The organism is Clostridioides sp. ES-S-0123-01 (assembly GCF_020658415.1).
In the GTDB taxonomy this organism is placed as follows: Bacteria; Bacillota; Clostridia; order Peptostreptococcales; family Peptostreptococcaceae; genus Clostridioides.
On record NZ_JACVWD010000001.1, the window covers coordinates 288,358 to 346,028 of the forward strand.

The window sequence follows — 57,671 nt, forward strand, 5'->3', positions numbered from 1 at the left end:
ATTGTTGGGTTTTCCAGAAACGTTTAAAGCTCTTTCTGACCCTGTAAGAAGAGAAATCTTACTTATGCTAAAGAATAACAAGATGTCAGCAGGAGAAATTAGTGAAAAATTTAATATGACAAATGCCACAATCTCTTATCATCTATCTCAATTAAAAAAGGCAGGGCTCATATTTGAAACCAAGTATAAAAACTTCATTTTCTATGAAATAAATACTTCAGTTTTTGAGGAAGTTATGCTTTGGTTTTCACAATTTATGGAGAAGGGAGAAAAAGATAATGAAAAAAATGATAAATAAACAATTTGTTTTATCAACTTTAGTATGTTTTATACCATTTATTGTATCAGTTTATTTTTATAATAGATTGCCAGATCAGGTTGCAATTCATTTTGACAATTATGGAAATCCAGATAATTATGCTCCAAAAGTTATAGCGGCTTTTGGTGTACCATTATTAATGCTATGTGTTCATTTATATACATGGTTTAGAATTGAAAATGAACCAAAGAAAATAGGATTTTCAAAAATACTTCAAGGTTTTTCAAAATGGGGAGTTGCTATACTTTCAGTTATTTTGCAAGTAATGATGACTGTGTATTCAATAGGAATTACTTTAGAGACAAATTTTTATATAGGATTATTTTCAGGAATATTGATTTTCTTTATTGGAAACTATATTCCTAAATGTAAACAAAACTATACATTAGGAATAAAATTACCATGGACTCTTAATGATGAAGAAAATTGGAATAAAACACATCATTTAGCTGGATGGATTTGGATTATTGGTGGAATATTGTTAATTATTAATGCATTTATTAATATTCCTTTTTATAATACTTTTGTAATAATTATGATTGTAGTGATACCATTTATTTATTCTTATTTTATATATAAAAGTTCAGCTAAAAATAACTAGGATAGTTATATATTTTTATAAAGCTTAGCTAAATCTTATATATTTCAGAGCTAAAACAGACAATTAAAAACTTATTAAGATATTTATCTTAGCTCTGAAATTAATTAACATTAAAAGTAAGAAGTCATCAGTAACTATATATTCTAAGGTTATTTACCAATCAGGATATGCATTATAAATTGAAAATTCATATTTAATATTGAAAATATAAGTATGATGTTATATCATACTCTATAAAAATTATTTATGAACACAGGAGGTAGACATGAATCTTGAAGAAATGAAAGAATATAGAAAATTATATAATAATAAACTAAGTGAAACAGATGAATTTTTTAGAGCCTTTGGAAGTCTTGATGATAAGACTTATTCTGAGGGAGCTATAAGTAAAAAAAATAAAGAGTTGATGGGATTAGCAATTTCTATTTTAAGTCGTTGTGATGAATGCATTTGCTATCATATAGAGGGGTGTGTAAACTCTGAAGCAAGTAAGGCTGAAATTATAGAAGCAATAAAAATAGGTGTAATTGGTGGTGGCTCTATTACATATCCAAATGCAAGATTTGCAATAAAAATCTTAGAAGAACTTAATATATAATTATAGATTTGTTTTTGTAATTAATATTTAATATCTAAGATATATTCTAAGACAGTTTTTTTAATACTGATATAATAAAACCTCTTAGAAAATCAAGTATATCAGAGGATGTATGAGATAAGATTGACGATTAAAAAAAGGAAGTGGTTCTTGGTACTTCATTTATCTTTTTCAACTTTAAGACTTTAGATAAATTTTATTAGATTTAAATATATTGATTGCTTAAAGTTATAATAAAAAATAGATAAACTATATAGTTTATCTATTTTTTATTATAATCTTGTTTAATTGTCAATAGTTAGAATGTTAAATAGAAAGATATATTTCTTCTTTTCAAAAATAATCTTCCTCTATCATAATTGCTATCTCACAGTCATATAATCTTTTTGACAAACTAGTATTATTATGCTGATATTTTTTCTTATTTTTCCTTAATAGGTATTAGTAAATCAAGTTGTATATCTTTTACCTCAAGGTCTGTCTTTTCTATATGGCTAAAATAGTTTAAATGTTCTTCTAAAAGACCACACATATGTTCTTGGTCTTGTAAATCACCTGCAAATTCATATTTCTCACTGTTATTCACCCATTCAAGAAGTGCATCCCATTCAGCAAAATTGCCAAAAGCAATCATATGTACACCATATAACCCTCCTGCAAATTGCTTTCTTTTAAGTGGTGCCGAAATCTCCATATTATCTGGAATTGTCACCCATGCCTCATAACCATGATAGCCTGTTTCATCTATTGGATTAGGATGATTGAAACCATAACGTCTTAAATCTGGTTTAATTTTATTCAAATTGTTTTTACGCACGAATTCATCAAGCATTGTATTTGCATGAAGTTCTGGGTCATCACCAATATAATGAGCGGAAGCAATAGTAGTTGGTGGTAGGTATACTATACGTATATCATTGATTTTTGATAGTCTTTCATCTGCTTTATTTAACTTATTCATACCTTGCTCCTCCTTAAAATTAATACTAACAATATTGAGTGATTCAATAGCTGATAACAATGTGTCATTTTCAGAAATAATATTTTTGAATGGTAGTTCTGTAACTTTAATTAATTCTTTGATAAAACAAAAGAGAATATCCTTGATTGTTGAAAGAGCAGTAATTTCCTCGTCCAATTCATTTATATTTTGACGAAAGATGTTAATAGCAGTAACTGCATTTTTATTTTCTAGAATTGTTTGAATTTGACGTAAAGGAATTCGCAATTTACGCAAAAGCATAATCTGCTCAATTCTAGAAATTGCTTCATCATCATAAACTCTGTAAGCATAACCTTCACGACGAAAACTTTTAATTAATCCAATTTGTTCATAATAGCGTAGCATTCTAGTGGATATCCCCATATTTTTAGATACTTGGCTTATAGTGATTGTCTTCATTATACTTCCCTCCTTACAGCTTCAGTATAAACTACGACACGGTGTCAAAGTCAATAATTAGACATTATAATTATTTATAACCTTAATTTAATCAGTTTAAATATCTCCTATTACACTTAGCTCTTTGTGAAATTAAATAAGTCTATATAATAACATAAAAGTTTTTGAAATATTATATATCAAAGGCATACAGGCTATTTATTTCAAGCTGTATAATCATCTGTCATTATACTAGATACTGTATTTTACAGGAAAATCAAATATTTGATATGTTTTTTTAGAAAAATTCTACTAATAGCATATAAGTTTGAAACTTTTCTGTTATTAAATATTTTACCTTTTATTTACTTTTAGAAATAAAATAGTTAAGGAATCTTACTTATATATTAAATCTGCTACACAATAAATAATTTTTGTTATTTTTACTGTAAAACTTTTGAAAAGAGAAGTACTGATTTTATTACAGAGTTTTTTACAAATTAAATTGCATATTTTTATTTATAGGGTAGAATAAACTAGTTTTGTTAAGTATTTTGAAGGTAAAATAAAGTCAAAAAAATAAAGGAACTAATTTGTCTAACGTTTATTGGTGAAAAATAAACATATAGAAGTTATAATAAATATATAAAAATGTATGAGAGGTGTTGTATGTTTGGCAAACAAAAGGAAAGTGTTAGATTTCTAGAGTTTAATGATGTAGCAGAGAAGTTTGGAGAGAAAAAAGCTGTTGCAATTTTTGATGCAATAGCTGGAAAAAAATCTAAAGAACATATTATCAAAGACATAGAGAAATTAGTCAAAAACGAAGTGTAGATATTTATAAGGTATATTGAGCTTGAGGGTAGCTCTTTATACCTTCTTTTTTATTGTATAAAAATAATTAAATATTCTAGTATTCATTTAATTATGATTGCATTACTTTTATGTTGACAAGAAAGCGCTTTAAATATATGGTGTATATATTAAAATAAATTTAAATGTAATTATGAAATACAGCTATTGATTCATTTGTTTAGGTTAGGGATTTGTATAATCACTTTCCTAATGAATTTATTGTTATAAATAAACAAAATAGTCAAATTAGTAATGTGAGGTGAAACTTTATGCCAATTAATTCTTTTGAAAATTATCCTATGAATTGGAAACCAAAACGGCCATTAAGAGGACAAATATTATATAAAGCTATTGCAGAACAATTAGAACAAGATATTGATAATGGAACTTTGTTGCCTGGTACCAAATTGCCACCACAACGTGAATTGGCAGACTTCCTAGATGTAAATGTAAGTACTATTTCTAGAGCCTTTAAAATTTGTGAAAAGAAAGGATTAATAAGTGGGGTTACAGGAAGTGGAACTTTTGTAGCTTATGATATACGGTCAAATTTATTTTTGATGTCAAGTAATAAAATTACATTCATTGAAATGGGTACAATGAATCCTGATTTTGCATTAGAAGAAATGAGTACTTTATTTAAACAAATAACTAAAGAATTGGATTTTAAAACTATATTTCAATATGGACAGAGAGATGGTGCTGATTGGCAAAAAGAAGCTATAGCTAAATTGATTTCCCAAACTGGATTTAAAACCTCAGCTGATAGCTTACTTCCTGCAAGTGGAGGACAAAATGCAATTGTAGCCATTTTGGCAGGGCTATTTCAACATGGAGATAGAATAGGTGTAGACCCATTAACTTACCCTGGAATAAAGACAGCAGCCAAAATGCTTGGAATACAATTAATTCCAATTAAACAAGAAAATGGGGAGATTAGTGAAGAAGGTTTATTATATGCATGCAAGAATGAAAATATCAAGGGAATATATATAATACCAGATTATCAAAATCCCACTACACATATAATGTCAGAGGATGGACGAAAAATGATTGCACATATTGCATCCAAATATAACCTAATTGTTATTGAGGATGCTATTCATGGTTTACTTAATGAAATACATTTGAATCCAGTTGCTAATTATATACCTAATCAGACAATTTATATTACAAGTTTATCAAAAATTCTTGCACCTAGCTTACGTCTTGCATACATTGCTACACCTAAAAAGTATAGAGAAGCCTTATCAAGTGCTTTGTATAATATTAATCTCTCTCAATCATATTTTTTAACAGAAATAGCTTATCGTATGATTGCATCAGGAGAAGCAGATAAATTAATTGAGGCACGCCGTAAGTCTGCTAGAAAGAGAAATGAGATTGTCAATCAATATTTATCTGAGTATAATATTTTAGGAAATAATGAATGTATATTTAGATGGTTAATACTACCTGATGATATAATGGCTGAAAAACTTGAGTTACAAGCACTAAAAGAAGGTGTACAGGTTTATGCATCTGAGCGCTTTGCAGTTGGAAAAGAAAAACCTATTTCTGCAATAAGAATAGCTGTATGTGCTACAGAAAATATAGAAGAACTTAAATCTGGTTTAAGTGTATTAAAACGATTACTAAAAGAAAAAAGATAATTGTATTGCACACAATATTTTAATTGTGTGTAATTTTTTTTGCTGTTACAATGAAAATATGATAGATAATTGATTTATAAGAATTGACATATATTATTGCCTCACAACAAAAAGTAATTATAAATTAATAGTATTTCAAAATTAATTTATTTTTATTTATATAGTAAAGCTTATATAGTTAATTCAAATCTATGTTTAAGTATAATTGCAATTATATGATTAATCTATTTTATATTTTAATAATACTCAGTGTATTAAAGGTTAAAAGGAGTGATTTATCATGGAAAGAACTCAGCAACTAAGAGAAAGTTTTATTGCTTCTATACCCATATTTTTGGGCTATATACCAATAGGAATAGTAGGAGGAATACTATTGCAGAAATCTGGTCTTTCACCTTTCCAAATAGCATTAATGGTAACTTTGGTATTTGGAGGAAGTTCTCAATTTATTGCAGCTTCAATGATTTCAGCTGGTGCAAGTGTAACGTCTATTGTATTAACCACATTTATTGTTAATTTGAGACATTTTTTAATGAGTTCCAATTTAAATATGTATATAAAAAATAAAAGTCCAAAGTTTATATTGCCATTTTGCCATACCATAACTGATGAAACTTTTGCAGTTAATTATGAAAAATTTACTACTGGAAATTGGACTGATAAAAATGCAATCTATCTCAATTTTTTTTGCCTAGTTTCATCAGTCTTAGCTAACTTTATTGGGGCATTTTTAGGAGAAACAATATCTATAGATAGTTCTATTTCTGGATTTATACTGACCTCTATGTTTATAGCATTAATAGTTTCTCAAATAAAAAACAAGATTTATGTTTTAGTATTTATATCGTCAATTATTATTTCAATTATTTTATATGTATTGTTTAAGAGTAATTTAGTAATTATAGTTGCATCAATTTTAGCCTCTTTAATTGGGTTCTTTGCAGAAGAGGTACATTCGAAAAAGGAGGAATCTTATGAATAATAGTAATTATATATTTTTTATTATAATAGGAATGTACATTGTTACATACCTTCCAAGAGTTCTTCCAATGTTAATTTTTTCGAAAAAGGATATGCCTGAGTCTTTGAAAAAAATAATGAAATTTATACCTGTAGCAATCCTTACTTCTTTAACAGCGAAAGATGTATTTTTTAATGGAGATAATTTATATTTGTCTGTAGTAAATCCTAAAATTATATCTTTTCTAATTGTGCTTCTTGTTGCATATAAATTTAAATCTATTGGAATTTCTATTGTTACAGGTGTGATATCTATATATTTATTTGGATTTATTATGTAATATTTAACTACTGTCATATACAAATTTAAAAATTATAAATATTTATAAATACCTATTGCTTTAGATTTTATTATCTAACATAATTATATATTTTTAGTATTATCTTGTTATGTATTTTAAATTTAATTGATTAATGTTTTACGTACAAATATAAAGAACTTATTGCTCATATATTAACTTTCATATAGTAATAAGTTCTTTTTTATAATTTAAGTTTGTAATTAATTTATAGGTATTTTAATTTAATAGAGAATATTGTATAAATACATAATAAATATAAATGAATTTATTTTATATTTATATAAAGTAATATAGATTCAGTTACTAAGTAAACTTTAGAATAAGGTAATAATAAATTTAACTGGATTATAAATAAAAGTCTAAAACATGTTAATTTTAATCTATAAAAAATTAAATTATTATATAATAATTTTACATAAGTACTGTGATTTATATATGGAAGTAAAAAAATATTACTTGCACCAATTTATATGTATTTGTTGAATATAATAAATTAGGCATTTACTCTAATTGATTTTTTATTACTTTTAAGTTAAACTTTGCATCATTGTTATCCTTATTAGCATACAATGATTTATTTAAAAATTTTTTTGCTTCATCATATTTTTTATTACCCATACACATAACGGCCTTTAAATTATATGCATCACTTAAATCTTTTTTATAATTAGAATTTTTTTTATCTAAATATTTTAAGCAGTTATTAATTGAAATCAGACCATTATCATATTCGTCTAAATTCATATAGTGACATGTTTGTGCATAATAAGCATCTGAATTAGTAGGATCAATGTCAACTGCTTTTTTCAGTAGTAGAGTAGTATCTTTAAGTGCTTTTTTAAGTGTTTTATCTGAAACTATCTCATGTTTTCTAAATTTTAGATATACAACATCAAGGTATCTAGAACTAAGATTTCGTTTGAAATTTTCATGCCATAATAACTTATATTGATTATTTTCAACTATAAGGTACCTATTAATTTTTAAAGACTCACATTTTTTTAAGTAAATATTTTTTATATCATAAGTTTCTTCTAGTTTAACAAGATTTTTATATTCTTTTTTATCATATTTATATTTTTCTATATTTTCTTCTTTTATTAATTTATAACCAATTACTTTTTTTGTCTCAAGTAATACACTTTGATACTCTTTAAACCTTTCAAGGCTAACTTTTTTCTTGGTGTCTTTGCTTAGTAAATCATATGCTGTTTCATAATCTCCAGAATTTACTCTATCACTGTACTTTTTTGCTACTTCACTAGCACTTTCTCTTGGAGAACATCCTGTTAGTAATATTGCAATTAATACTATTAATATTAAGGGTACTCTTTTAATAATGTTCATAATATAATCCTTTATAATTAAATATTTATTAATTTTATTTTATCATCAAACATTAGATAAGTCATCAGCTTTAATATATATGTGAAGTAGATAGTTTAATAAAATGTTGTATATCTTAATTTAGATATATGAAAAATTTCTTATAAACAATTATTGCTTTAAGAAGTTGTACTTATATTACTTTATAGATTTCCTAATAATAGATTTACTTATTTCTTTACTTATAACTATTTTGATTTTATAATATTAGTAATATCTGTTTTATTTATACTAATATTTCTAAAAACCTAATTCTAATAACCAGTTTGTAAGTTTATTTTCTCTTTCCTTTAAATTGTTATTATATTCATTAAACTTTCCTAATATAATTTCTCCAATGATTACACCATCAGACATAAATACTACTCGTTCTGTTTTTGCTGCAACTTTGGCATCATGAGTTACAAGCATAATGGTTGTACCAGAGTTATTGATATTTAAAAGAATTTCCATCACTTCATTTGTTACTTTAGAATTAAGTGCACCTGTTGGTTCATCTCCAAATAAGATTTCTGGAGTATTAATTAATGCACGACATATAGCTGCTCTTTGAAGTTGACCACCAGAAACCTGAGTAATATCTTTATCTTTGATTTCTGAAATATTTGTTTTCTCCATAAGTGTTTTTGCTCGTTCATTAATTATTTGGCGGCTTTCTTCCTTTCTCAAATAGGCGGAAAGGACTATATTATCAAAAATATTTAAATTTTTTAGTAAATTGCTTTGTTGAAAGATAAATCCCATTTTTTCTAATCGTATCTTCGATAATTCTTCCTCAGACATACTAGAAATCATTTCTCCGCAGAATGTAATATTTCCAGATGTGAGTTTATCCATACCACTTAAGTTATAAAGTAGAGTTGTTTTTCCTGAGCCAGAAGCTCCCATAACAGATACAAACTCTCCATGTTGAATGGTTAAATCAATTCCTTTTAAAACTTGATGTATATTCTCTTTGCTGATGACATATTCTTTACTAATTTTTCTAGCTTCTATAATATTATTCATAATATACCTCTTATTCTATGATAGACATAATTTTTATTTTTTTGATTGTCATACTAATTGCTGTAATAGTAACAGATACAGTTATAATTAAAGTTATTGGACAAACTATATATACAATTAGTGGATTTGTTATAAATTGTAAATTGGATATACCAGAAAGAAGTAGCCCTGCTATTTTCTGACCAATTGTATTTGATGCAATAATTCCTAAAATAATTCCAATTGTAAGCACTAATAATGCTCTTGCAGTATATTGAGTTCGTATATTTTTAGTAGAAAATCCTAAACTAAGCATAATTGCAATTTGTGATGTATCTTTAGCAATCAGCATTTTGAAAAACATTGCTGTAATAAATCCAGAAATCGAAACAGATAGAATAATAGCTAACTTTATAACAAGTCTTAGTTGGCTAATAACAGAGCCTAATGTCTGACTTACATAATCATCCATATTTGTAACTTTTGCAGGATAACAATCCATTCTATACTGATCTAATTTATCTGTTAAATTAACTCCAGGTTTCATATTTAAATTTATGATATACCATAAAATTGTATCTTTTTTGTAAGGTAGCATCGCTTTTGCAGTCTTACCACCATATGTAACATCTTGATAAATGCCACTAACAGTGAGAATTAGTTCATTATCTTCTTCTGAAAAAATGGATAAATTATCTCCAACACTTTTCCCTAGTTCATCAGCATTTATAACAGATAGAGCAATCTCATTTTCATTTGTTGGTGCAGAACCATTTACATATTCAAGTGGAAAAGTTGAAAAATCTCCATTTTCTATTTTCATGTTTTCTATCGCTCCATCCTGGTTCACTACCTTATAAGAACTCGTTATAAAGGAAGCATATTTTTCAACATCATCATCACTTTCAATCACCTTCAATATAGAATTAAGATGGTTTTGAGTTTCATTTGTCTGTTGCAAATCAATGCGAATATCGCTTTGACCAGCTCCCATATAAGTAATAAATTCTGGAGACTGAATAGTATTTAGAAAATTAAGTGGTATAATCATGAGGAAGGTGCAGACAGCATAAACAAAGCAGAGTAAGCTATAAATGGTAAATCTTCCAGTTACTTCATTTAATCCTAAAAAGAGATTAACATTTGTTATTTTGCTTTTGTACAGTTTTATATTATATCTGTTTTGTTTAGTGGTCATTGAAGTACTTGTTTTTAATGCTTCTACTGCTGATATTTTATTAAATCTTTTGAGTATTAGATTACAAAAGAATATAACTGCTATAAATACAATAACTGCACCAATTAATGGGATAAAGACACTAAAAGTATTTTTTTCTACTGTACCCATATAAAGATTGATATTCTCTGTAAAAAAAGTTCCAATAAATAATGAGGTTATATAACCAAAAAAACTTGCTAAAGATGCAATCAATAGATATTTTGCAAGATACAACTTTCGGATATTAACACTTTGGATACCAATTGCTTTCATAACACCAATTTCACGATAATCTTCTTCAATAGTTGTAATTAGTGTAAATCGTAAGCATAAAGTAGAAATTATAATAAGTAGAATACTAATTAATATAATAATTGCAACTAAAATTCCATCAGATAATGCATTTAGTACTTGATAAAGAGAATAAGTTATTGATGTTCCTGTTTGTGGAAGATTAGTTGATTGATATAACGTTTCAAATTCACTAATTTTATTTATATCATTTAATAGAAATTCAATAAGGTACTCACTTTCACCTAAGTTAGCATGTAAAGTATTCCAATCATCATTACTGATTAAGAAACGCTTTGAAGTAACAAGGGAAGGGTTCATTTGTACATCACGCACAAAGTCTTTTATTGTAAATTCCATGAAGAAATCACCATTGGCTATTTGTATCTTATCTCCAATATTTAAATTATTTTGTTTCATGTAATAGACAGGAACCCCTATTTCTCCATTTTCTACTTTTAATATAGCATTATTCATGTCTAACAAAAAATCGAACTTACTATTTTGCCTCACAAAACTATTTTCTAAAACACTGTCAGATTGGCTTTTTTTCTCATTTCCTAGAAAAATATTTCTTCCATTGATATTTAGAAGTTCAACCGTTTGTTGTTCTTTTACAGACGGAGTTGAAGATGTAAATTCATTGATTAATTTTTGGTTTAATTCTCCAGAATACATTTGAACATAGTGAGGTGCATGAGATTGTCTAAACAAGGAAGACATAGAACTAGTAAGTTCTATAATGATATTTGTAGCACTAGATACCAACATAGCTGCCAGGAAAATAAATATGAATAATGTGGCTGTTACTACTTTATTTCTTGCTAAATCTTTTTGTAATATTCTTTTTAACATATTTCATCCTCGTTTCTTAAAAATTTTAAAAAATTAAAAATAGCATAAGTATAGCAATGTAAATAACTAAAGTAAGTGAACTGAGTTGAATATAAAAAAACTCAAGAAAGTGTATCATAAGTGATTTTTTTATTAATGTTATATATTGATAAGAGATAACAATAGTTACCACTATTTTCATTAAAATTTTTATTAGTTAGTCTTTATGTACTTTCATAATCATACAAATATATGTAGATTTTATACTTATATCTATTCTATAGACTGACCGTCGGTTTATATTAATGATACAGTGATATACCTTTTTTGTCAAGTAAGCTTTAAAAAATTATGATACCTAAATAGTGTTCAATAATCAAAAAAGAGATATAAGGTATAAGAACCTGTATGAATACACACAAACTTTTTTGTTAATATATATTTATAAAAGTTCCTGTATTAAAGATATAAGAAATTATGAATTTGTCTTTATATCTTCATATTCTTAATATAGAAAAAAGTTTGTTATAAAAAATTATATGTTAGGTAAATTACTATTTTATAGATGATTCATAGAGAATAATACTTTATTTAGTAATATAAAGATATTTTTTATTTATTATTAATTAAAAATTGAATTTATATTTAATTAATATAAAATTTGAGGGAATATTATTTTGTAAATATTTAATTTGTGTTATTATTCAGATATAGGCAATATTAGATAAATCTAATGACGCAAAGCTATAGGGACTAAAATCTTTATATAATAAAGGTCATGTCAGCCAGTTGCCAAAAAGATAATAATTCTTTTTGTTAAATTTATTTTTTAAGAGTTAGGTATTTTTAATAACTTAAAATTTGGCAAGAGGAGGGTTTTAAATGATATCTGAATTAATGTTAAAAAACTTTGATGAATCTAAAATCAATTTTAAGACTAAGATTAAATTGAATTTAAGAGAGAAACCAGATATAAACAGTATGAAATTAAAAAGCATACCAGAAGGAAAAATGGTTAAGTTAAATTGTGTAGATGGAAAATGGGCAGAAGTTGAAAGTAATTATGACAAAGGTTGGTTACTATATAAATATTTAGAGAAATTGAGCAACGCTAAAAGTAATAATATTCTAGAAAACAGAAAAAGAAATTACATAGGAAATATAAAAACTAATGGTTTAAATCTAGAATTAAGAAATGACAGAACAACAGATTCAAAAATAATAACTACAATTCCTGATGGTTTTAAAGTTGAAGTCTGTTATAGTGTTGGAAAATGGACAAGAATCAATATTCACAAAAATGGGAAAAGATATTCTGGATATGTATATAGTCAATATGTAGAAGAATATTCGACTTTGACATAATCATATATAATAAACTTTATAAAAAAAGAATCCTAATAAATGCAAGATGTCATTCATAAGGGTATATGAAAATATATTGAGAAAAGAGTTTTATACAATAGTTAAAGGTAATAACTAAAAATGAATATAATATAGATGGGCACTTCATATGAGGTGCCCTTTCTATATCTATGAAAGAAGAGTAAATAAAATAAATACAAAACAGTAAACTATGAATTATATGTGGAAAGCCATTATCTACAGTTTTTGCTTAATCCTTACAAACAGTTAATAATCTTTTTGTTCCAGAAATTTCTGCTAATACTATATCTATCATACGTTTTACATTAGCAACATGAAATTCACTAACTTCTTTTTCCCAATCATCATCATCTTTTTGCTTAATTCCTGTTAGATATTGATTTAAAACTTCTAATCGTTTTTCTAAAAGCTTCTTTCTTTCTTCTTTTCCTAGGTATTCAATAAAGAATGCTGTAATAGAAAAAATATTAGTGTCATAATCGAATTTCAAAATAGAATTTCTCAAAGTATCATGAAATTCTATACTTCCTTTTTCTGTGATTGTGTAAACCGTTTTGTCTGGCATATTACCATCCTTTTTAACAGTACCTAAAATCAATCCTCTTTTTTCTAAAGTCTTAATTGTAGTATATACGGTTGAGTCTGCGATATTAAACCAGTACTTTACATTCATGTATTCTAGCACTTTTATAATTTCATAGGCATTAAGAGGCTTTTCATTTATTAGACCTAAAAGCATTGTTGCTGGTTTTGATAACATTATAATTCACTCTCCTTTGTAATATTTATTATTACATAATTATATATATATTAGTTTTATATTAAACTACTGCTACTATCTAGCAGTATTATTGTATCATGGAATTTTAATGAAAGAAAGTATGAATATAGATTATGTTACAAATTAATAAATGTATAAAGTTTAAATTAATTATTTCAAAAATTTAAGTAATAAAAACTGATTTATAAGTTTAATTTTCTACTTAATCCATTTAGGAATGAATATAAGAGACTTAAAGATAACAAAGCAATTGTATATGGTATGAATAATATGATAGATGTTAAAGTATGATTTTTATATGTTGATGTGATAAAATATGACTAACAAATAAATTGAACTTTGAAAGGAAAAATGAATGAAAAATATTTATATTATTGGTGGGACAATGGGAGTAGGCAAAACAACAGTATGTCAATCTCTAAAATTAATCTTGAAAAATAGTGTTTTTCTTGATGGTGATTGGTGTTGGGATATGCATCCATTTCAAATTACTGGTGAAACGAAAAAAATGGTTCTTTCAAATATTTGTTCATTGTTGAATAACTTTATAAAATGTAGTACTTTTGAAAATATTATTTTTTGTTGGGTAATGCATGAACAAAGTATTATTGATACTATTATATCTTGTCTAGATATATCTGATTGTAGAGTAATAAATATTTCTTTAATTTGTGATGAAACTGTATTGAGAAAAAGGTTGAAGACCGATGTAGAGGAAGGTTTGCGTTTTACTGATGTAATAGAAAGAAGTGTTAACTATTTACCCATGTATGAAATATTATCAACAACGAAAATTAATGTTTCTAATAAATCTGTCAAAGATATTGTTGAAGAGATATCTAAATTGTAAAATTTTAGTTTTTAATCTAAAGTTAATGACATTATAGTATTGTTGAACATTCCACTGTTGATTGATAAATATAAAAAAGGAATGAATTGCTTAATTCTATTTATGTAATTCCTATTGTTCCAGTTAGATTAAGAATAAGGACGAAAAAATATAGTCAAATTTTAATATTCTTCTGATACTATAAAAAATATCTAATATAAAAAATTAGAAATTTGAAAAAATTTGTAGTTTTTGAGTGAGTATATATTATAATAAAATAGATATAAATTTTTTATGAGGGGAAACTAAATGAAAAAAAAGAAAAAATTGATTAGGATAATTATATGTTTTTTGCTAGTAATCAGTATTGTAAATCCGCTACAAGTAGAAGCTGAAATTATTAACGATTTTAGTACATCTGTTTACTCAACACAAACGAACTATACATCTACTAATGCTAAGTTTAAGACTATTAAATCTAGAAAAAGACATAGAAGTAGTAGTTCAAATAAAAGTAAAATAAAACTAAAAAAACGAAGTACAAGTAATAAAAGGTATAGAAATGGAATTATAAATAGACATAGTAACAGAAGTATAAAAAAACACAATATAATATCAAAGTTGATATTGTTAGTAATAGTGATATTTATCATTATAGCTATAGTAATAGTAATATTAATTAAAAGAAATAAGAAAAGATTTTATTAGAATATAAAAATAGAATTATTAAAGCCTTATTAAGACTAATTCAAAAATTACATAAAATAGCTAGATAAATAATAAGAAAATAAATTAAATTATTGAAAATAAAATTTAAAAAGTTTGAATTAGGTATAAAATTTTAAGAAAGAAATTAGTATTGATTTTTATTAGTATTATTTTAAAAAAATAGTTTTAAAAGAAGTATATTTAAAAAGCTATAAAAATATATTGACATTTTTTAGAAAAAGTAATATGATTATTTCAATGGCAAAACAATATATAATAAATTAAATCCTATGACAAGGAAGAGTAGTTAAATTTAGGTTCAATATAGAGAGCCAAGGATGGTGGAATCTTGGTAAGAAAAAATTTGATGAATGGGCCTTAGAGGAGTAAATCGAAATCATATTTTTGAGAGTAGACTTTATCGTTAGTCGTACGTTATAGCGAATAGGGTATGTAAGTACCTGATAATGAGATATATAAAAATTGAGTTTTATATTAAGTTTTTATATAATTTAGGTGGCAACGCGGATAATCTCCGTCCTATTAATTTAGGACGGAGTTTTTTATTTTACGAAAAATTCGATATGTAGAAGGTGGTGAAATAGATGTTATGAATTTCTAAAGCTAAAGATGATGATTTAGAAAACTGGCAAAAAAATAAATTGAAAATTAAAAAAATTAGGAGGAAATACAAAAATGAAAACAAATACAAAAAAACTAACTTTAAATGCAATACTTTTAGCAATGGGATTATTAATACATCAAATTACACCTGCTATAGGATTACCAATGAAACCAGATGTACCACTAGCAATGCTGTTTGTGATATTAGTTTTAAATAGAGATGACTATAAAACTTGCTTAATAGCAGGAATAGTGACAGGTATATTTACAGCACTTACATCAAGCTTCCCAGGAGGTCAAGTTCCTAATATAATAGATAAAACTCTTACAGCCAATATAGTATTTTTATTAATATATGTTAGCTATAAAATGCCTTTTATAAAAAACTTATCTAAAAAAACACAGGATACTATAGTAGTTGCAATTATAATGCCAATAGGAACACTTGTAAGTGGAACAATATTTTTGTTAGCTGCTCAAGCTATAGTTGGTCTTCCAGGAGCTTCTTTTACAGCGTTATTCTTAACAGTAGTATTACCAGCTGTTTTAATAAATTTAGTTGCAGGAATATTTTTATTTAAGATTGTTAATTTATCAATAAGAAGGGTTAGTTACCAAAGTTAAAATTTGATTAGATATATGGCTTATAATATTTAATTTGAGATATGCTTGATATAATAAAAAGTTTATTTTATAAAGATATTATGATTATTTTATTTTCTTAAATAAGATTAATTTAATGTACTTGTATAGTATAAACTTAGTAAATTATTAGATATCAATAGAAATATATTTTGTAGAATTGTAAATGGATTGATTTAAAATCTATTTTTATATAAAAGTAAAGTATAATATAATAAAGGACAGCGACTTGGCTGTCTTTTATTATACTTAAAACTTTAATAATACCTTTAAAAGATTTTTCTTATTTGATATAATTAAGGTTATGTGTAATATAAGAAATTAACTAGGAGGAATAGAAGTGAGCAAAAGAAAACAAGTAACAATACCTATAGAGAAAATACAAGAACAAGATAAATATATAGAACAAATACACAGACAAAATGAAGAATACTTCAACAGAACTGGAAAGAGAAAACTCGTGTTTACTCAAACCTTTGGATGCCAGATGAATGAACATGATTCAGAAAAACTTTGTTCAATGTTAGAAGAAATGGGATACCAAATGTCAATGATAGTTGAAGAAAGTGACCTAATAATATATAATACATGTGCAGTAAGAGAAAATGCAGAACTAAAGGTGTATGGAAATTTAGGTCAGTTAAAGCATCTAAAAGGAAAAAATCCAAACATGAAAATAGCTGTGTGTGGATGTATGATGCAACAACCACATGTTGTAGAAGAACTAAGAAAAAAATACAAACATGTAGACCTTGTATTTGGAACACATAATCTATATAAATTTCCACAATTACTTACAGAATCAATAAATTCTGATAAAATGTTAGTAGATGTATGGGATGTAGATGGAGAAGTAATAGAAGGCCTTAGAAGTAATAGAAAATTTGAATTAAAAGCATTTGTAAATATAATGTATGGGTGCAATAATTTCTGTACATATTGTATAGTTCCATATACAAGAGGAAGAGAAAGAAGTAGAACACCTGAAGATATAATTAATGAGATAAAAGAGCTTGTTTCAAATGGAACAAAAGAAATAACTTTGCTTGGACAAAATGTAGATTCGTATGGCAAAACACTTGAAAATCCAGTTGCATTCTCAGAACTTTTAAGAAAAGTTAATGATATAGAAGGAATTGAAAGAGTTAGATTTATGACATCTCATCCTAAAGATATATCTGATGAGGTGATATATGCAATTAGAGATTGTGATAAGGTGTGTGAATTTTTACATTTACCAATACAATGTGGAAGTAGTAGTCTTCTGAAAAAAATGAATAGACATTATACAAAGGAATATTATCTAGACATAATAGAGAAAGCTAAAAAAGAAGTGCCAGATATTGCTTTTTCAACGGACTTGATGATAGGTTTTCCAGGAGAAACAGAAGAAGATTTAGAAGATACTCTAGATGTGGTTGAAAAAGTTAGATATGATTCAGCATTTACATTTATTTATTCTAAAAGACAGGGAACTCCTGCTGCTAAAATGGAAAATCAAATACCAGAAGAAATAAAACATGAAAGATTTAATAGAGTATTAGAAGCAGTAAATAGAATCTCAGCAGAGATAAATAATGAATATAAAAATAGAGTAGTTGAAGTTTTGGTCGAAGGAAGAAGCAAAAATAATGAAAATAAATTTGCTGGTAGAACTAGACAAAATAAACTTGTAAATTTTGAAGGTGGAAGTGATGATTTAATTGGAAAATTAGTTATGGTTAAAATCACTGAACCTAGAACATTTTCATTGAATGGTGTACTAGTAAATGATTAGAACTGTATAAAATAATAAAATTATGTAAACTGATTGGAATAGATGTACTATAAAACAAAATATATTAAATTTTTAAATTTTAAGAACATATCATATATATTATGATAATTTCAGTTTCTATTGTAAATAAAAATAAATTTGATATAGGATGTAAATTAATTGTACATCTATTTTTTATTCTATTTTATCAAAGCTTACTTAACTATATTTAGTATTTATTATATATTAAAATATCTAATAGACATAAAAAAGCAGTCAATCTTTCATAATTAACTGCTTAACTTACTAATTTTTATTTTTTACATTTCTTGTTAGAGTAATAGATATTGAAAAACACGCTAGCAAGTATAACTATTATAAATATTACAGCAAACGGAAGCATTTTTTTTTCATCCATTTGTCCACTCTCTATTCTATATCCCAAAAATGACATGATAAATAACATTATAGATACAATAAAAGTAACAATGCTAGAACTTCTACATAGTTTTTTTACATCATATCGAGCTTTTTCTTTATCACTCATAGTATTATAACCTGCTAATAGCATACTTGCTTTTCCATTAAATAACAATATACTTAAAATGAAAGAGGCAATTGCAATTATAACTGTGAATCCTACTGCAAACATTATAAGCACCTCCAGATACTCTGATTTATCAGTTTACTTAATTATTAATATTTTACCATAAACATACATTAAAATCATTTATTTCATAGATTAATCTTATTAGATATATTATCATATTATAATTTATTTATAATGTGGTGTTAATACATAGTGCTTAGCTTGAAATTGTATTAAAAATTGTGTAACAATAATTGAACAATAATCAAGCATAAAAAATATTATAAAACATAATTTACTATCTTTTTTAGAATTATAACATTTTAAAGTTAGAAAATTTTAAAAACTTCTTATATAAAAATTTGAATATTTGATTACAAGTATTATTCTGATAAGAAGTTTAAAAAATTTTCTAATATTTTTGCTGTTATTCCCCAAATTACATAATCTTTATATTTATAAAATAGAACAGGGTAACTTCCACTTTCAAACTTATAATCTTTTTGATTTGGAATTGAACCATATGGAAGATTTTCATCAGGAAAAACTTTGACTGTATTATTATAGGTATTTGGAGGATTTTCTAAAAGATATTTTATAGGTACCAAAAAAGTATGGTCAACTTCATCTTTATTTATATTTAAATTATTGATGTTTTTTATATATCCTAAGTAGGGATGTATTATAAATTTTACAGGAGTTATAAGTAAGTCAAGACTTGCTATAACTTCTATATTGTCATTAAAAGTTCCAAGTTCCTCACATGTTTCTCTAATAACGGCTTCATAAGGAGTTTCGTTAGACTCTATTTTTCCACCTGGAAAAGAAATTTCATTGGGTTGATGCTTTAAATTTTTTGAGCGAACTTCAAATAATATATGATGTATGTTATTTATTTCTACTATTGGAATTAATACAGATGCTCTTTTCATATTTTCATAACCGTTTATATATGGTTTGTAATCTTTAAATTTATTTTTAATATTGTTTATCATTTTTTCCTCCTAAAATAATATTATTAAAAAAATGTAGAATTAAATTTTGACAATAACAATATATACGTAATTATATTTATCTAATTCAAGATATAGTAATATCTATATTATTATATAATAAATCAATAAATATATATTAACAAGTATTAACAAATACTAAAGTATTTAAGTTTAGTAATGTTTAAACTAAAGTATTATAAAATAATTTTGTGACCTTTAATTGAAAAATATATTTCTATTTTAACTGACATTCATTTTTTTATTTTTACAATCTCATTAAGGTGAATTTTATTTTAGAATCATCATCAAAAATAAAAAAGTGAGTATTTATAAAAAAGTAAAGTGGTAAGATAATCTTACTGCTTTACTTTTTTATGAATAATTTATCTAAAATATTTATAAATTAAAAATAGAGTAAATTCTATTTTTCTAACTCTAAATATTTCTTAATAACTGACTCTGCTAAACATTTTGACGAATCAATAATGTTAATTGATGGTTGTATATTTTCCAAGACAACATTTAAATCAGTGCAAGCAATCACTATATTTTCAATAGATTCAAATTTTATACTTTCTAGAAGTTCATTCCAAATATTGATATTTTGTGGATTATTCTTATCTGTTTTTATGTTTTGTATAAGAGCATTTATCTTTTTTTGCCATTCTTCTTTAAATATAAATTCATGACCAGCTTTTGTTATACCTTTTTGATAAATTGTAGATTCAAATGTTGAACTTGTTGAAAGTAGAGTTACTTTTTGTGGCGTAGCAGGTAAATATTTAATAGTTTCTTCTACAATATTTAATAATGGAATACCTATTGATTCTTTCAATTCTTCAAAATATATATGAGCTGAATTGCACGGCATCGCAATAAAGTTTGTTCCAATTGATTCAAGTTTTTTTAGACCCTTAATGATAGTTTTTTTCATAAGTTCATGATTTATTGCGCGGTCAATATAAAATGGAGTAGGTAAGGAATATATCATAATTTCAGGAAACTCTTCATCGTATCTCGCTCCATACTGAGACTGACATTTATCAATAATTAAATCAACAAATGGCGCTGTTGACCTTGGGCCCATCCCAGCCAAAATTCCAATTAATTTTTTATTCATTTAAATAATCTCCTTAGATTCTGTATAGTTTATTTTGTATAGGCTTTATCCGCCAAAAATGAAGAAATCATATGTTTCTTTAATTCTAATATTTGGGTGTCTTTCTGTCAAATGTAGAATAAATCTTTGTAACAATCCTTATAGTCTTTTATACTATTTTTGTATCATTTAACAATTGTAGCGTAATTATGAAAAATATTTGAGTATTCTTTATTTATATAATAGCTCTTGTGGTATTATGTTATGCTCTATGTTACAATCAAAATTATATAAAAGAAGTATTTAAATTTTTATAAAAAAAGATTCGGATGGAATAAAATTAAAACCAACTATGCTTATTGATAATAGAGGATGACTCGATTATGTCTTAAAAGAGATAAAAGAAAAGCTATACCTAAAAGTCATTATCCTATTTAATTAAATTTAAGTATGTCAACTGTCAAAAGATATTGGAATTTTTAACTGGTGTCATGAAGGAATTCTTTGTATTAAGAAAGACATAGTCCTGTTGCTATTTTTATATTGGTGCTTGTTTTTTAAATATTCTACAATTCACTCTAGAATAAGGGGGTGAAAATTTATGATTTCAATTTTAAACGATTTTTTTAGAACCGTTTTAGTAAGTAGTTTATTTATAGTTCTCTTATTAGTTTTTAGAATGACTATTTTTAAAACTTTCAGTAGAAAATTTAACTATTATATATGGTTTATTGTCATTATAAAACTATTATTACCATTTACATATTATACTTTTGCATTTAATGAATTGAAATATCAACACAATATTAATAAGGTAAATTTAGAAGGTTTTAACAATATTTCTACTTTGTGTACTATTATTTTAGTGTCTATTTGGATTACTGTTACGATATTTTATTTGATTTCTACTTTATGGAAATATATTAAGCTTAAAAATCTGATAGAGGATTTGTCCTATGATGTTGATGATGAAGACATAAACAATCTTTATGATAGTTTATTAAAAGAGCTTAATATAAATAAAAATGTAAAGATTAAATATTCTCATGAAGTTGAAACTCCGTCATTTTTTAATTTCTGTGTTCTTTTACCACCATATGATTATAAATTAAAAGAACTTGAATAGATATTTAGACATGAACTTATGCATTTTAAGAGTAAAGACATTTATATTAAATATTTAGTATTATTCTTAAAAATAGTATATTGGTTTAATCCTTTTATGTACATTATGGATAAAGTTATAGATTTAGATTGTGAACTTTATTGTGATGAAAGAGTTTTAAAAAATCGTAGTATAGAAGATAAAAAAGAGTATGCTTTGACTATTATAGGTGCAATGAAAAAAGATTTAAATTCTTCAAATAAATTTGTAGCTGGACTGCATAAGAAATCAGATATAAAAAAAAGAGTATCTAATATGTTTAATGAAAAAAATAAAACAGGAAATTTAATGGCATTAATTTTATGTTTATTATCATTGATTACATATTTTAAAATAGATATAATTGATTCTAAATCATTAATTTATTCATTACCAAAACAATTAACTATTGAAAATAAGAATTCTAATTTTAAATACTTAGGACAGGTTAATACAGATGAGTAATGTAAATTTTAAATAATACATTTAGAGATTTATTGAGAATAAATTAGCTTATTAATTACGCTAATATATATTTTGGTGTAAATTAGTTTGTTAGTTTAACTGCTATACTTTATGTATATCAAGTTTTATAGGGGGATAAAATGAATTTTAAAAGTAAAGCCAAAGTATTAAGTTTATGTTTAATCTCAATTCTAATGATATTGACAGGTTGCACTAATTCTAAAAATGATAAAATCACTGAAATCAATATATTAGCAACTACAGACTTACATGGAGAAGTTACCTATAATGTAGCTGAAAAAATAAACGAAGAAAGAAAAAAAGACTCTAATATAACATTAGTAGATGCAGGAGATTTTTATGATTCGGATGGTTTAGGAGCAATGGAGCAATATCTTAGTGAGGCTCGAGATGCTTACGAAAAAGATGAAGTAATTAAAAAAGAAGTACCTATAGTTAGACAAATGAGTGAAGTTAAATATGATGCAGTAGTGCTTGGTAATCATGAGTTTGTTTCTAGCTCTAAAAAAAATTTAGATAAAATGATAAATGAATTTAATAGTGAAAATATAGAAGTTTTATCTGTAAATACATATAATAGTAACAGTTCAAGTTATGTTAAACCTTACACAATAAATACAATTGAAACAAAATATGGTGAAGTTAAGCTTGGTATACTTGGTCTTACAATCAAAGAAGTCGGAGAAGGATGGGATTTTGATGAAAACGAAAATAAAATTAAGGCTAAGTCCAGAGATTTAAAAGATATGGCTACATACCAGGATTTATATATGAATGATATGATAGATGATGCTAAAAAATGGGTGAAGGAAATAAAAGAAAAAGAAAATCCAGATATACTATTAGCCATAGTACATAGTGGAGAAAAACCTAAAAAGCCTAAAAATCCAGGTAATAGAATACAAGAACTAGCTAAAGAAGTTGATGGAATTGATGCGATAGTAGCAGGGCATACTCATAAGGAAATTGAGCAACATGATTATACAAATGATATCTTTTTTTTATCAATTTTATATCAATAATACATTTAAAATGTAGATAAAACTAAAAAGGGTTTTCTAGAAAATAAAATCCATTTAATTATACTTACTTACCAATACCATCACTTGATGTAAACAAGATTCCACAACATTTTCACCATACTCTAGTATAAAATCGTTTAACTGCGTATCTATAAAATTACAGTAGTCATATGAACTACATATATAGGCAGTTAGTATATGTGTACATCTATCTATTTTATTCATAAACATATATTATTTATCCCCCTAAAAAACTTTCATAAAAAACAAAAAGAAAATATCTTTTTGGCAACTGGCTGACATAACTTATTTTATAAGTGTTAGTCCCTATAGCTTTGCGTCACTAAATTTCTCTAGTTTTGCCTAGTTAGTTTTATTCTACGATTATAATATTACAGGAAAACGTTTTATTTTTCAATATATAAACTAAAAAAATTAAATATAAAAGTTATTTTGTCCTTTAAAAATAAAACATACAAGTAAATTATGTAATAAAGCTTGTTGTGTAAAAGGAACTGTAAAGTTATATTATTAATCTATTTGAATTATATTGATGAAGTAGCACAAAATTAATCAACAGGAAGTGTTCAATATATTAAAAAGAGTATAGATAATAAATATATGTGTATAAAAATCTATTATATCAAAAATAATAGCATTAACAGAATAAAGCTATAGTAAATCAAAGATGGTTATTGAAATTTTACAAAATTAGTGAGAATAAAGACAATAAATCATAAACTACTATAGTAGTTTTGTAAATTTTAATACAAATAAAATATATGATATAAATAAAAAATTTGTTAAAATATGATAAGTGTAGTATAATCAAGTAGAAAAGATATAATATATTTCGGGGAGCTAATATGCTGAGAGGAGATTTTATCTCGACCCTTTGAACCTGTTTGGATAATGCCAGTGTAGGGAGACCAGTAAAGATAAAAATAAGTCTTATCCTATTTTGGATAAGACTTTTATTTTATTTAAATATACTATGTTTTTATCTATAAAATATTTTAATAAAAAACAAAATATACCTAGTAGGTATTAATTATTTTAAAAGGAGTGATTTAAATGGTAATTGCAGACATAGCAGTAATGCCACTAAGACCTTACAAAGGTGAAGAAGAAATGTATAAAGTAGTAGATGCTTGTATAGCAGAAATTGAAAACAGTGGTCTTAAATGTGAAATAGGAGCAATGAGTACTACTGTTGAAGGTGATTTTGATGAAGTTTTTGAACTACTAAAAAAAGTACATAAAATCCCTTTTAATCTTGGATGTGAAAGAGTTATAACAGTAGCTAGAGTAGATGAAAAAGCTGGGGGTTTAACTATAGATGATAAACTTAGAAATCATAGATAAAGTCAAAAATAGTATATATCCAATAGCAACATTTTTGTTTATACTTATTTTTTGGCAATCTGTGGTAGAAGTTTTAAGAGTTCCTCAATATATACTGCCTACACCAATAGATATAATTAACGTATTTTTTAAAGATTATCAAAATTTATCCATGCATGCCATGGTTACTATAGGGGAAGCAATATTTGGCTTTATAGTTGCGATAATAATATCTTTAATAATTGGAATATTAATGGATTTTGTATTGATAATAAAAAAATGTCTTTATCCTATTATGTTAGTGACTCAAATGATACCTACAATAATAATAGCTCCACTTTTTATGATTTGGTTTGGCTTTGGAACAATGCCAAAAATATTGATGGTAACACTTACGTGTTTTTTCCCTATATTAATAAGTTTTGTAGATGGTATTGAGAATATTGATAAAGATTATTTAAATTTGTTTAAGACTATGAATTCAAATAAGATTAATACTTTTATTCATCTCAAATTTCCTATGTCAATGGATAAATTTTTTTCTGGACTTAAAATATCTTCTACTTATGCTGTAATGGCAGCAACTGTTGCAGAGTGGTTAGGTGGAACTAAAGGTCTTGGTGTTTATATGCTAAGGTCAAAAAGTGCATATGCACTTGATAAAGTATTTGCATCTACTATATTAGTAGTTATATTTAGCTTAATATTTGTAGGAATTGTACAAGCTATAAAAAAAGTTGTTATAAAACATAGATTAGAAGATTAAATGTACTTGAGGGAGGATATTATGAATTTCAAAAAATTAGGAATATTAGGTTTAGTAAGTGCTCTTACATTAGCAACAATAACTGGATGTTCTTCTGGAAATAATAGTGATAAAGACAAAAAAAATAGTAAAGATACTTCTTCTAAAAAAGTGACTGTTGTACTTGATTGGACACCAAATACTAATCATACTGGATTATTTGTGGCGCTTGATAAAGGTTATTATAAAGAAGAAGGCTTGGATGTTGAAATAGTACAACCACCTGAAAGTGGAGCTGAGACTTTAGTAGCAACAGGAAAGGCTGACTTTGGTATAAGTTATCAAGAACAAGTTACTTACGCAAAAACTAGTGAAGACCCACTTCCAATAAAAGCTGTAGCTACTGTTATACAACACAATACTTCTGGATTTGCATCTCCAAAAGAAAAAAACATAACTACAGCAAAAGATTTTGAAGGAAAAACTTATGGAGGTTGGGGTTCTCCATCAGAAGAAGCTGTTTTTAAAGCAGTTATGAATAAAAATGGAGCTGACTTTAATAAATTAAAGATAGTTAATACTGGTCAAGATGATTTCTTTGCAGCTATGAAAACTGTAGATTTTGCATGGATATTTGAAGGTTGGGATGTAGTTAAAGCTAATTTAATTGATTATGATTTAAACTTTATACCAGTAAAAGACCTAGATGAAAGATTAGATTATTATACACCACTTATAATTTCTAATGAGACTGTACTTAAAGACAACCCAGAACTTGCTAAGAAATTCTTAAAAGCTACAACAAAAGGTTATGAGTATGCAATAAAAAATCCTGAAGATGCTGCAAAAATTTTAGTAAAGCATGCTCCTGAGGTAGATGAAAAATTAGCAATAAAAAGTCAAGAATATTTAGCAAGTAAATATAAAGATGATGCACCAAGATGGGGAGAAATGAAAGATAGTGTATGGAATAACTATACATCATTCTTAAAAGAATATAAATTAATAGATAAGGATATGAAGGCAAGTGATGCTTACACAAATGAATTCTTACCACAATAAAAAGGTAAAAATATCTATAGAAAATGTATCAAAGACATATAAAGATGTAGATGTTTTAAAAGATATAAGTATTGATGTTTATGAAGGCGAATTTGTTTCTATATTGGGACCAAGCGGATGTGGAAAAAGTACTATCTTTAATATTATAACTCAATTGACAGACTATAATAGTGGTATGGTAAACATAAACGGTAATTATAGCTACATGTATCAAAAAGATTTACTTTTACCATATAAAACTATAATAGATAATGTGTCTCTTCCATTGGCACTAAAAAAAGAAAAAAAGAGCAAAGCTAGGTCTATGGTAAAACACTACTTTGAGGTTTTTGGTTTGGAAGGGTATGAGTATAAATATCCATCAGAGCTTTCTGGAGGTATGAGACAAAGAGCTAATTTTTTGAGAACTTTTATAAATTCTAATGACATAATGCTTTTAGATGAACCTTTTGGTGCACTCGATTCATTAACTAAAACATCTATGCAAAAATGGCTTTTAGAAGTTAAGAAAAAAGTAAATTCAACGATACTTCTTATAACTCATGATATTGATGAAGCTATAATGCTATCAAATAGAATTTATGTTATTTCAAAAAAACCATCAATAGTAAAAAAAGAATTTATCATAGATAATAGAAATATAAATGAAGATAATCTTGAGAATGTTATTAAACTGAAAAAAGAGATAATATCTTTATTATAAAATTCTATACGTTTTTACCTAGTGATTATTAAACTTAACAATCCAAAGTGCAATCAGCATTTTGGATTGTTTTTTAGTTATACGTCAAAATTTTATATATTATGTTAATAATAATCAAGTACTATGATATAATATTTAATTAGAAAAGAAGGAGGTTTAATAATGCAAATAGATATGAATAAATTAACTCCTATGATGAAACAGTATCTTGAAGTAAAAAATAGATATAAAGATTGTATACTGTTTTTTAGATTGGGAGATTTTTATGAAATGTTTTTTGAAGATGCATTAGTAGCTTCAAAAGCTCTTGAAATAGCATTAACAGGGAAAGCCTGTGGTTTAGAAGAACGTGCTCCTATGTGTGGAGTACCATTTCACTCAGCCAATTCATATATATCAAAGTTAGTAGAAAATGGATATAAAGTAGCAATAGGTGAGCAAATGGAAGACCCATCTACTGCAAAAGGAATTGTTAGGAGAGAGGTAATAAGAGTTATTACTCCTGGAACAGTTCTAGATGGAAATTTACTTGAAAATAAAAAAAATAATTATTTATTATCTTTATATAAGGATGACACCAATATAGGTTTAACTTATGTAGATATAAGTACAGGAGAAGCTAATGCAACTTGTCTGAATGAAGATAAAGTAATAGAAGAAATTGCAAAAATTCATCCTACAGAAATAATTATAAATGATTTGAATTTTATAGAAAAACTTAGAGATATAGCTACTGTAAGCAACATATACATAAATGAAAGTTTTAGCGAAAACTATTTAGATATAAATATATTAAAAGAGTATTTTCCAGAGGTTTATCTACAAAAATTAAAGTTTGATGATAAGGGTCTTATAAAATCGAGTTTATCAATTCTTCTAAACTATATATATAACACTCAAAAGCAGATAACATCCAATATTAATAATATAAATATATACAATTCATCAGAGTATATGGTCTTAGATATGTTTACTAGAACTAATTTAGAACTTACTCAGACTATAAGAGGAAATAAAAAGAAAGGTTCACTATTACATGTTTTAGACAAAACATCTACTGCGATGGGAGGAAGACTTCTAAGAAAATATGTAGAAGAGCCTCTGATAAATAAACCTAAAATTGAAAATAGATTAAATGTAATAGAAGAAATAAAAGATGATTTTATACTAAGAGAAGATTTAAATGATATACTTAAAAATATATATGATATAGAAAGAATATGTGGGAAAATAGCATTTGAAAGAGTAACACCAAAAGAATTAGTTCACTTAAAAAATTCAGTAGAAAAATTACCAAATCTAAAAGACACAATAGACTTATCAAATGCAAATAGATTAAAAGAGTATGTATCAGAAATGGACAAGTTGGATGATATATACAGTTTAATAGATGAAGCCATTTTGGAAGAACCTACAATAACTATAAAAGATGGGAATATAATTAAGTCTGATTTTAGTGATGAACTTAAAGAATTGAGGGATATTTCTAAAAATGGTGCTTTTCTTATAAAAGAAATAGAAAATAGAGAAAGAGAAAAGACGGGAGTTAAATCATTAAAAATAGGATTTAATAAAGTATTTGGATATTATATAGAAATAACAAAGGCTAACTTTAAACAAGCAAAACTAGATGAGACATATATAAGAAAGCAGACACTTAGTAATGCAGAAAGATATATAACTCCAGAGTTAAAAGAAATAGAAGAAAAGATACTACATGCTGAAGAGAAAATTAAATCTCTAGAATATGAGATATTTGTAAGTATAAGAGATACTATATATAAAAATATAGACAGAATACAAAAAGTAGCTAAGATTATAGCTAATATAGACGTTTTTGTATCTTTGGCAACAGTTGCTCACATAAACAACTATATAAAACCACAGATAAACGAAAATAATAAACTCGATATAAGAAATGGTAGACATCCAGTTGTTGAAAATATAGTAGGTGAAGAAAATTTTGTTCCAAATGATACATATTTAAATCGTGGAGAAAACATCATTAACATAATAACTGGACCTAATATGTCTGGTAAGTCAACATATATGAGACAAACTGCTATAATAGCACTTATGGCACATATAGGATCTTTTGTTCCAGCAGAATATGCTAATGTACCGATATTAGATAGAATATTTACAAGAGTAGGGGCTAGTGATGATTTATCTCAAGGACAATCTACTTTTATGGTAGAGATGAATGAGGTATCTCTTATATTAAAAAATGCTACTGAAAGAAGCTTAGTTATTTTAGATGAAATAGGACGTGGAACTAGTACTTATGATGGTATAAGTTTAGCATGGTCAATAGTAGAATATATTCAAAAGAATATTAGATGTAAGACACTATTTGCAACACATTATCATGAACTTACTGATTTAGAAGAAGAATTTAAAGAGGTTAAAAATTATTCAATAGCAGTTAAAGAAGATGGAGAGGGAATAATATTTTTAAGAAAAATAATTCCTCAAGGTGCAGATAAGAGTTATGGAATCTATGTTGCTAAATTAGCTAAATTGCCAGATGAAGTCATAGATAGAGCAAAATATATACTTAAGGATTTAGAAAAAAATCATGTTTATAACAGTGTAGCAATAAATGGAGATAAAGAAAAAACTATTGTGATTAATAATGATTTAGATGAAGAACTACTTAAGGTAAATCAGAGCAATTTTAAAAATAAATACGAATCTCTAAAAATAGAGCATGAGCTTATAGTAAAAGATTATAAACACATGAAAAAGGATTATGATAAACTAAATTCTAAGTTTAAAACGTTAAACGATGAAGTTATTTCAATGAAGAAAAAGGATAGTAAAGAAGAAATTGATAAAGAAGATTCTGTAAAGGAATTAGCACTAACTCAAATATCTTTTGATAGTGTAAAGAGAGATATATTGTCAGAAGAAATTTTAAACTTAGATATTTTAAATATGACTCCATTAGATGCTATAAATTCTCTTTACAGTCTTCAAAAAAAAGCAAAAGAAATAAAATCTTAGAGGTGTAAAAATGAAAAATATAATTAACATCCTAGATGATTTGACTATAAATAAAATAGCAGCAGGAGAAGTAGTAGAAAGACCGTCTTCTGCATTAAAAGAATTAATTGAGAATTCTATTGATGCAGGTGCAAATAAGATTTCTATAGATATCATTGATGGAGGAAAAACCTTAATTAAAATCACAGATAATGGAATAGGAATACCTTCAAGCGAAGTTGAGAAATCATTTTTAAGACATGCTACTAGTAAAATTAAAAAAATTGATGATTTATATGATTTGTACTCTCTTGGATTTAGAGGAGAAGCATTAGCATCTATTTCAGCTATATCAAAATTAGAAATGATTACTAAAACCAAAGATGAAATGGTTGGAACTAAAATATTTGTAGAAGGTGGAAAAATAGTTTCAAAGGAGCCAATTGGTTCCACTAATGGTACAACAATCATTATAAAAGAGATTTTCTTTAATACACCAGCAAGACAGAAATTTTTGAAATCTACCCATGCTGAAACCATAAACATAAGTGATTTGATAAATAAGCTTGCAATAGGCAATCCTAATATCCAATTTAAATATACAAATAATAATAAACAAATGTTAAATACACCAGGTGATGGAAAGCTCATAAATACTATTAGGAGTATATATGGAAAAGAAATAACGGAAAACCTAATAAATATAGAATTTAAATGCAATAACTTTAAAATTGATGGATATATAGGAAATAATAACATCTATCGTTCCAATAAAAACTTGCAACATATCTATATAAATAAAAGATTTGTAAAAAGTAAAATAATTATAGATGCAATAACTGAAAGTTATAAGTCTATAATTCCAATAGGTAAGCATGCTGTTTGTTTTTTAAATATAGAAGTAGACCCAGCAGGTATTGATGTAAATATACATCCTAATAAGCTTGAAGTTAAATTTGAAAAAGAACAAGAAGTGTATATAGAGTTAAGAGATTTTTTAAAAGTTAAATTAATACATTCTAATCTTATTGGAAAGTATGCTACATATAATGATAAAAAAACGCAGCCTCGAATTGCTATCAATAGTAGAGAAAAAAGTACAGATTATGAATTTAAAAATAAGAACTTCATTGAAGCTAATTCAAAAAATAATAATACAACTAAAGAGAAAGATGAATTCATTGAAGTTGTAAGTTTATCAAGTGAAAAACCAATAGACGAATTTCCTTCTGTAAGCGAAGTTTTAAATGCAAATATAGAAAATGAATTAAAAAATACGGGCTCTTTAGAAGAAGAGGTTGTAAATGACAATATACAAGAAGAATTTCAAGTTGATAGGCCTAAACAAATTGATAGTTCTAAAAATGAAGATAGTAATTATTTAGAAAGAAGTATTAAAGACAGCCAAGAGGAATATTTAACTAATTCAAAACAAAGATTTTCTTTATATGGATATTCTGTAATTGGAGTCGTATTTAATACTTATATAATTCTAAGTAAAGATGATTCTATGTATTTGTTAGACCAACATGCTGCACATGAAAGAGTTTTGTATGAGAGATATATGGATAAGTTCTATAGACAAGATATCAATATGCAAATACTTTTAGACCCAGTAATTCTTGAAGTATCAAATGTAGATATGCTTCAAATTGAAAATAATTTAGAGTTATTTATGAAATTTGGTTTCGAATTAGAAGTTTTTGGCAACAATCATGTAATGATAAGATGTGTTCCAACTATATTTGGAATTCCAGAAACTGAAAAGTTTATACTTCAAATAATTGATAATATAGATGAGATTACAAGTAATTATGATTTAAAAGGTGAGAGATTTGCATCTATGGCATGTAGGTCTGCTATAAAAGCAAATGATAAAATATATGATATTGAGATAAAAAGCTTATTGGAACAATTAGAAAATTGTGAGAATCCATTTACGTGTCCTCATGGCAGACCTATAATGGTTGAAATTTCTAAGACCGAAATAGAAAAAATGTTTAAAAGAATTATGTAAAATATTTTGGATATTTAAAATATATGGAAAGGAATGTTATGAAAAAAATACCACTTATAATACTTACAGGTCCAACTGCTGTTGGAAAGACTGATTTGTCAATAAAGTTAGCAAAAGATATGGATGCAGAGATAATTTCAGCAGATTCTATGCAAATATATAAATATATGGATATTGGAAGTGCAAAAGTTACATCTGAGGAAATGCAAGGAGTAAAGCATTATCTTATAGATGAGGTTAAACCTGACTATCCATTTTCAGTTTCAGAATTTCAACAAAGGGCAAAAAAATATATATCTGAAATAAATCAAAAGGGAAAGTGTGTTTTAGTGACTGGAGGAACAGGTCTTTATCTCAATTCTTTAATATACAATATGGATTTTGCAAAATCTGATGCTAATAATGAATTAAGAAAAGAACTTCAAAAACAACTTCTTGAGAATGGAATAGATTACATGCATGATAGATTAAAATCACTTGATGAAGAAGCTGCTGATAGAATTCATAAAAACAATACAAAGAGAGTTATAAGAGCACTTGAAGTTTGTTTAAGTGGTAATAAAATGAATGATTTTTCAAGTGACTTAAAATTTAATGACGATTATCAACCTATAATAATAGTTTTGAATAGAGATAGAGAGCATTTGTATGAAAGAATAAATATGAGAGTCGATATCATGATAGAGAGTGGTTTGGTTGAAGAAGTTAAAAAACTCCTAAATATGGGATTTAAAAAAGATATGATATCAATGCAAGGTATAGGATACAAAGAGATATTGAAGTATCTAGATGGAGAATATACATATGAAGAGGCCATTGAAATAATAAAAAGGGATTCTAGAAGGTATGCAAAACGTCAGATAACTTGGTTTAAAAGATATGAAACAGCAAAATGGTTTGATTTGGATAAATATGAAGATATAGATTTATTAAAAAATGAAATAATTATATATATTAAAAATTCTATAAAATAATATATATAAATTTTTAAGTATACAACTTCATATTGAAAATTTATCATAACTTATATAGAATATAAGATAGGAATATTTTAGATGTTCAATTTAATCTTGGGAGGGTACAAATCTAATGAAAAATACAGTTTTAAATTTACAAGATTTGTTTTTAAATAATGCTAGGAAAGAAAGGATACCTGTTACTATATATTTAGTCAATGGAGTTCAAGTCAAAGGGCTTGTAAAAGGATTTGACAGTTATATAATATTGATAGAAGGGGACAATAGACAACAAAACATGATTTATAAACATGCTGTTTCGACTATACAACCTGGTAAATATATTAATTTAACTAATCAAAATCAAAATAATAACAACAATAACAATAGATAACTAATTTAATTTAAGATAATTAAAAGGAGACTTATGCTAACTTATAAACTACAATTTATTTGTTTTAGTAAAATAGTCTCCTTTGATATGTTTAAATAAAATAACAAAGAGACAGGTGATAAAATGCTTAATGAGACAAAAGAATTATTGAAAGGTTACTATGGGATAGATGATGATACTTTTAAATTATCACAAGAAATAATGGAAGATATAAAATATAAGTTTGAGGAAATAAAAGAAATAAGAGAATACAATCAATATAAAGTTTTAAAAGCTATGCAAGAATCTAAATTAAGTGACATGCATTTTAATTGGACTACAGGATATGGATATAATGATATTGGACGTGAAAAAATAGAGGAAATTTATTCAAAAGTTTTTAATACAGAAGATGCTCTTGTAAGACCAATAATTGTAAATGGAACACACGCACTCACTTTATGTATACAAGGAATAGTCAGACCAGGAGATGAAATTCTATCTGTTACTGGAAGACCATACGATACTTTAGAGGGTGTTATAGGTATAAGAGAAGAAAAAGGCTCTTTAAAAGAATATGGTGTTACATATGATGATGTAGATTTTTTAGAAGATGGAAATTTAGATTTAGAAGGAATTAAAAGAAAAATAAATGATAAAACTAAACTTGTTATGATACAAAGGTCAAAAGGGTATTCTTGGAGAAAATCACTTTCAATTAGTGATATAAAAGAAGCCATTGATGTAATAAAATCTGTTAAACCAGAAGTTATAGTAATGGTTGATAACTGTTATGGTGAGTTTCTAGATACTAAAGAGCCAACTGATGTTGGAGCAGATGTTATGGCTGGTTCTCTAATAAAAAATCCTGGAGGTGGACTTGCATTAACAGGTGGGTATATAGCTGGTAGAAAGGATTTAATTGAGCTTATATCATATAGAATGACTTCTCCTGGAATAGGTAAAGAATGTGGTCTTACTTTTGGAACTACTAGAAATGTTCTTCAAGGATTTTTCCTAGCACCCTATGTAGTATCTCAAGCTGTGATGGGAGCTATATTTTGTTCAAGAGCTTTTGAAAAATTAGGATATGATGTATTGCCAAAACATGATGATTTAAGAAGTGATATTATTCAGTGTATTAGACTTAATAATGCTGATGAAGTCATAAGTTTTTGCCAAGGAATACAAGAAGCTGCTCCAGTTGATTCTTATGTTAAACCTGTACCTTGGGATATGCCTGGATATGAAAGTGAAGTTATAATGGCAGCAGGAGCATTTATACAAGGTTCTTCTATAGAACTAAGTGCAGATGCTCCAATAAGACCTCCTTATAATGTTTACTTCCAAGGAGGGCTTACATTTGACCACTCTAAAATGGGTACTTTAAAAGCAATTGAATTTATAAAAAAACTAAAAAAGTAAGCATATTTTTCTTTTAAAAGGTCAAAATATTTACTAGTATATTATGATGAGAATTGAAGGGTGATAATTATGAAAGAACAAATTAAAGAAAAAGTAAGTTCTCTACAAGATGAAATGATTTCTTCAATACAAGAAAGTGTAAAAATACCTAGTGTTATATCTGAGCCAACTAAAAATTTCCCATTTGGAGAAAATATAGATAAGGCTTTAAGAGGTATTTTAGACTTATGTAAATCTTTAGGGTTTAAAACAGTATATAAAGATGGATATTATGGCTATGCAGAAATAGGACAAGGTGAAAAAATGATAGGTATACTTGGTCATGTTGATGTAGTTCCAGAAGGTGACTTAGAAAGCTGGAATTATCCACCATTTGAAGGTGTTTTAGAAGATGGTAAGTTATATGGAAGAGGAACACAAGATGATAAAGGACCTACAATATCAGCAATTTATGCAGTAAAAGCTCTTATGGATTTAAATATAGATTTAAATAAGAGAATAAGATTCATTTTTGGAGCTGATGAAGAAAATCTTTGGAGATGTATAAATAAATACAAAGAAAATAATGAAGAAGTACCAGACTATGGATTTACTCCTGATTCTAGATTTCCAATAACAAATGCAGAAAAAGGTCTTTTACAAGTTCATTTAACATGTGAGAGTAAAAGTGATATAGAATTATCAGTTGGGAAGGCTTTAAATGCAGTTCCAGGAAAAGCAGTTTATATTGGAAAATATTCTGATAAGTTAAAAAAAGAATTAGATAAATTAGGTTTTGAATACACTGTTGAAGGCAATAAAATATGTATAATAGGAAAAAGTGTTCATTCAGCAGCTAGTGATACTGGTATAAATGCAGTAGCTAGACTTTGTATAGCTCTTAATAATATAGGAATAGATTCTAATATAATTAAGTTTTTAGCAGAAGTTATTGGTGAAGATGCTAATGGAAACAATATAGTTCCTAATTGCAAGGATGATGTATCAGGAAAATTAACAGTAAATATAGGTAAAGTAACTATTGATAGTAAAAAAGAATTTGCTGGAATTGATGTAAGAATTCCTGTAACATATAAAAAAGATGATTTTGTAAAAGAACTAAAGAAAATAACAGATAAATATAATTTAGATTATAAAGAATATGATTTCTTAGATTCAATTTATGTTCCAGAAGATACACTTCTTGTTAAAACATTGAGAAAAGTATATGAAGAGGAAACTGGTCTTGATGGAACACCTCTTTCATCTGGAGGAGCAACTTATGCAAGAGCTTTAGACAATTGTGTTGCCTTTGGAGCTATTTTCCCAGGGAAACCAGAAACTGAGCATCAAGCTAATGAACATTTGATAGTAGAGGATATTGTAAAAGCTGCTCAAATATATGCTCTTTCTATTTATGAATTATTAAAGATTTAAATATAAATATAAAGCTGTCTTGTAATAGGATTTTTTCTAGTAAAAGACAGCTTTATTGTTGTATTATTAAATAAGTTAATAAGATAAATATTTAATAGATATAAAAAATAATAGTAATGTTTATATAGGAGGAATTATATGAAAATAGCTATATTTTTGGGAGCAGGAGCTTCAGCTGCAGAAAATTTACCCATTCAAAATAAATTATTTAGTGAATACTTTAAGAAATTAAAACCTAAAAATTATGATACTGATATGAATAGAGAATTGTATGCCTTTTTTAAACAAATGTTTAATATTGACATAAGAAAAGATAATCTAGATAATGCAAATTTTCCAACATTTGAAGAAGTTTTAGGGCTTTTAGATTTAGCAGAACAAAGAAGAGAAGCCTTTAGAAATTTTGGACTTGAAAATTTAAATAATAGAAGTGATAGTATACGTTTTTTAAGACAGTATTTAATACTATTGATGGCTGAAGCAATTCATAATACACCTAGAACAGATAATAAATATCACAAACTTTTAGTTGAAAATCTTTTACAAAATGATTTACTCCTTGATACAACTTTTATTAGTGCAAATTATGATATACATATAGACAATACAGTTACTGGCTTAAGAGATAAAAATGATTTGCCTATTATGCTTGATTATGGTGTAGAATTTACTAATTTTAAGGAAGAATTAAACTGGAGAAAACCAAAAGAACCATTAATTAAACTCTATAAGATACATGGTTCATTGAACTGGCTTTACTGTCCTATTTGCAACAGTTTAACTCTTACACCACATGAAGGTGGTGTTATGAAACTAATTGAAAATAGTTCAGAAACAAAATGTTTGGAGTGTGGAGAACTGACAGAACCAATCATAGTTCCACCAACATATTTTAAGAATATGTCAAATATATTTTTAAGTAATGTTTGGAATGAGACAGAAAAAACTTTGAGAGAGGCTGACCTTCTGGTATTTTGTGGGTATTCATTTCCAGAGGCTGATATGCATATAAAATATATGTTAAAAAGAGTACAAACAAATGGTGGAAAAACACCTCTTAAAATAATGGTGTTTAATAATCATTCACAAAAACAAAGGATTACTTTAAAAAAAGAAGAAAGAAGATATAAGCGTTTTTTAGGAGAAGATGTTATATTTACTGATAATTCTTTTCAAGATTTTTCTATGAATCCATTAAATTTTATAAAAAGTATATACTAATTTGGCAATAATAGGATAAAATCCAATAGAAATAAAGTGGATTTAGGTATATAATAGAAAATAAAACATAGGGGGTATAAAAAATGAAGGTTTTTGATTTAACTCATGTGACACATAATGATATGCCTGTATATGCAGAGACTAATAGACCAGATATAAAAAAAGTAGCTATTATTGAAGAAAATGGATATCAAGAAACATTAATCAGTGTATTTTCTCACAATGGAACTCATATGGATTCACCAAAACATATGTATACTAAAGGTGAATCCTTAGATACATTGGATATAGAAAATTTTGTCGGTAAGGCTTATGTATTAGAACTTGAGCAAGGAAGCAAAAACATAGAATTAGAATATCTAAAAAAATATGAAGATGAAATAAAAAGTAGTGAGTTTATAATATTTAAATCAGGTTGGTCAAAGTTTTGGGATAAAAAGCAATATTATGTAGGTTATCCTACATTAACAGAAGAGGCTGCAAACTATATAGCTGATAGTAATCTAAAGGGAATAGGAATTGATATGTTATCTGTAGATAGATACGACACATCAGCTTTTAAGGTACATCACATTTTATTTGAAAAAGGTAAAATAATAATAGAGAATCTTACAAATTTAGAAGCTGTGCCAGAAAGATTTCTATTTATAGCAGCTCCATTTAAGTATAATGACGCTGATGGTGCTCCAGTAAGAGCAATAGCCATAGTAGAATAATATTTACTATAAAACAGGAGAAGTGTAATATACAAAGTATTAAAGGAGAATATAGCATGATGAGTGATGTAAAAGATAAAATAACAGAATTATCAGATGCAACTGAAGTAAATTTAAATGAAACTAAAATATACAATATTTTAGATAAGTTAAATATTAAATATGAGGTAGTAGAACATGAAGCTGTATATACAGCAGAGCAGTTAGTAATTTTAAATGATATAACAAAAGGATGTCAGTGTAAAAATTTATTTTTAAGAAATGCTAAAGGAAACAAATACTATCTAATTGTAGTTAGAGGGGATAAACATGTTGATTTAAATTCAGTTAAAGAAAAAATAGGAAGTTCTAGGTTATCATTTGCTTCGCCTGAAAGATTATACAATGTACTTAAACTTCTTCCTGGAAGTGTAAATCCTTTTTCATTAGTGAATGATACAGAAAGAAAAGTAGAGCTTTACATAGATGAGGATGTAATTAAAGAAGAGTATTTAAATTTTCATCCAAATATAAATACTAAAACTGTAAATATATCAAAAAAAGGATTTGAAAAATTTTTGGAATATTTGGAATATCCACTACAAATCATTGACATTTAAGTTTTTAATGAACTTAAGCAAAATTTAATTAACTAATCGAGGGGAGAAAAAATGTTTGGAGTAATAGCAAATAGTCTAGCAATCGCAGGTGGGTGTATAGTAGGTTTTATAATCAAAGGTGGCTTACCTCAAAGAGTAAGTGATACTATAATGAACGGAATTGCCCTATGTGTATTATATATAGGGATATCAGGAGCACTAGAAGGAAAGAATACACTAGTGACAATAATATCTATAGCTTTAGGAGCTTTAATAGGAGAGTTAATAGATATTGATAAATGGGTAAATAAATTAGGGGCATTTTTGCAGAGTAGGTTTTCTAAAGGCAATAAAAAGGATTCTATTGCTGAAGGTTTTATATCATCTAGTTTATTATTTTGTATAGGGGCTATGGCAGTAGTTGGTTCGTTAGAAAGTGGACTTACAGGAAGCCATGATACTTTATTTGTAAAATCAGTAATAGATGGGATAGCTTCTGTTATATTTACAGCTTCTTTAGGTATAGGTGTAATGTTTTCTGCTGTATCTGTATTTTTATATGAAGGTATTATATGTTTAGGGGCATCATTTTTAAATGGATTTTTAAGTGACCCTGTAGTTACAGAAATGACAGCTGCAGGAAGTTTATTAATTATAGGACTTGGTTTAAATGTACTTAAGCTAACAAATATAAAAGTAGCAAATCTATTACCAGCCATATTTATACCAATATTATTTGGTGTATTTGGAGTAATTTAGAGATTAAAAACTTAAAGTTTGTCTAATTTTTTTAAAAACTTTAGACAAATTTTTTATTTAGAAGGAAAATGGCTTTCATCATCAAATTAATAATTATAGTAGAAATAAGTTTAATATTATGATTATAAAGTTTATATTAAATTTATTTTATTGATGAAACTAATGGGGGAGGTTAAAACTCAATGATTACATTTGATGTAAATGGAGCTATTATCAGGTTTGATGATACAAAAAATAATTATAATAAGATAAGAAAAATTTTTAAATTGTATGCTTTAGAAATTTCTAAAAACTTTGAGAGAGATTGTTTAAATAATTTTCAAAATCTAAAACAAATATCAGATAGAGGTCTAAATCTAGGAGAAAAATATATAGAGGAATCTTTTAAGAAAGGAATCGAGACTATAGTGAGTTTTGGAATTATAACTATAGATATTGATACCTTTAAAAGTGTTTATTGTGAAAAATATTTAGATTTTAAAAGGCTTTTTAATAACTTAAATAAAACTTTTATCATACCAAATAAGAATAAAAAAAATAATCATGCAAATTTTTTAGAAATAGAATCTACAGTAAAAAAAATGAGCAATTATTTGTATAATGATTGTTTCAAAATTCATTATGCTGTAATAGATGCGCTTATAGAAAATAGAGTCAGTGAAGTCCATTCTTATATTGATGAAGAATCTATAAAAAAATCTAATGCCTTGTTTAATAATTACAAAGATGGTTTTATTGGAAAAGCAGATGAGTGTAAGGTTGTAAAACAAATAATAACATTAAATCCATATAGAGAAGATGTATACGAGTTTTTGGTAAAGGAAGATGGAGATTTTAGTAAGGAGATTGAAAGATTAACTGAATTTTTAGGATATAATATAAAAGAATATAAGGCTTCTTTAATGGACCTTTATATAAATGAACTAGTAGAGAGCGATGAAAGTGATGCTGAAAATGCAAGAGAGAAGATTGAAAAGTATGCTAAATATATTGGTTGTAGTGATGAAAATCTATATATAGCAAGGGTTAATGCCATATACACTTTTGCCAATGCATAAGTTTTGTAAAATTTATAAATAAAGAAATACATGTTTGTACTAAAATTTTAAATAAAAAATACTTATTAAGCTTACTAAAAAATAATTTATATTTTCTAGATAAAACCATTTCTTTAAAGGAGTGGTTTTATTTTTTCTATCACTCAATATAAGCAAAATTTTAAATTACGAATAGCTCATATTACTAAAATAATTTTAAGTAAATAGAAAAGACAATATATTGACTAAATTGGTTCGAGTTGATATAATGAAATAGTCAACATGATGTCTTATATTTGGATTATTCATAGCTTGCTAAAGAAAGCTATTTCAAATATATAAATCATGAGCAATAATTATTACATGGAGGAATCAATTATGAAAGTAAATATATACAATGCAGAATCACTTGTAGATGATAAAATTAAAGTTATAGTTTCAGGCTTAATTCCAAATAGTAAATTAAGAGTATCTATGAAAATGGAATTTCCATGGTGTAAAGGAGAGGAATTCTCATCTTATGGGGTATTTTATTCAAATGAAAAAGGAGAAGTGGATTTAGATTCAATTGAACCTGTAGAAGGGACTTATAAAACTACTGACTGCATGGGGTTAATATATTCTCTGAAAAAATCAAAAACTGAAGGTGAAAATTTTGCAGAAAATATATCTATTGATAAACCAATAATCATGAATATGATATTTGAATCTGATATTGAAAGGAAAGAAGTTAAGTTGAAGAGATTGTTCAAAACAGAAGATATTATCACAAAAGATATATCTGATGAATTTATAGGAAAATTATTTTATAAACAAAACTCTAGTAATAAAACAATTTTAGTTTTAGGGGGTTCTGATGGAAATTTAGATGCTTTAGAACTCATGGCAGCTCCACTTGCATCTAGAGGGTTCAATGTACTAGCAGTTGCTTATTTTGCTCTAGAAGGATTGCCAAGTAAGTTAGAAGAAGTACCATTAGAATACTTTGAAAAAATATTTAAATGGATTAGTGAAGATGAAATCACTAATACTAAAGAAATATTTGTACATGGGACATCAAAAGGTGGTGAGTTAGCACTTTTACTTGCTTCAAGATATAAACAAATTAAAAAAGTAGTAGTATCACAGCCTCATGCGTATTGTTTTCAAGCACTTGATGGACAAATGAATGGAAAAGATACTTCATCATGGTCATATAAAGGTAAGCCACTTCCATATATCAAGGTAGACAATAATATATTCTTTGAAGACCAGAAAAAAGATATAGAAAAAGGAATTCCATTTGGATTTGCCAGTACTTATAAGAAAAGTATTGAAAGGGCAGACAATAAAGAAGAGGCTAGGATAAAAGTAGAAAATTCTGAAGCTGACATTCTTATGATTTCTGGAAAAGAAGATAATATTTGGAATAGTTATGATGGTTGTGTAGAAATCATAGAAAAACTTAAAAGAAATAACTACCAATATAATGTGGAACTATTAACATATGATAAGATGGGACATCCTTTACCAATTCCATATATTGTACCTCTAAGTGAAACTTTATCTATGAATATGGCTGGAGGAATATTTTCTTCAGGAGGAACTGTAAAAGGTAATGCAAAAGGACAGTTTGAATCATGGAAAAGAACTATTGAATTTTATAAAGAACCTTTATCAATCGATATAAAAAAATAAAAATGGATATATCTTTCTATATATGCACAAAATCTATCAATTTTACAATTTTAATTTATTGTTTATGTAATTTATATGTTATATACTAGTTTTAACAAGATTGATAATTTATAAACAATTAATAAGAGTTATTGAAAGGTGGAGTGAAATTATGGAAAGACTCACTAGAAGTGAACAGCCTCACATAAAATTTGGAATGTTTAAGATACGAATTCCGTTTATACATTACAGATTTGAGAAACCGGAAGCTATTCAAGGCATAATATCAAGTATGACAAGCTTAGGAACTATTGGACTTAGCACGCAAATATTAGGATTACCCTATGAAGTAGCATGGAGTATGGCTATCATTAACTCAATATTGTATTGCCTGCATGTTTTTATGGGAGACCCAGTAGTTCCTGGCTGGATTACAGCTTCTATAACTCTTACAACTGCATATTTGTTAAAGTTCAATATTGGTATTGAAAGAATACAAGCATTAACAGCTTTACAAATAGATTTAGGAATTATATTTATTTTAATGGGTATAACAGGTATAGCTGGAAAACTAGTAAATAGAATCCCAAATTCCATCAAAGGTGGAATACTTATGGGAGTTGGTATATCAACTGTAATAGCAGAATTTAGCCCTAAAGGCAGATTTGAATCTTATCCAATATCTATAACAGTTGGGATTTTAGTTGCTTGCTTTGTAATGTTTTCTGAAAAATTCGATGCTCTAAAAGTAAAGAATAAGTTTTTATTTAGATTAGGTCAATATGGAGTGGTTCCAGCTATTTTAGTGAGTTTAATTATAGGAATATTTAGTAAAGAAATAGGAATTCCTAGCTTTAATTTTGAAAATATTATTTATATAATGGATTTTCAAAAATTAATAGATACAGTATCTCCTTTTGGAATAGGTTTTCCAAGTCTAATATTATTTATACAAGGATTGCCAATGGCTTTCATGATATACATAATTGCATTTGGTGATTTTATAACAGGTGAAAATTTAGTTCTTTCTGAAAGTAAAAACAGAACAGATGAGTATATTGATTTTAATTCTAATAGGTCTAATATTATAAGTGGGATAAGAAATATTGTTATGGCAGTTATTTCTCCATATATAGCTATGTGTGGTCCATTAGCTGCAACTCTTACTGGAAGTGTTGCTCAAAGATATAAGGTTGGAAAGGAAGCAATGCAGTCTATTTTTAGTGGTATGGGTACGTTAGTATGGGTTTCAGCTATTTTTATCTGCTTTTATCCAATTGCCCAAATAGCTACGCCTCTTATACCATTAGCATTATCAGTGACACTTTTAGTTCAAGGTTACTTATGTACTAAACTATCAATGGAACTATGTGATACTGGCGTAGAGAGAGGATTAATTGGGCTGATGGGTGGCGTGATTGCTGCTAAAGGTGGAACCTGGGGACTTGTTGTAGGTTTTATACTATATTTTGTCTTAATTGATTCTAAAAAAAGAAAAGAAAGTAATATTAATTCAAAAGAAAGTGATATTAATTCATCAGAAGATTATGTATATGAAATATCATGTAAAAAGAAAAGTATTTAAAGTAAAATATGAGTTGCAATCGTCTATTAATAGATTAATTGCAACTCATATTTTATTTGTCAGCTTCAGGAATGATAAAAAATGCAAAACTATTTCTTGACATAATTTTTTTAATATGCAACAATTGTTATATAACGTATGTATTTTATAAAAATTTAATGGAGAAGTGAATTTATATGCCACCTAAAGCAAAAATAACGAAAGAAATGATTTTGAATATTGTCTTGGATATTACAAGAGAAACAGGATTTGAAACTGTAAATGCAAGGAGTATCGCAAGTAAATTACAATGTTCCACTCGACCAATTTTTACTTGCTATGAAAATATGGATGAATTAAAAGGTGAATTTCTTGCTTTTGCATATGAATACTATAATCAGTATGTTATTAATTATCATAATTCTGAAAATGTCAGTCAATATTTATTACTTCCACTTTCATACATTGAATTTGCTCAAGAAGAAACACATTTATTTAAGTTGTTGTTTATAAACGATTTAGATTTGATGATGGAAGAGCCAAATGATTTCTACAAAGAAATTGATAATGAAAAAAAGGCAAGGCTTTTTTCTGAAAGTATTGGAATAGAGTTAGAATGTGCAAAAGTCATATTTTTAGATTTATTTCTTTATACTCATGGCATAGCTGTCTTAACAGCAACGAAAAAATTGACATTAGATAGAAATAGTGCCGAAAAAATGTTGAAAAATATATTATCAGCTTTTATAAGACAAGAAAAAAAGGATTGGAATTTATCTATTTGATGTTTACTAACTAATACAGAAGGGGGTGCAATATGAAAACAAACCAATACTTAATTGATTTTTACAATAATTACGACGAAGATAGTCGGTTGGCATTAAAGCATGGAACAGTTGAATTCCTAACCACTATGCATTACATTGAAAAGTACTTAAAACCTAGCGACCGTGTGATTGAAATTGGTGCTGCAACTGGTCGATACTCTCACACGCTGGCACGTCAGGGATATGACGTTGATGCAGTCGAATTGGTCGAACATAACATAGAAATTTTCCGTAAAAATATTCAATCAAATGAAAATATAACTATTACTCAAGGTAATGCTATGGATTTGTCTGCTTTCTCAGACAATGAATATGACATTACATTGTTGTTAGGTCCGTTGTATCATCTTTATAGCAAAGAGGATAAACAACAAGCTCTACATGAGGCTATCCGTGTAACAAAACATGGTGGTGTGATTTTTGCTGCATATGTTATATCTGATGGTTGCCTTATTGATGAAGGGTTCAACCGAGGAAATATCAATGTAGCTGAATATATTGAAAAGGGCTTGATTGACCCACAGACATTTGCTACCAAGTCAGGTCCTAAGGATTTGTTTGAACTTGTCCGTAAAGAAAACATTGACGATTTGATGTCTGTTTTTCCTGTAACAAGACTGCATTACGTCGCATCGGATGGTTTCGCCCTATGTATGCGTGAAGCAGTCGATGCTATGGATGATGAAGAATTTGAGTTATATTTGAAATATCACTTTGCTACTTGTGAACGCGAAGATTTAATAGGCGTTACGAGTCATGCGATTGATATATTCAGAAAATAAATAATAGAAGTTAAAAAACAAACAGAGGGTCGTAAAATCAAAGTTTTCAGACCCTCTAAATCTTGAAAATCTATGTTGAGTGTAGTATAAAAGTAGCTATTTTTATATATATTTTTATTGAGAGCGTAAACGTTTTGTAATTGATTGTTTTTCTAGATTTCTTATAAGGAATTCAATTATTAATATTTGCATGCCTATTAATATAAATGAAAAAATTAAAATAGAAAGTATAGAGAAATTGAAACTAATGAAGTCTAATCTAACAACATCTTTTATAAAAAAGCAGAGTAATTTTGAACCACAATAACCCAATGTAATTGATACAAATACAGCTTTAATACTCAAATTTAAACCTTCTCGATAGAGCATTTTGCGCAACTGTTTTTTTGTCATTCCAACCGCCTGAAGTAAGGCAAACTCTTTTTTTCTAGTTAATACACTATTTACAAGGATATTTGTCATATTAAGGATACCAAAACAGGAAATTAAACCAACAAATACATATGCAGCTATAATCATATACTTAAAAGCTCTAGTTAGCATTTTATAATCGCTATCATATGAATAAAGGATTAAATTTGAATTATTTTGAATAATATTTAATAGTTTTTCTTCAACTTCTTTTGAATACTTTTTATCGGATAAAATTGAAAAATGTAAATTTGTATTATATGGTGTTATTTTATCTAAAGCCTTGTCTGAAGTAAAGAACATGCATCCTGTATTTGAATTATCAATTATTCCAACTATTTTCATTTGTTTTTTGATGATGTCATTTCCACTAAATATATTAAATGTAATTGTATTTCCAATTTTCAAATCAACTCCATAAGATTTTGTCCTATATTTATTTACAATCAAGCTGTTTGAATCCAATTGCTTATAATCAACTTTACCATTTACAATATACTTTTGGAATGATTTTGCAAGCTCTGGTGTGACACTTTCAATCAAAGTTGTAACATTACTTCCATCTTTATCCTTAATAGAAGGGTATATAACTTCACATTTTATTCCTTTAGATTCAATTACTTTTTGTACTCCATAAATTGATTTGATTTCATTTCTAAGAGTGTTTGTAAATGGATTATTTTGCTGAATTTGTGTAATTCGTTCATACAAATTGTCAATTTTATTTCCAATAATATAATTTTCATTATAAACGAATGTCTGAGACATCTGTTTATTAAAATCTATAGAATTAGACAGACTAGCAATTGAAATAAATAATATTCCACTAATACTCAATGAAATCAATGCTATTAAATTTTTCTTTCTATTTACCTCAATATTTTTTAGTGCTAAATTTTTAATATTTATATAATTAAGTGTTTTAATTTTATTTCTAGATTTAATTTCTGTGTATTGCATAGCTTCAATAGCGGAAGTTTTTGAAATAATTCTAGCTGGCTTATTTAAAGAAATTCTTACAGTCAAAAATATTACTATTGATAATACTAGAATAATAAATAAGTCAGTAGTCATTTGCCATGCTAAAGGCTGAATTATATATGTAATTATGCAGGAAGATATAATGCCTATTGGAATAAAAATAATAGATAAAATATTTCCTTGTAGGTAAATAATCTTTTTCAACTGAAAAGAAGTCATACCAAGTGCTTTCAACTTTGCATACATTTGAACTGAATTAACAACTGAAATATAAAAAATACTATAAATAACAAACAAACTAGAAAAAAGAATAATTACTCCTACTATTAAAACTGTAATAACTTGTTCACCATCAATTAAATTTGATTCAATATAATTATCATTTAAATATATATTATGTTTTTTAATATTTAAAGAGGAACCAATTTCACTTAATTGAGTCTTAATTAAAGTAGGGGATTTTTCTGTATTTTCTTTTGATAATCTAACTAATACATCTACAGTGTTTGGAGTTGCTTCATTAAAATTATTACTTTTGATTTGTAAAGGTGTAGAAGCCATATCCTTGAGATAATCATTGGAAACAACTGTATAGTATTGCTTAGCATTATCTTGATAGTAATTTTCTACAAATCCAACAATAATAAAATCGTTTTGTATTTCTTTGTTAGTAATATTGTCGCGATATTTTAATGTAATGCTATCTCCAAGGTCTTTATTCAAGCCAAGTTCAGATAGATATTTTTCTGAAATAGCAATTTCATATTTATTTGTTGGCATACCGCCCTTTAATAGTTGAAAATTCAGAAGCTCAATTGCAGTGTTATCTACATATATCATTGACATTCTATAATCTGATTTTATCTCGCTACCAAGTGACTTATAAACTCCTACACTACTAAAGTTTTTATTTTGCTGTAATAATGTTTTTGATTTTTCATTTACAGATTGATATCTCGCATGATAGGGAGATGAATTAACCAAATCCATAGAGCCATTATATGAAACTAAAGTAGTTGTTAATAATAAACATGTGGAAATCATTATAATAATACCTGAAAGAAAAAATTTAAGTTTATTAATTTTTAAATCATTCAATGCTATTTTTCTAATGAAAGCACCATTATTATTTTTAAACATATATTTCACCTCCTAGTTATAAATTTTTCCATCTTCAATACGAACGATTCTATCTGCTAATTGTGCAATTTCATTATTATGGGTAATCATTACAATTGTTTGGTTAAATTTCTCACTTGTCATCTTAAGTAAGCCTAATACATCTGCACTAGTTTTGCTGTCAAGATTACCTGTTGGTTCATCAGCAAGTACAATAGCAGGCTTCGTCACAAGTGCTCTTGCAATAGCAACACGTTGCTGTTGTCCTCCAGAAAGATTACCTGGTACATCATATAATTTTTCATCTAGTGCAAGTAAACTTATAATTTCATTTATAAAGTCTTTATCTAGTGTTTCACCATCCAATCCAATTGGTAAAATGATATTTTCATATACATTAAGTAAAGGAACAAGATTATAATTTTGAAATATAAAACCTATATTTCTACGTCGAAAAATTGTAAGTTGTTCATCATTCATAGTTGATAAATCCTTTCCTCTTATAATGACATTTCCAGATGTAGGATTATCTAAACCTCCCATAATATTTAATAATGTAGATTTACCACTACCAGATGTACCTACAATAGAAATAAATTCACCTTTTTCAAGAGATATGCTCACACCATCAAGAGCTTTTGTAATGTTTGAATTTCTCCCATAATATTTTTTTAAGTCTGTTACTTGTAAAATACTCACTATAAAGACCTCCTTTATATATTGTAAATACAGTATATAATCAAAATGTTGCAGAATTATCACAAATAAAATATTTAAAAATTTATTTATTAGGTAAAAATATAGAAAAAGTAGAGCCTTCTTCAATTTTTGATGTAACTTTGATATATCCACCTTGAAGAGATACAATTTTTCTTGAAAGATATAGACCAATTCCAATACCATCTATATCATGTACATCTTCCTCACGATAGAATCTCTTAAAAATTTCTGCTTGGTGACTTTCTGATATGCCTTTTCCAGTATCAGTAATATCTATTTTAGCATACATAACCCAGCATTCTGTAGATATATGTATCTTACCTTTAGGACTTGTGTACTTCACTGCATTGTCTAATATATTGAAAATAGCTTCAGAAGTCCATTTTTTGTCATGACATATATATAAGTTTGAATCACAATCAACTGTAACTTCAATGTCCTTTTTTTCAGCATCAAATAAAATTCCACTAAGTGAAGTCGCAATTGTTTCATAAAGCGAATTCTTCTTTTTAGATAATGAAATTATACCTGTCTCTAGTCTTGAAGTTTTTATCATAGACTGCATTAAAAATTCTAATTTATCTAATTGACCTTGCATATCCATCAAAAACTCATTTTGAATTTCAGTTTTAAGATTCTGATTCAGTAGAGTATTATTAATTATCTTTAAATTTGCAATAGGAGTTTTGATTTGATGAGAGATATCAGAAACTAATTCTTGTAAATCAGCTTTTTCCATAGCAATATTGTGGCGATTTTCTTGAATGACTTCATACATTCTAATCAGTCTATGATTAATACGTGACAAAAGTGTTTCTTCCTCCAAAGTAATTTCCAGATTATCTTTACTATTCATCATCTTATCTAAGGTTAAACATATCTCAGAGCAAAATAGAGTTATTTTTTTATGAAGTAAGAGCATGATTAATAATATAAAACCAGAGAATATTATTGTGTATATCAATAATATAACAACTATTTTAAAATCATTAGTTATTATATAAATTGCTATATTGAATAGAATAGCTGTAAGAGCCATACTAACAGCAATTATTAAATAAAGAGTATTAAAAGAAAAATTTTTAAAATTCATTTTTTTCACCTATCCACATGTATCCCATACCATACACTGTTTTAATGTATTTAGAGCTATCTTTTTCAATTTTACTTCTAATTCTACTTATAACAGATGTCAAAGTATGTTCATCTACAAAATTAGCATCTATATCCCAAAGTTTTTCTAAAAGTATTTTTCTTGTTAGAATGGTTTTGGGATTCTCAATAAATAGTTTTAAAGTACGATATTCTAATGGTGTAAATACAATTTGATTGTCATTTATATATGCACAGAACTCAGAAAAGTTAATCTTGAGATATCCATCATCATAGCAATCTTGTTTTGTTTTTGTTGTAATATGATTTAAAAGTGCTCTTACTTTTTGTTTAAACACATTGATATTAAATGGTTTTGTTATATAATCCAAAGCTCCAAGTTCATAACCTTTAATCATATCATATTCCATATCATTGGCAGTTAAAAAAATTATAGGGATATCATAATTTTCTTTAATTTTCTTGCACAAATCAAATCCACTTCTATCTGGTAGATTAACATCTAAAATAATTAAATCAAATTTGTGCTTAACAATAGATTCTAAAGCAGATATAGCTGTAAATTTTGAAATAACCATATATCCCTCTTCATTTAAGTTGTACGATAGTGTTTTATTTAATATAGTATCATCTTCAACTGCTAATATTTTTTTCATATATTCACTCCTTTTATGTTTAATATTCTATATAAAGCTAATTATATAATCAAAATGTTGCTAAATTATCATATTATATTCATATAAATAAAATACTTAATAAATAATCTGTCCTAGAATTTATCATGGGACAGACTATTTATTAAATATATAAAATTATTTTAACCAAGATGGATTTCCAGGTACAAATATTCTTTTACCAAATTTTGAAGTATATTCATCCAAAGCTTTCTCAATAAGCTCATTATTGCCTTTAAAAGAAGTAGTGTTTTTTATAGTTTCAAGGTTTTGGCTAAATGGGCAAGCAGATATACACATACCACAGTCTGTGCCTAAATATCTCCATTTAATGTAACATGTTTCATGTTCAATCACCCAATTATATTTTCCATCATCACCAATTTTAATATCATTAGAAAGTGAGTGAGAAGGGCAATTAAAAGAACATTTTTTACATACTTTGCAAAAATCTTCAAGTCCAAAATCAACATATTCATCTTCTATAAGTGGAATATCTGTAGTAACAACCCCTAGTCTAAGTCTAGAACCATAATCTTTATTTGTAAGTATTGCGTTTCTTCCTATATCACCCAATCCAGCATCACGAGCTATAAAAACAGGCATTACTAGATAATTAGCATCCATATGATTTCTAGCATCATATCCTAGGTTTCTTATGTAATAACTTAAAATCATACCAACAATAGATGCATCTACATAACATTTTGAAGTTTCTATAACTTCACATATCATCGGGGCTCTGTTTATCATTTCTTTATCCATTTCACATCCAAATACAATTGCATATTTGTGAGATAGATTAACTTCCTCACCATAGTTTTCTTCATGTCTACCTCTATTTGTATAAATATGATAATCTTTTAATCTAGTTATACCAACCACAGAAGCTCCATATTGCTTTGCAAACCCTTTTATCTTTTTAGTCATAGATTTTGCATCTACATCCACTTTATTGTCACAAACTTTTCCTTCACATAGTGATTTTATATCAGATAAAAAGTCAAATGCACTACTTGCCATTGGAGAATTTATCTCATTATAAGTCATAGTTCCTTCACTACATAAATTTGGTCTACTTCTTATACTATCATCAACTTCTTTTTTTTCAGGATTTTTCTCATAATAGTCATTATAAGCAAAACCATTTTTTTTATAATTTGCTCTTGCAAACATAGTATTTCTTTCATCAACCCTTTTCAATTCTATTCCCCCTAGTAAAAGTATAATTAAATCATATAACCTTATCCTTACATAATTTAATTATATAAGAATAAGGTTATATTTTCAATTTAAGCGTCATTAAATTAAATAATATGTATTTATATATGTTTTATAATATTTTTACATATAAATTATATTAATGATAAATAATAAGAAATTTAAGAATAAATACGATTTGTTGTCTTTAAATGGTGTGTATTGACATACTGTAAAAAATCTTATTATAATAAATGTATGAACAATTAATATAAATTGATAAAGAAAGAAGTGAATTTATATGTCAAGAAATAAACATTCTGACAAGATGAGAAGTCAGATATTAGACGTTGCGTGGAAAATATTCGAAGAAAATGACTATGATGATGTAACTATGCAACAAATTGTGGATACTCTTGATATATCTAAAGAATCTGTATACTACCATTTTAAAGATAAAGAACTCCTGTTCGAAGAGATTATATCAAGTAATTTAAAAGTAGAGATGGAAAATTTAAAGTTAATATTAAATAATCCTAACTTTACGATTAGAGAAAAAGTGTCTGAATTTATCTTACACATATCTAGTTCAGAAATAAGGAAAAAATTGATTGATTATATGTGCCTCCAAAAAAAACCTATCTTATTTATGAAGAGTATAAGAGCATCTACGCTTGAAATGACCCCTTTACTATCTTGCTTAATAAAACAAGGTGTTGAAGAAGGCATTTTTAAAACTGATTATCCAAACGAAATGTCTGAAGTATTTATAATATTAATAAATATTTGGTTAGACCCAGTATTGTTTAATGAGAGTACAGAAAAACATTTCAAACGTATTGAGTGTCTTGCTAATTTATTAAGTGCAAGTGGTGTACATATTATAACTAATAATGATTTAAAATCAATTAAAGCCTTTTATAGAGAATGTTCTAAAGGTGAATAGTCTATAAATAAAAAACTGTAACTAGATTTGAGAAAAAACAAATTTAATTACAGTTTTTTTAGTAAAATAGGTGTATCAATATATTTTTAACAAAAGATAAGAAGAAATACTATTTTAAAAGTTTAAAAATAAAAGGAGTAGAAAATTGAATTTATTAATTATTGAAGATGATACAAACTTAAATGAAGGTCTTTTTTATGCTTTTGAAAGTGAAGGATTTAATGTTTTAAAAGCTTATACAAAACAAGAGGGCTTACATATATTTAATAATAAAAATATAGATTTTATAATTTTAGATTGTAACCTGCCAGACGGAAATGGATTTGATATATGTAAGCAAATACGAGAAATGTCAGATATTCCAATTATAATGCTTACTGCAAGAGATTCAGAGATTGATGAGGTAACAGGATTAGAAATAGGTTTAGATGATTATATCACAAAGCCGTTTTCTTTGTCTGTATTAAAAGCGAGGGTTAAAGTAGCAATAAGAAAAAAATCAAATAATAAAGTGCTGTATTCTAATGGTATAAGATTAGACCAAAAGTTATTAAAGGTGTATAAAAATGAAGTAGATTTAGAACTTAGTGCTGTAGAATATAAGCTTATTAATTATTTAATTGAGAATAAAGGACAAATATTATTGAAGGAACAAATTTTACATCATATATGGGATAGTGAAGAAAATTATGTTGATGAGAATATTATATCTGTAAATATAAGAAGACTTAGAATGAAGGTAGAGGATAATCCATCTAATCCAAAGTATATAAAAACAGCTTATGGAATGGGCTATCTATGGAATGAGGTGGAATAAATATGTTACTATTATTTGTTGCAATATGTATGATAATTATAGCTATAATAACTATTAAAAAAAGTCAAAATACATGTGACGAATTAAGTCTAATGCTAAATCAATTATTGGAAGGTAAAGAAATTTCTTATCCAGATACAAAAGATACAAGAATATCAAAAATTTCTTACCAAGTAAAAAAAGTTAAAGATATGATAGAGATAGAAGTAGAGCAGTCAAAATCAGAAAAGGAAGCAATTAAAAGTTTAATTTCAAATATGTCACATCAATTAAAAACACCACTTTCAAATATTACCATTTACTGTGAACTTTTAGAAAATAGTAATCTTCCTACATCAAAAAAAGTAGAATTTTTACAAAAAATGAAAAATCAAACTTTTAAAATTGACTGGTTATTAGAGTCTCTATTTAAGATGACTAAATTAGAAGATGGGGTTATCAAATTTGAAGCAGAAGAACTACTAATTAAAGACACTATTGTTCAAAGTATTAGTACTGTTTTTAATAAAGCAGAATCTAAAAACATAAAAATAAATTTAGAAATATTTTCAGATATAAAGTTATTTCATAATAAAAAATGGACTATAGAGGCAATTGTAAATGTCTTAGAAAATGCAATAAAATATTCACCATCAAATAGTATGATTACTATTTCTGTAGAAAAAATGGAACTATATACTAAAATTATAATCAAAGATGAAGGAATAGGCATTGATGGTAAAGAATTGAACAATATTTTTAAACGATTTTATAGAGGTAAAAATGTTGAAAATCAAAATGGTACAGGAATTGGTCTTTATCTTACAAGATTAATTTTAGAAAAAGAAAAAGGGAATATTATAGTAGAATCCAAATTAGGAAGTGGAAGTTGTTTTAGTATCTTCTTACAAAATTGTAAGAGTTTAAATTAACTTTGTAGGATGGGTGTAATTATCGTCACTTACAATATCTTATAAGAACTTATATTTTAAGTTATGTTGAAAGGAGAAATAAAATGAGTATATTAGTGACGAATCATTTAGTAAAACATTATGGAGAATATGAAAACAAGGTCAATGCACTAAATGGGGTAAGCATAGAAATTGAAAAGGCTACATTTACTGCTATAGTTGGAACTTCTGGGTCTGGTAAAAGTACATTATTAAACATTATAGGTGGGTTGGATAGCCCATCATCAGGAGATGTAATAATTAAGGGTAAAAACATATCTAAATTAAGAAAAAAGGATTTGACTGTATTTAGAAGAAGGAATATAGGTTTTATATTTCAAAATTACAGTTTAATACCAGTATTAAATGTCTATGATAATATTGCTCTTCCTGTTACATTGGATAAAGGAAATTATGTAGATCATAGCTATATTGAAATGTTAATGAATACATTAGGTATTTGGGACAAACGTCTAAAATTTCCAAGTGAACTTTCTGGTGGACAACAACAGAGAGTAGCAATTGCTAGAGCCTTAGCAAATAAACCTGCACTTATACTAGCTGATGAACCAACAGGAAATCTCGATAGTAAGACTACAATGGAAGTAGTATGTTTACTAAAAGAAAGTAGTGCAAAATTTCACCAAACAATACTTATGGTAACACATAATGAAAATATAGCACAAATATGCGATTCTATTATACATATTGAAGATGGAATTGTAGTAAATAATGGTGGTGAAATACTATGATATCTTTAATGAAGTTTGCAATTCAATATATTAAACATTATAAAAAACAATCTATATCTATAATCTTAAGCATCGTACTATCAGTAGCCTTATTGACAGGAATTGGTTCTTTAGTAAATAGTGCAAATAAAAGTAAAATTGAGAAAATAAGAGCGGATAATGGAGATTATCATTTTTATTTTAAGGTAGATAATAAACAACTACAAAAAATTAAGAAAGACAAAAAATCAAATGAATACACTGTAAATAGACTTGGTATCACAAATACTAAAGGTTCTATAGATGAACCTTTCATTATGAATTTTTTAAATGTGGATTCATCTTATTTAGATATGACAGGTAGAAAATTATTGAAAGGAAAGCTTCCTAGCAAAGGAGGAGAAATAGCACTTGATACCTATTCATTAAATAATTTAAATATAAAAGAAAAAATTGGAACAGAGATAAAATTAGACGGAAAAACTTATAAGTTATGTGGGATTTTATCTGATATTTTAAATCCAGAAACTGCTTTAGAGGGCTTTGTAGATAGTTCTACATTTTCTGAAGAAAATGGTAATTATATGGTTTATGTAAAACTTGATGAAAATAAAAATATAAAAAAACAGAGTGCTAGATTTATGAGAGAATTTAGTATATCGAAAAAAAGTTCCTATGTAAACTGGAATTTATCAAGTGAATTTGGTGTAAAACCTCCAATAACTTTTGAAAGATATAGTGTATTTCAATTTTTAAATTCTTTAAAATTAAATACAAATGCAATTGTTTTGATTATTGGAATATTTAGTGCAGCAGCAATATATAGTATTTTCCATGTTTCGATACTTCAAAGAATATCACAATATGGCGTTTTAGAAGTGTTAGGTGCTAATAATAAGCAACTTTTACTACTCTTGTTTTTAGAATTATTTTTACTTTTTATCATAGGTTTTCCTATAGGATGTATTTTAGGCATAGGAGTAGCTTCAACAATACATCAACAATTTCCTCATATATTCTTAGGTAGTGATATTATTCCAGGGTCATTTTTTATAAGTGAAAAATCTATTTACTTAGGATTTTTGTTTTTAGCATTATTGTTAATTTTAATCACTGTACGAGTTGTATATAAGCTAAACAAATATTCTAGTATTGAGTCAATGAAAAATTTTGAAGTTACTAGTAAACAGAATAGAGAGATAAAAAGTATAAAGTTTTCTAACATGACATCAGTATTATCTCATAAATATATGACTCAAAAAAAAGGAATGTTTATAGGGATTTTGTGTTCATTAGCACTTGGGGGAATTATTTTTCTATGTTCTAGCTATTCTATACAGCTTACTAGAAATAATAACGAGCTTACAATGAAGGCTGATGATGGTTTAAATTCTGATTATCAAATAGCTATGCAAACAACTGATTTTGATATAGGAATACAAAAAGATAAAATTTCAAGACTAAACGAAGTAGAAGGTGTATCAAGTATTCACCCAGTAAGGTATTTTTTTGGCGGTATACACATTAGAGATGAGCAATTACTTTGGAAAAATTTCTTTAAACCTCTTGAAAAAGATTACAGAATAAAGAATTTTTTCAATGGAATTTGCACTAAACAAAGTGATGGGGGACACCTTTTAAAGACAAATATCTATGGATATAATGCTAACATGTTAAAAGGATTAAATCCTTATATTATTGATGGAAAAATTGATAATTCTGACATGGTTAAAAATAATAAAGTGATTGTTAGACTTCCTATGGATGGTACTGGTATATATGGTGCAGTTGACATAAAGCCAGGAGATACTATCAAAGTTAAAGTGCCAAAAACAATGAAACCTACTGATGAGACTATTAAGTTTAAAGAAGAAGATAAAAATGATTATACAGTAAAAGAATTTGTAGTTGCTGCTACTGTAAAACGTGTAATGGCAAATAATATATACTTTATTGGCGATTATGGCATGGATATAGTTATGACAAATGAACAAATGGAAAGTAATTTTAATATCATAAATTACAATATGGCCAGTATAAAAAAGACGAAAGAAAGCAATAGCATGGAAGTAGCTAAAGAAATAAAAAATGTTATACATAATATAAAACGATGTATTGTGACAGATTATACTATTGCTATTGAAAAAAATAATATTTATTTAAACCAGAAATTATTGTTTATATATGGTATCGTATTTGTACTTCTAAGCATAAGTTTGTTTCATATTATCAATACAGTGAGTTATTTAGTTTTTTCAAGAAGACATGAATTTGGAATTTTAAGAGCTATGGGAATCACAGATAATAAGTTTTTGATTATGATGATGAGGGAAGGTTTTTTATATGGACTATATGCAA

The 57,671-nt window shown here is 26.5% G+C and carries 51 protein-coding genes, 1 pseudogene, 3 riboswitches and 1 other annotated feature (1 of these 56 running past the window's edge); of the genes and pseudogenes, 38 read left to right on the forward strand and 14 right to left on the reverse strand.

The genetic code is table 11. The features are described 5' to 3' along the window. Positions 1–4: 4 nt before the first annotated feature. The 3 genes from IC175_RS01245 to IC175_RS01255 all read left to right on the forward strand — a co-directional run bounded on the left by IC175_RS01245 (position 5) and on the right by IC175_RS01255 (position 1,518). Positions 5–298 carry an autorepressor SdpR family transcription factor gene (locus IC175_RS01245; RefSeq protein WP_227435096.1) on the forward strand — a complete coding sequence of 98 codons (294 nt, stop codon included), beginning with the start codon at positions 5–7 and terminating at the stop codon, positions 296–298. Beyond that, a complete protein-coding gene (locus tag IC175_RS01250) occupies positions 279–920 on the forward strand; it encodes an SdpI family protein (RefSeq protein ID WP_227482617.1) in 642 nt (213 codons plus the stop codon). The genes IC175_RS01245 and IC175_RS01250 overlap by 20 nt, the downstream gene beginning before the upstream one ends. Before the next feature lie 265 nt (positions 921–1,185). Beyond that, entirely contained in the window at positions 1,186–1,518 is a 333-nt protein-coding gene (locus IC175_RS01255) for a carboxymuconolactone decarboxylase family protein (protein ID WP_227435101.1), read from the forward strand. A gap of 421 nt (positions 1,519–1,939) precedes the next feature. On the opposite strand, the gene IC175_RS01260 is transcribed toward IC175_RS01255, so the two are convergent. Then, complete coding sequence (locus IC175_RS01260) at positions 1,940–2,920, reverse strand: MerR family transcriptional regulator (RefSeq protein WP_227482618.1); 981 nt, start codon at positions 2,918–2,920, stop codon at positions 1,940–1,942. 648 nt (positions 2,921–3,568) lie between these two features. Here IC175_RS01260 and IC175_RS01265 point away from each other — a divergent pair. The 4 genes from IC175_RS01265 to IC175_RS01280 all read left to right on the forward strand — a co-directional run bounded on the left by IC175_RS01265 (position 3,569) and on the right by IC175_RS01280 (position 6,707). Next, a complete protein-coding gene (locus tag IC175_RS01265) occupies positions 3,569–3,733 on the forward strand; it encodes a hypothetical protein (RefSeq protein WP_227435106.1) in 165 nt (54 codons plus the stop codon). Between the two features lie 290 nt (positions 3,734–4,023). Further along, positions 4,024–5,406 (forward strand): PLP-dependent aminotransferase family protein, encoded by a 1,383-nt coding sequence (locus IC175_RS01270; RefSeq protein WP_227482619.1) that lies wholly within the window; start codon positions 4,024–4,026, stop codon positions 5,404–5,406. A 280-nt stretch (positions 5,407–5,686) separates the two neighbouring features. Continuing rightward, entirely contained in the window at positions 5,687–6,388 is a 702-nt protein-coding gene (locus tag IC175_RS01275; protein WP_227435109.1) for an AzlC family ABC transporter permease, read from the forward strand. Beyond that, the gene (locus IC175_RS01280; RefSeq protein WP_227435111.1) at positions 6,381–6,707 is read left to right on the forward strand and encodes an AzlD domain-containing protein; all 327 of its coding nucleotides are present in this window, start codon (positions 6,381–6,383) and stop codon (positions 6,705–6,707) included. The genes IC175_RS01275 and IC175_RS01280 overlap by 8 nt, the downstream gene beginning before the upstream one ends. A 522-nt stretch (positions 6,708–7,229) precedes the next feature. On the opposite strand, the gene IC175_RS01285 is transcribed toward IC175_RS01280, so the two are convergent. The 3 genes from IC175_RS01285 to IC175_RS01295 all read right to left on the reverse strand — a co-directional run bounded on the left by IC175_RS01285 (position 7,230) and on the right by IC175_RS01295 (position 11,466). Next, positions 7,230–8,075 carry a tetratricopeptide repeat protein gene (locus tag IC175_RS01285; RefSeq protein ID WP_227823965.1) on the reverse strand — a complete coding sequence of 282 codons (846 nt, stop codon included), beginning with the start codon at positions 8,073–8,075 and terminating at the stop codon, positions 7,230–7,232. 279 nt (positions 8,076–8,354) lie between these two features. Then, on the reverse strand, positions 8,355–9,122 hold the full coding sequence (locus IC175_RS01290; RefSeq protein WP_227435114.1) for an ABC transporter ATP-binding protein: 768 nt from the start codon (positions 9,120–9,122) through the stop codon (positions 8,355–8,357). Between the two features lie 10 nt (positions 9,123–9,132). Beyond that, complete coding sequence (locus IC175_RS01295; RefSeq protein ID WP_227851008.1) at positions 9,133–11,466, reverse strand: FtsX-like permease family protein; 2,334 nt, start codon at positions 11,464–11,466, stop codon at positions 9,133–9,135. A 682-nt stretch (positions 11,467–12,148) separates the two neighbouring features. Beyond that, positions 12,149–12,242: riboswitch (cyclic di-GMP riboswitch) on the forward strand. Positions 12,243–12,327: 85 nt separating this feature from the next. Between IC175_RS01295 and IC175_RS01300 the strand changes: the two genes are divergently transcribed. Next, on the forward strand, positions 12,328–12,810 hold the full coding sequence (locus tag IC175_RS01300) for an SH3 domain-containing protein (RefSeq protein WP_227435116.1): 483 nt from the start codon (positions 12,328–12,330) through the stop codon (positions 12,808–12,810). Between the two features lie 250 nt (positions 12,811–13,060). Here IC175_RS01300 and IC175_RS01305 read toward each other — a convergent pair whose 3' ends face one another. After that, positions 13,061–13,591, reverse strand: a complete 531-nt coding sequence (locus IC175_RS01305) for a PadR family transcriptional regulator (protein WP_227851009.1) — start codon at positions 13,589–13,591, stop codon at positions 13,061–13,063. Between the two features lie 376 nt (positions 13,592–13,967). On the opposite strand from IC175_RS01305, the gene IC175_RS01310 reads away from it, so the two are divergent. From IC175_RS01310 to miaB, 4 genes are all read left to right on the forward strand, one after another. After that, positions 13,968–14,462, forward strand: a complete 495-nt coding sequence (locus tag IC175_RS01310; RefSeq protein ID WP_227851010.1) for an AAA family ATPase — start codon at positions 13,968–13,970, stop codon at positions 14,460–14,462. Between the two features lie 288 nt (positions 14,463–14,750). Beyond that, positions 14,751–15,149, forward strand: coding sequence for a hypothetical protein (locus tag IC175_RS01315; protein ID WP_227851011.1), 399 nt, complete (start codon positions 14,751–14,753; stop codon positions 15,147–15,149). Positions 15,150–15,430: 281 nt separating this feature from the next. Continuing rightward, positions 15,431–15,695 (forward strand) — a binding site (T-box leader). Positions 15,696–15,845: 150 nt separating this feature from the next. After that, the gene (locus tag IC175_RS01320; protein ID WP_227435120.1) at positions 15,846–16,397 is read left to right on the forward strand and encodes a tryptophan transporter; all 552 of its coding nucleotides are present in this window, start codon (positions 15,846–15,848) and stop codon (positions 16,395–16,397) included. 358 nt (positions 16,398–16,755) lie between these two features. Continuing rightward, a complete protein-coding gene (miaB, locus tag IC175_RS01325) occupies positions 16,756–18,192 on the forward strand; it encodes a tRNA (N6-isopentenyl adenosine(37)-C2)-methylthiotransferase MiaB (RefSeq protein ID WP_227823960.1) in 1,437 nt (478 codons plus the stop codon). A 292-nt stretch (positions 18,193–18,484) separates the two neighbouring features. Here the strand turns inward: miaB and IC175_RS01330 are convergent, their stop codons facing one another. From IC175_RS01330 to IC175_RS01340, 3 genes are all read right to left on the reverse strand, one after another. After that, on the reverse strand, positions 18,485–18,823 hold the full coding sequence (locus IC175_RS01330; protein WP_227435122.1) for a DUF3784 domain-containing protein: 339 nt from the start codon (positions 18,821–18,823) through the stop codon (positions 18,485–18,487). Positions 18,824–19,143: 320 nt separating this feature from the next. After that, positions 19,144–19,755 carry an NUDIX hydrolase gene (locus IC175_RS01335; RefSeq protein ID WP_227435123.1) on the reverse strand — a complete coding sequence of 204 codons (612 nt, stop codon included), beginning with the start codon at positions 19,753–19,755 and terminating at the stop codon, positions 19,144–19,146. A gap of 421 nt (positions 19,756–20,176) precedes the next feature. Next, positions 20,177–20,875 carry an amino acid racemase gene (locus tag IC175_RS01340; RefSeq protein ID WP_227851012.1) on the reverse strand — a complete coding sequence of 233 codons (699 nt, stop codon included), beginning with the start codon at positions 20,873–20,875 and terminating at the stop codon, positions 20,177–20,179. A 580-nt stretch (positions 20,876–21,455) separates the two neighbouring features. Here IC175_RS01340 and IC175_RS01345 point away from each other — a divergent pair. Next, positions 21,456–22,463: pseudogene (locus IC175_RS01345) on the forward strand (M56 family metallopeptidase). Between the two features lie 140 nt (positions 22,464–22,603). Next, a complete protein-coding gene (locus IC175_RS01350; protein WP_227851013.1) occupies positions 22,604–23,506 on the forward strand; it encodes a metallophosphoesterase in 903 nt (300 codons plus the stop codon). Between the two features lie 54 nt (positions 23,507–23,560). Here the strand turns inward: IC175_RS01350 and IC175_RS01355 are convergent, their stop codons facing one another. Beyond that, positions 23,561–23,737 carry a hypothetical protein gene (locus tag IC175_RS01355; RefSeq protein ID WP_227435127.1) on the reverse strand — a complete coding sequence of 59 codons (177 nt, stop codon included), beginning with the start codon at positions 23,735–23,737 and terminating at the stop codon, positions 23,561–23,563. 53 nt (positions 23,738–23,790) lie between these two features. Then, positions 23,791–23,880, reverse strand: a riboswitch (cyclic di-GMP riboswitch). 470 nt (positions 23,881–24,350) lie between these two features. Next, a riboswitch (TPP riboswitch) is annotated at positions 24,351–24,450 on the forward strand. A 130-nt stretch (positions 24,451–24,580) separates the two neighbouring features. Here IC175_RS01355 and IC175_RS01360 point away from each other — a divergent pair. From IC175_RS01360 to IC175_RS01450, 19 genes are all read left to right on the forward strand, one after another. After that, positions 24,581–24,871 carry an MTH1187 family thiamine-binding protein gene (locus IC175_RS01360; protein WP_227435128.1) on the forward strand — a complete coding sequence of 97 codons (291 nt, stop codon included), beginning with the start codon at positions 24,581–24,583 and terminating at the stop codon, positions 24,869–24,871. Continuing rightward, positions 24,846–25,616: an ABC transporter permease gene (locus IC175_RS01365; protein WP_227435129.1), complete on the forward strand. Its 771-nt coding sequence runs from the start codon at positions 24,846–24,848 to the stop codon at positions 25,614–25,616. Before IC175_RS01360 ends, IC175_RS01365 begins: the two co-directional genes overlap by 26 nt. Before the next feature lie 21 nt (positions 25,617–25,637). Further along, positions 25,638–26,657, forward strand: coding sequence for an ABC transporter substrate-binding protein (locus IC175_RS01370; protein ID WP_227482632.1), 1,020 nt, complete (start codon positions 25,638–25,640; stop codon positions 26,655–26,657). Then, positions 26,626–27,360, forward strand: a complete 735-nt coding sequence (locus IC175_RS01375; protein ID WP_227851014.1) for an ABC transporter ATP-binding protein — start codon at positions 26,626–26,628, stop codon at positions 27,358–27,360. Before IC175_RS01370 ends, IC175_RS01375 begins: the two co-directional genes overlap by 32 nt. A gap of 162 nt (positions 27,361–27,522) precedes the next feature. Continuing rightward, on the forward strand, positions 27,523–30,366 hold the full coding sequence (mutS, locus tag IC175_RS01380; protein WP_227851015.1) for a DNA mismatch repair protein MutS: 2,844 nt from the start codon (positions 27,523–27,525) through the stop codon (positions 30,364–30,366). 10 nt (positions 30,367–30,376) lie between these two features. Continuing rightward, positions 30,377–32,362, forward strand: a complete 1,986-nt coding sequence (mutL, locus tag IC175_RS01385) for a DNA mismatch repair endonuclease MutL (protein ID WP_227851016.1) — start codon at positions 30,377–30,379, stop codon at positions 32,360–32,362. 38 nt (positions 32,363–32,400) lie between these two features. Next, entirely contained in the window at positions 32,401–33,336 is a 936-nt protein-coding gene (gene miaA / locus IC175_RS01390) for a tRNA (adenosine(37)-N6)-dimethylallyltransferase MiaA (protein ID WP_227845754.1), read from the forward strand. A 115-nt stretch (positions 33,337–33,451) separates the two neighbouring features. Next, positions 33,452–33,712 carry an RNA chaperone Hfq gene (hfq, locus tag IC175_RS01395; RefSeq protein WP_003428780.1) on the forward strand — a complete coding sequence of 87 codons (261 nt, stop codon included), beginning with the start codon at positions 33,452–33,454 and terminating at the stop codon, positions 33,710–33,712. A gap of 123 nt (positions 33,713–33,835) precedes the next feature. Further along, positions 33,836–35,116 carry a methionine gamma-lyase family protein gene (locus IC175_RS01400; RefSeq protein WP_227435134.1) on the forward strand — a complete coding sequence of 427 codons (1,281 nt, stop codon included), beginning with the start codon at positions 33,836–33,838 and terminating at the stop codon, positions 35,114–35,116. A 69-nt stretch (positions 35,117–35,185) separates the two neighbouring features. Beyond that, positions 35,186–36,532 (forward strand): M20 family metallopeptidase, encoded by a 1,347-nt coding sequence (locus IC175_RS01405; RefSeq protein ID WP_227435135.1) that lies wholly within the window; start codon positions 35,186–35,188, stop codon positions 36,530–36,532. Positions 36,533–36,670: 138 nt separating this feature from the next. Continuing rightward, positions 36,671–37,753 carry an SIR2 family protein gene (locus IC175_RS01410; RefSeq protein ID WP_227851017.1) on the forward strand — a complete coding sequence of 361 codons (1,083 nt, stop codon included), beginning with the start codon at positions 36,671–36,673 and terminating at the stop codon, positions 37,751–37,753. Between the two features lie 83 nt (positions 37,754–37,836). Next, entirely contained in the window at positions 37,837–38,469 is a 633-nt protein-coding gene (locus tag IC175_RS01415) for a cyclase family protein (protein ID WP_227482638.1), read from the forward strand. Positions 38,470–38,528: 59 nt separating this feature from the next. Next, complete coding sequence (locus tag IC175_RS01420; RefSeq protein ID WP_227435138.1) at positions 38,529–39,068, forward strand: prolyl-tRNA synthetase associated domain-containing protein; 540 nt, start codon at positions 38,529–38,531, stop codon at positions 39,066–39,068. A gap of 51 nt (positions 39,069–39,119) precedes the next feature. Beyond that, positions 39,120–39,806, forward strand: coding sequence for a DUF554 domain-containing protein (locus IC175_RS01425; protein ID WP_227851018.1), 687 nt, complete (start codon positions 39,120–39,122; stop codon positions 39,804–39,806). A gap of 182 nt (positions 39,807–39,988) precedes the next feature. Next, a complete protein-coding gene (locus tag IC175_RS01430) occupies positions 39,989–40,864 on the forward strand; it encodes a kinase (RefSeq protein ID WP_227823948.1) in 876 nt (291 codons plus the stop codon). Positions 40,865–41,221: 357 nt separating this feature from the next. Beyond that, on the forward strand, positions 41,222–42,520 hold the full coding sequence (locus tag IC175_RS01435; protein WP_227851019.1) for an acyl-CoA thioester hydrolase/BAAT C-terminal domain-containing protein: 1,299 nt from the start codon (positions 41,222–41,224) through the stop codon (positions 42,518–42,520). A gap of 151 nt (positions 42,521–42,671) precedes the next feature. Continuing rightward, positions 42,672–44,084: a hypothetical protein gene (locus IC175_RS01440; RefSeq protein WP_227435142.1), complete on the forward strand. Its 1,413-nt coding sequence runs from the start codon at positions 42,672–42,674 to the stop codon at positions 44,082–44,084. 176 nt (positions 44,085–44,260) lie between these two features. Continuing rightward, a complete protein-coding gene (locus tag IC175_RS01445) occupies positions 44,261–44,848 on the forward strand; it encodes a TetR/AcrR family transcriptional regulator (RefSeq protein WP_227830562.1) in 588 nt (195 codons plus the stop codon). A 32-nt stretch (positions 44,849–44,880) separates the two neighbouring features. Further along, a complete protein-coding gene (locus IC175_RS01450; RefSeq protein WP_227851020.1) occupies positions 44,881–45,672 on the forward strand; it encodes a class I SAM-dependent methyltransferase in 792 nt (263 codons plus the stop codon). A 114-nt stretch (positions 45,673–45,786) separates the two neighbouring features. Here IC175_RS01450 and IC175_RS01455 read toward each other — a convergent pair whose 3' ends face one another. From IC175_RS01455 to IC175_RS01475, 5 genes are all read right to left on the reverse strand, one after another. Next, a complete protein-coding gene (locus IC175_RS01455; RefSeq protein WP_227834328.1) occupies positions 45,787–48,204 on the reverse strand; it encodes an ABC transporter permease in 2,418 nt (805 codons plus the stop codon). A 12-nt stretch (positions 48,205–48,216) separates the two neighbouring features. Further along, complete coding sequence (locus IC175_RS01460; RefSeq protein WP_227851021.1) at positions 48,217–48,882, reverse strand: ABC transporter ATP-binding protein; 666 nt, start codon at positions 48,880–48,882, stop codon at positions 48,217–48,219. Positions 48,883–48,964: 82 nt separating this feature from the next. Next, a complete protein-coding gene (locus IC175_RS01465) occupies positions 48,965–49,996 on the reverse strand; it encodes a sensor histidine kinase (RefSeq protein ID WP_227851022.1) in 1,032 nt (343 codons plus the stop codon). Beyond that, entirely contained in the window at positions 49,986–50,672 is a 687-nt protein-coding gene (locus tag IC175_RS01470; protein ID WP_227851023.1) for a response regulator transcription factor, read from the reverse strand. Before IC175_RS01470 ends, IC175_RS01465 begins: the two co-directional genes overlap by 11 nt. 156 nt (positions 50,673–50,828) lie before the next feature. Next, positions 50,829–51,893 (reverse strand): 4Fe-4S dicluster domain-containing protein, encoded by a 1,065-nt coding sequence (locus tag IC175_RS01475; RefSeq protein WP_227435149.1) that lies wholly within the window; start codon positions 51,891–51,893, stop codon positions 50,829–50,831. 298 nt (positions 51,894–52,191) lie between these two features. On the opposite strand from IC175_RS01475, the gene IC175_RS01480 reads away from it, so the two are divergent. The 5 genes from IC175_RS01480 to IC175_RS01500 form a co-directional block, all read left to right on the forward strand. After that, entirely contained in the window at positions 52,192–52,836 is a 645-nt protein-coding gene (locus IC175_RS01480; protein WP_227851024.1) for a TetR/AcrR family transcriptional regulator, read from the forward strand. 145 nt (positions 52,837–52,981) lie between these two features. Next, entirely contained in the window at positions 52,982–53,653 is a 672-nt protein-coding gene (locus IC175_RS01485; protein WP_227435151.1) for a response regulator transcription factor, read from the forward strand. 2 nt (positions 53,654–53,655) lie between these two features. Next, a complete protein-coding gene (locus tag IC175_RS01490; RefSeq protein ID WP_227435152.1) occupies positions 53,656–54,564 on the forward strand; it encodes a sensor histidine kinase in 909 nt (302 codons plus the stop codon). An 83-nt stretch (positions 54,565–54,647) separates the two neighbouring features. Next, positions 54,648–55,334, forward strand: coding sequence for an ABC transporter ATP-binding protein (locus tag IC175_RS01495; protein ID WP_227435153.1), 687 nt, complete (start codon positions 54,648–54,650; stop codon positions 55,332–55,334). Then, a protein-coding gene (locus tag IC175_RS01500) for an ABC transporter permease (protein ID WP_227851025.1) crosses the window boundary here: on the forward strand, positions 55,331–57,671 show its 5' portion. It continues 215 nt past the right edge of the window; 2,341 of the gene's 2,556 nt are visible here — the first part of the coding sequence; the start codon lies at positions 55,331–55,333; its stop codon lies beyond the right edge, outside the window. Before IC175_RS01495 ends, IC175_RS01500 begins: the two co-directional genes overlap by 4 nt.

Excerpts from the sequence above, each read along its gene's own strand:
- IC175_RS01250 (WP_227482617.1), top strand. The coding sequence starts at position 279 with ATGAAAAAAATGATAAATAAACAATTTGTTTTATCAACTTTAGTATGT.
- IC175_RS01255 (WP_227435101.1), top strand. The coding sequence starts at position 1,186 with ATGAATCTTGAAGAAATGAAAGAATATAGAAAATTATATAATAATAAA.
- IC175_RS01260 (WP_227482618.1), bottom strand. The coding sequence starts at position 2,920 with ATGAAGACAATCACTATAAGCCAAGTATCTAAAAATATGGGGATATCC.
- IC175_RS01265 (WP_227435106.1), top strand. The coding sequence starts at position 3,569 with ATGTTTGGCAAACAAAAGGAAAGTGTTAGATTTCTAGAGTTTAATGAT.
- IC175_RS01270 (WP_227482619.1), top strand. The coding sequence starts at position 4,024 with ATGCCAATTAATTCTTTTGAAAATTATCCTATGAATTGGAAACCAAAA.
- IC175_RS01275 (WP_227435109.1), top strand. The coding sequence starts at position 5,687 with ATGGAAAGAACTCAGCAACTAAGAGAAAGTTTTATTGCTTCTATACCC.
- IC175_RS01280 (WP_227435111.1), top strand. The coding sequence starts at position 6,381 with ATGAATAATAGTAATTATATATTTTTTATTATAATAGGAATGTACATT.
- IC175_RS01285 (WP_227823965.1), bottom strand. The coding sequence starts at position 8,075 with ATGAACATTATTAAAAGAGTACCCTTAATATTAATAGTATTAATTGCA.
- IC175_RS01290 (WP_227435114.1), bottom strand. The coding sequence starts at position 9,122 with ATGAATAATATTATAGAAGCTAGAAAAATTAGTAAAGAATATGTCATC.
- IC175_RS01295 (WP_227851008.1), bottom strand. The coding sequence starts at position 11,466 with ATGTTAAAAAGAATATTACAAAAAGATTTAGCAAGAAATAAAGTAGTA.
- IC175_RS01300 (WP_227435116.1), top strand. The coding sequence starts at position 12,328 with ATGATATCTGAATTAATGTTAAAAAACTTTGATGAATCTAAAATCAAT.
- IC175_RS01305 (WP_227851009.1), bottom strand. The coding sequence starts at position 13,591 with ATGTTATCAAAACCAGCAACAATGCTTTTAGGTCTAATAAATGAAAAG.
- IC175_RS01310 (WP_227851010.1), top strand. The coding sequence starts at position 13,968 with ATGAAAAATATTTATATTATTGGTGGGACAATGGGAGTAGGCAAAACA.
- IC175_RS01315 (WP_227851011.1), top strand. The coding sequence starts at position 14,751 with ATGAAAAAAAAGAAAAAATTGATTAGGATAATTATATGTTTTTTGCTA.
- IC175_RS01320 (WP_227435120.1), top strand. The coding sequence starts at position 15,846 with ATGAAAACAAATACAAAAAAACTAACTTTAAATGCAATACTTTTAGCA.
- IC175_RS01330 (WP_227435122.1), bottom strand. The coding sequence starts at position 18,823 with ATGTTTGCAGTAGGATTCACAGTTATAATTGCAATTGCCTCTTTCATT.
- IC175_RS01335 (WP_227435123.1), bottom strand. The coding sequence starts at position 19,755 with ATGATAAACAATATTAAAAATAAATTTAAAGATTACAAACCATATATA.
- IC175_RS01340 (WP_227851012.1), bottom strand. The coding sequence starts at position 20,875 with ATGAATAAAAAATTAATTGGAATTTTGGCTGGGATGGGCCCAAGGTCA.
- IC175_RS01350 (WP_227851013.1), top strand. The coding sequence starts at position 22,604 with ATGAATTTTAAAAGTAAAGCCAAAGTATTAAGTTTATGTTTAATCTCA.
- IC175_RS01355 (WP_227435127.1), bottom strand. The coding sequence starts at position 23,737 with ATGTTTATGAATAAAATAGATAGATGTACACATATACTAACTGCCTAT.
- IC175_RS01360 (WP_227435128.1), top strand. The coding sequence starts at position 24,581 with ATGGTAATTGCAGACATAGCAGTAATGCCACTAAGACCTTACAAAGGT.
- IC175_RS01365 (WP_227435129.1), top strand. The coding sequence starts at position 24,846 with ATGATAAACTTAGAAATCATAGATAAAGTCAAAAATAGTATATATCCA.
- IC175_RS01370 (WP_227482632.1), top strand. The coding sequence starts at position 25,638 with ATGAATTTCAAAAAATTAGGAATATTAGGTTTAGTAAGTGCTCTTACA.
- IC175_RS01375 (WP_227851014.1), top strand. The coding sequence starts at position 26,626 with ATGCTTACACAAATGAATTCTTACCACAATAAAAAGGTAAAAATATCT.
- mutS (WP_227851015.1), top strand. The coding sequence starts at position 27,523 with ATGCAAATAGATATGAATAAATTAACTCCTATGATGAAACAGTATCTT.
- mutL (WP_227851016.1), top strand. The coding sequence starts at position 30,377 with ATGAAAAATATAATTAACATCCTAGATGATTTGACTATAAATAAAATA.
- miaA (WP_227845754.1), top strand. The coding sequence starts at position 32,401 with ATGAAAAAAATACCACTTATAATACTTACAGGTCCAACTGCTGTTGGA.
- hfq (WP_003428780.1), top strand. The coding sequence starts at position 33,452 with ATGAAAAATACAGTTTTAAATTTACAAGATTTGTTTTTAAATAATGCT.
- IC175_RS01400 (WP_227435134.1), top strand. The coding sequence starts at position 33,836 with ATGCTTAATGAGACAAAAGAATTATTGAAAGGTTACTATGGGATAGAT.
- IC175_RS01405 (WP_227435135.1), top strand. The coding sequence starts at position 35,186 with ATGAAAGAACAAATTAAAGAAAAAGTAAGTTCTCTACAAGATGAAATG.
- IC175_RS01410 (WP_227851017.1), top strand. The coding sequence starts at position 36,671 with ATGAAAATAGCTATATTTTTGGGAGCAGGAGCTTCAGCTGCAGAAAAT.
- IC175_RS01415 (WP_227482638.1), top strand. The coding sequence starts at position 37,837 with ATGAAGGTTTTTGATTTAACTCATGTGACACATAATGATATGCCTGTA.
- IC175_RS01420 (WP_227435138.1), top strand. The coding sequence starts at position 38,529 with ATGAGTGATGTAAAAGATAAAATAACAGAATTATCAGATGCAACTGAA.
- IC175_RS01425 (WP_227851018.1), top strand. The coding sequence starts at position 39,120 with ATGTTTGGAGTAATAGCAAATAGTCTAGCAATCGCAGGTGGGTGTATA.
- IC175_RS01430 (WP_227823948.1), top strand. The coding sequence starts at position 39,989 with ATGATTACATTTGATGTAAATGGAGCTATTATCAGGTTTGATGATACA.
- IC175_RS01435 (WP_227851019.1), top strand. The coding sequence starts at position 41,222 with ATGAAAGTAAATATATACAATGCAGAATCACTTGTAGATGATAAAATT.
- IC175_RS01440 (WP_227435142.1), top strand. The coding sequence starts at position 42,672 with ATGGAAAGACTCACTAGAAGTGAACAGCCTCACATAAAATTTGGAATG.
- IC175_RS01445 (WP_227830562.1), top strand. The coding sequence starts at position 44,261 with ATGCCACCTAAAGCAAAAATAACGAAAGAAATGATTTTGAATATTGTC.
- IC175_RS01450 (WP_227851020.1), top strand. The coding sequence starts at position 44,881 with ATGAAAACAAACCAATACTTAATTGATTTTTACAATAATTACGACGAA.
- IC175_RS01455 (WP_227834328.1), bottom strand. The coding sequence starts at position 48,204 with ATGTTTAAAAATAATAATGGTGCTTTCATTAGAAAAATAGCATTGAAT.
- IC175_RS01465 (WP_227851022.1), bottom strand. The coding sequence starts at position 49,996 with ATGAATTTTAAAAATTTTTCTTTTAATACTCTTTATTTAATAATTGCT.
- IC175_RS01470 (WP_227851023.1), bottom strand. The coding sequence starts at position 50,672 with ATGAAAAAAATATTAGCAGTTGAAGATGATACTATATTAAATAAAACA.
- IC175_RS01480 (WP_227851024.1), top strand. The coding sequence starts at position 52,192 with ATGTCAAGAAATAAACATTCTGACAAGATGAGAAGTCAGATATTAGAC.
- IC175_RS01490 (WP_227435152.1), top strand. The coding sequence starts at position 53,656 with ATGTTACTATTATTTGTTGCAATATGTATGATAATTATAGCTATAATA.
- IC175_RS01495 (WP_227435153.1), top strand. The coding sequence starts at position 54,648 with ATGAGTATATTAGTGACGAATCATTTAGTAAAACATTATGGAGAATAT.